42 protein-coding genes and 2 riboswitches are annotated in these 52,050 nt (G+C 73.4%); of the genes, 23 read left to right on the forward strand and 19 right to left on the reverse strand.

Annotated elements, in window-relative coordinates; genetic code table 11:
* Positions 1–153 precede the first annotated feature (153 nt).
* The 3 genes from ABT129_RS32730 (at position 154) to ABT129_RS32740 (ending at position 3,593) form a co-directional block, all read left to right on the forward strand.
* Positions 154–1,155, forward strand: a complete 1,002-nt coding sequence (locus tag ABT129_RS32730) for a carbohydrate ABC transporter permease (RefSeq protein ID WP_351908888.1) — start codon at positions 154–156, stop codon at positions 1,153–1,155.
* Between the two features lie 3 nt (positions 1,156–1,158).
* Positions 1,159–2,064 (forward strand): carbohydrate ABC transporter permease, encoded by a 906-nt coding sequence (locus ABT129_RS32735; RefSeq protein WP_351908890.1) that lies wholly within the window; start codon positions 1,159–1,161, stop codon positions 2,062–2,064.
* 86 nt (positions 2,065–2,150) lie between these two features.
* Positions 2,151–3,593 carry a GH1 family beta-glucosidase gene (locus ABT129_RS32740; protein ID WP_351908892.1) on the forward strand — a complete coding sequence of 481 codons (1,443 nt, stop codon included), beginning with the start codon at positions 2,151–2,153 and terminating at the stop codon, positions 3,591–3,593.
* Positions 3,594–3,659: 66 nt separating this feature from the next.
* Here ABT129_RS32740 and ABT129_RS32745 read toward each other — a convergent pair whose 3' ends face one another.
* The gene (locus tag ABT129_RS32745; RefSeq protein WP_351908894.1) at positions 3,660–4,130 is read right to left on the reverse strand and encodes a hypothetical protein; all 471 of its coding nucleotides are present in this window, start codon (positions 4,128–4,130) and stop codon (positions 3,660–3,662) included.
* Between the two features lie 163 nt (positions 4,131–4,293).
* Positions 4,294–5,016 carry an IclR family transcriptional regulator gene (locus tag ABT129_RS32750; RefSeq protein ID WP_351908896.1) on the reverse strand — a complete coding sequence of 241 codons (723 nt, stop codon included), beginning with the start codon at positions 5,014–5,016 and terminating at the stop codon, positions 4,294–4,296.
* Positions 5,017–5,237: 221 nt separating this feature from the next.
* On the opposite strand from ABT129_RS32750, the gene ABT129_RS32755 reads away from it, so the two are divergent.
* Positions 5,238–6,176 carry a glycerophosphodiester phosphodiesterase gene (locus ABT129_RS32755; protein ID WP_351908898.1) on the forward strand — a complete coding sequence of 313 codons (939 nt, stop codon included), beginning with the start codon at positions 5,238–5,240 and terminating at the stop codon, positions 6,174–6,176.
* A 103-nt stretch (positions 6,177–6,279) separates the two neighbouring features.
* On the opposite strand, the gene ABT129_RS32760 is transcribed toward ABT129_RS32755, so the two are convergent.
* Genes ABT129_RS32760 through ABT129_RS32770 form a run of 3 tightly spaced genes read right to left on the reverse strand, consistent with a single transcriptional unit; the run spans position 6,280 to position 8,533 of the window.
* The gene (locus ABT129_RS32760; RefSeq protein ID WP_351908900.1) at positions 6,280–7,341 is read right to left on the reverse strand and encodes a CU044_5270 family protein; all 1,062 of its coding nucleotides are present in this window, start codon (positions 7,339–7,341) and stop codon (positions 6,280–6,282) included.
* Positions 7,338–7,982: an RNA polymerase sigma factor gene (locus ABT129_RS32765; RefSeq protein WP_351908902.1), complete on the reverse strand. Its 645-nt coding sequence runs from the start codon at positions 7,980–7,982 to the stop codon at positions 7,338–7,340. The genes ABT129_RS32760 and ABT129_RS32765 overlap by 4 nt, the downstream gene beginning before the upstream one ends.
* A gap of 50 nt (positions 7,983–8,032) precedes the next feature.
* Positions 8,033–8,533: an HD domain-containing protein gene (locus ABT129_RS32770; RefSeq protein ID WP_351908904.1), complete on the reverse strand. Its 501-nt coding sequence runs from the start codon at positions 8,531–8,533 to the stop codon at positions 8,033–8,035.
* Between the two features lie 158 nt (positions 8,534–8,691).
* Between ABT129_RS32770 and ABT129_RS32775 the strand changes: the two genes are divergently transcribed.
* Positions 8,692–9,618 (forward strand): TIGR03564 family F420-dependent LLM class oxidoreductase, encoded by a 927-nt coding sequence (locus ABT129_RS32775; protein ID WP_351908906.1) that lies wholly within the window; start codon positions 8,692–8,694, stop codon positions 9,616–9,618.
* A 58-nt stretch (positions 9,619–9,676) separates the two neighbouring features.
* On the opposite strand, the gene ABT129_RS32780 is transcribed toward ABT129_RS32775, so the two are convergent.
* From ABT129_RS32780 to ABT129_RS32790, 3 genes are all read right to left on the reverse strand, one after another.
* Positions 9,677–11,953 carry an MMPL family transporter gene (locus ABT129_RS32780; protein WP_351908908.1) on the reverse strand — a complete coding sequence of 759 codons (2,277 nt, stop codon included), beginning with the start codon at positions 11,951–11,953 and terminating at the stop codon, positions 9,677–9,679.
* A 128-nt stretch (positions 11,954–12,081) separates the two neighbouring features.
* Entirely contained in the window at positions 12,082–12,786 is a 705-nt protein-coding gene (locus tag ABT129_RS32785; RefSeq protein ID WP_351908910.1) for a DUF2470 domain-containing protein, read from the reverse strand.
* A 120-nt stretch (positions 12,787–12,906) separates the two neighbouring features.
* Positions 12,907–13,182 (reverse strand): hypothetical protein, encoded by a 276-nt coding sequence (locus tag ABT129_RS32790; RefSeq protein ID WP_351908912.1) that lies wholly within the window; start codon positions 13,180–13,182, stop codon positions 12,907–12,909.
* Positions 13,183–13,316: 134 nt separating this feature from the next.
* Here ABT129_RS32790 and ABT129_RS32795 point away from each other — a divergent pair, with 134 nt between their 5' ends.
* Genes ABT129_RS32795 through meaB form a run of 3 tightly spaced genes read left to right on the forward strand, consistent with a single transcriptional unit; the run spans position 13,317 to position 18,282 of the window.
* Complete coding sequence (locus ABT129_RS32795) at positions 13,317–15,128, forward strand: methylmalonyl-CoA mutase family protein (RefSeq protein WP_351908914.1); 1,812 nt, start codon at positions 13,317–13,319, stop codon at positions 15,126–15,128.
* Positions 15,128–17,302, forward strand: a complete 2,175-nt coding sequence (gene scpA, locus ABT129_RS32800; protein WP_351908916.1) for a methylmalonyl-CoA mutase — start codon at positions 15,128–15,130, stop codon at positions 17,300–17,302. Before ABT129_RS32795 ends, scpA begins: the two co-directional genes overlap by 1 nt.
* Positions 17,299–18,282 (forward strand): methylmalonyl Co-A mutase-associated GTPase MeaB, encoded by a 984-nt coding sequence (meaB, locus tag ABT129_RS32805; RefSeq protein WP_351908918.1) that lies wholly within the window; start codon positions 17,299–17,301, stop codon positions 18,280–18,282. The genes scpA and meaB overlap by 4 nt, the downstream gene beginning before the upstream one ends.
* Before the next feature lie 151 nt (positions 18,283–18,433).
* Here meaB and ABT129_RS32810 read toward each other — a convergent pair whose 3' ends face one another.
* Complete coding sequence (locus ABT129_RS32810; protein WP_351908920.1) at positions 18,434–18,784, reverse strand: winged helix-turn-helix transcriptional regulator; 351 nt, start codon at positions 18,782–18,784, stop codon at positions 18,434–18,436.
* 61 nt (positions 18,785–18,845) lie between these two features.
* Between ABT129_RS32810 and ABT129_RS32815 the strand changes: the two genes are divergently transcribed.
* On the forward strand, positions 18,846–19,757 hold the full coding sequence (locus tag ABT129_RS32815; protein ID WP_351908922.1) for an NAD(P)-dependent oxidoreductase: 912 nt from the start codon (positions 18,846–18,848) through the stop codon (positions 19,755–19,757).
* A gap of 116 nt (positions 19,758–19,873) precedes the next feature.
* On the opposite strand, the gene ABT129_RS32820 is transcribed toward ABT129_RS32815, so the two are convergent.
* A complete protein-coding gene (locus tag ABT129_RS32820; protein WP_351908924.1) occupies positions 19,874–21,070 on the reverse strand; it encodes a nitric oxide synthase oxygenase in 1,197 nt (398 codons plus the stop codon).
* 128 nt (positions 21,071–21,198) lie between these two features.
* Positions 21,199–22,404, reverse strand: coding sequence for a helix-turn-helix domain-containing protein (locus tag ABT129_RS32825; protein ID WP_351908926.1), 1,206 nt, complete (start codon positions 22,402–22,404; stop codon positions 21,199–21,201).
* 217 nt (positions 22,405–22,621) lie between these two features.
* Between ABT129_RS32825 and ABT129_RS32830 the strand changes: the two genes are divergently transcribed.
* The gene (locus ABT129_RS32830) at positions 22,622–23,347 is read left to right on the forward strand and encodes a DUF4232 domain-containing protein (protein ID WP_351908928.1); all 726 of its coding nucleotides are present in this window, start codon (positions 22,622–22,624) and stop codon (positions 23,345–23,347) included.
* Positions 23,348–23,399: 52 nt separating this feature from the next.
* On the opposite strand, the gene ABT129_RS32835 is transcribed toward ABT129_RS32830, so the two are convergent.
* Complete coding sequence (locus ABT129_RS32835) at positions 23,400–24,197, reverse strand: VOC family protein (protein WP_351908930.1); 798 nt, start codon at positions 24,195–24,197, stop codon at positions 23,400–23,402.
* Positions 24,198–24,604: 407 nt separating this feature from the next.
* Between ABT129_RS32835 and ABT129_RS32840 the strand changes: the two genes are divergently transcribed.
* The 9 genes from ABT129_RS32840 (at position 24,605) to ABT129_RS32880 (ending at position 35,155) form a co-directional block, all read left to right on the forward strand.
* The gene (locus ABT129_RS32840) at positions 24,605–25,132 is read left to right on the forward strand and encodes a hypothetical protein (RefSeq protein ID WP_351908932.1); all 528 of its coding nucleotides are present in this window, start codon (positions 24,605–24,607) and stop codon (positions 25,130–25,132) included.
* A 415-nt stretch (positions 25,133–25,547) separates the two neighbouring features.
* Positions 25,548–27,689, forward strand: a complete 2,142-nt coding sequence (locus ABT129_RS32845; protein WP_351908934.1) for a hypothetical protein — start codon at positions 25,548–25,550, stop codon at positions 27,687–27,689.
* An 83-nt stretch (positions 27,690–27,772) separates the two neighbouring features.
* Positions 27,773–29,284 (forward strand): GT4 family glycosyltransferase PelF, encoded by a 1,512-nt coding sequence (gene pelF, locus ABT129_RS32850; RefSeq protein WP_351908936.1) that lies wholly within the window; start codon positions 27,773–27,775, stop codon positions 29,282–29,284.
* Positions 29,281–30,714 carry a hypothetical protein gene (locus ABT129_RS32855; protein ID WP_351908938.1) on the forward strand — a complete coding sequence of 478 codons (1,434 nt, stop codon included), beginning with the start codon at positions 29,281–29,283 and terminating at the stop codon, positions 30,712–30,714. Before pelF ends, ABT129_RS32855 begins: the two co-directional genes overlap by 4 nt.
* A gap of 149 nt (positions 30,715–30,863) precedes the next feature.
* Positions 30,864–31,865: a GDP-mannose 4,6-dehydratase gene (locus tag ABT129_RS32860; protein WP_351908940.1), complete on the forward strand. Its 1,002-nt coding sequence runs from the start codon at positions 30,864–30,866 to the stop codon at positions 31,863–31,865.
* A 31-nt stretch (positions 31,866–31,896) separates the two neighbouring features.
* On the forward strand, positions 31,897–32,610 hold the full coding sequence (locus ABT129_RS32865; RefSeq protein ID WP_351908942.1) for a nucleotidyltransferase family protein: 714 nt from the start codon (positions 31,897–31,899) through the stop codon (positions 32,608–32,610).
* Positions 32,611–32,616: 6 nt separating this feature from the next.
* Positions 32,617–33,543: an NAD-dependent epimerase/dehydratase family protein gene (locus ABT129_RS32870; protein WP_351908944.1), complete on the forward strand. Its 927-nt coding sequence runs from the start codon at positions 32,617–32,619 to the stop codon at positions 33,541–33,543.
* Positions 33,540–34,202 carry a spherulation-specific family 4 protein gene (locus ABT129_RS32875; RefSeq protein ID WP_351908946.1) on the forward strand — a complete coding sequence of 221 codons (663 nt, stop codon included), beginning with the start codon at positions 33,540–33,542 and terminating at the stop codon, positions 34,200–34,202. The genes ABT129_RS32870 and ABT129_RS32875 overlap by 4 nt, the downstream gene beginning before the upstream one ends.
* Positions 34,199–35,155: an endo alpha-1,4 polygalactosaminidase gene (locus ABT129_RS32880; protein ID WP_351908948.1), complete on the forward strand. Its 957-nt coding sequence runs from the start codon at positions 34,199–34,201 to the stop codon at positions 35,153–35,155. The genes ABT129_RS32875 and ABT129_RS32880 overlap by 4 nt, the downstream gene beginning before the upstream one ends.
* 1 nt (position 35,156) lies before the next feature.
* Here the strand turns inward: ABT129_RS32880 and ligA are convergent, their stop codons facing one another.
* The 7 genes from ligA to ABT129_RS32915 form a co-directional block, all read right to left on the reverse strand.
* A complete protein-coding gene (gene ligA / locus ABT129_RS32885) occupies positions 35,157–37,235 on the reverse strand; it encodes an NAD-dependent DNA ligase LigA (RefSeq protein WP_351908950.1) in 2,079 nt (692 codons plus the stop codon).
* A 90-nt stretch (positions 37,236–37,325) separates the two neighbouring features.
* Positions 37,326–38,135: an enoyl-CoA hydratase gene (locus tag ABT129_RS32890; RefSeq protein WP_351908952.1), complete on the reverse strand. Its 810-nt coding sequence runs from the start codon at positions 38,133–38,135 to the stop codon at positions 37,326–37,328.
* Positions 38,132–39,112 (reverse strand): 3-hydroxyisobutyrate dehydrogenase, encoded by a 981-nt coding sequence (gene mmsB / locus ABT129_RS32895; protein ID WP_351908954.1) that lies wholly within the window; start codon positions 39,110–39,112, stop codon positions 38,132–38,134. The genes ABT129_RS32890 and mmsB overlap by 4 nt, the downstream gene beginning before the upstream one ends.
* The gene (locus ABT129_RS32900; RefSeq protein WP_351908956.1) at positions 39,109–40,233 is read right to left on the reverse strand and encodes an enoyl-CoA hydratase/isomerase family protein; all 1,125 of its coding nucleotides are present in this window, start codon (positions 40,231–40,233) and stop codon (positions 39,109–39,111) included. The genes mmsB and ABT129_RS32900 overlap by 4 nt, the downstream gene beginning before the upstream one ends.
* Positions 40,230–41,390, reverse strand: coding sequence for an acyl-CoA dehydrogenase family protein (locus ABT129_RS32905; RefSeq protein ID WP_351908970.1), 1,161 nt, complete (start codon positions 41,388–41,390; stop codon positions 40,230–40,232). Before ABT129_RS32905 ends, ABT129_RS32900 begins: the two co-directional genes overlap by 4 nt.
* Entirely contained in the window at positions 41,387–42,886 is a 1,500-nt protein-coding gene (locus ABT129_RS32910) for a CoA-acylating methylmalonate-semialdehyde dehydrogenase (RefSeq protein WP_351908958.1), read from the reverse strand. The genes ABT129_RS32905 and ABT129_RS32910 overlap by 4 nt, the downstream gene beginning before the upstream one ends.
* A gap of 216 nt (positions 42,887–43,102) precedes the next feature.
* Positions 43,103–43,278, reverse strand: a riboswitch (cobalamin riboswitch).
* Between the two features lie 88 nt (positions 43,279–43,366).
* On the reverse strand, positions 43,367–44,773 hold the full coding sequence (locus tag ABT129_RS32915) for a short-chain fatty acyl-CoA regulator family protein (protein ID WP_351908960.1): 1,407 nt from the start codon (positions 44,771–44,773) through the stop codon (positions 43,367–43,369).
* Positions 44,774–45,171: 398 nt separating this feature from the next.
* On the opposite strand from ABT129_RS32915, the gene aceA reads away from it, so the two are divergent.
* The 4 genes from aceA to metE all read left to right on the forward strand — a co-directional run bounded on the left by aceA (position 45,172) and on the right by metE (position 51,941).
* The gene (gene aceA, locus ABT129_RS32920; protein WP_351908962.1) at positions 45,172–46,461 is read left to right on the forward strand and encodes an isocitrate lyase; all 1,290 of its coding nucleotides are present in this window, start codon (positions 45,172–45,174) and stop codon (positions 46,459–46,461) included.
* Between the two features lie 110 nt (positions 46,462–46,571).
* Positions 46,572–48,170 carry a malate synthase A gene (gene aceB / locus ABT129_RS32925; RefSeq protein WP_351908964.1) on the forward strand — a complete coding sequence of 533 codons (1,599 nt, stop codon included), beginning with the start codon at positions 46,572–46,574 and terminating at the stop codon, positions 48,168–48,170.
* On the forward strand, positions 48,167–49,105 hold the full coding sequence (locus ABT129_RS32930) for a 3-hydroxybutyryl-CoA dehydrogenase (protein WP_351908966.1): 939 nt from the start codon (positions 48,167–48,169) through the stop codon (positions 49,103–49,105). Before aceB ends, ABT129_RS32930 begins: the two co-directional genes overlap by 4 nt.
* Before the next feature lie 126 nt (positions 49,106–49,231).
* A riboswitch (cobalamin riboswitch) is annotated at positions 49,232–49,457 on the forward strand.
* A gap of 165 nt (positions 49,458–49,622) precedes the next feature.
* Positions 49,623–51,941: a 5-methyltetrahydropteroyltriglutamate--homocysteine S-methyltransferase gene (gene metE / locus ABT129_RS32935; RefSeq protein WP_351908968.1), complete on the forward strand. Its 2,319-nt coding sequence runs from the start codon at positions 49,623–49,625 to the stop codon at positions 51,939–51,941.
* Positions 51,942–52,050 lie beyond the last annotated feature (109 nt).

Raw genomic sequence — 52,050 nt, forward strand, 5'->3', positions numbered from 1 at the left:
GCCACCCACCGGCAACTGCCTTGGTCAAACTTAATCAGTTGGGACCACAAAACCCCCTCCCTGTCGGGGGGGGGGGGGGGGGGCCCCCCCCCGGGGGGGGGCGCCCCCCCACCGTCCGCACCACCGCACGCATCGACCCGGAAGGACGCCCCCGTGGCCACCCCCGTTCGGGCGAGGCCGGACGGCTCCCCGCCGCCCGCCGCACCGCCCTCCTCCCCCGGCCCGCGCGGCCACCGCTCCTCCCCCCGCTGGCGCAGCACGCTCTACCGCTGGGACCTCAGGGCGATCCCGTACGTCTTCGTCGCCCCGTTCTTCCTCACCTTCGCCGCCTTCGGCCTCTTCCCGCTGATCTACACCGGCTGGCTCTCGCTCCACCGGGTCGAGCTCGGCGGTGACCCGACGTGGAAGGGGCTGGAGAACTACACCGACCTCGCGACCAGCGAGTTCTTCTGGAACGCGCTCGTCAACACCTTCACCATCGGGGTCATCTCGACCGTTCCCCAGCTGCTCATGGCCCTGGGCCTGGCGCACCTGCTCAACTACCGGCTCCGCGGCCGGGGCTTCTTCCGGGTCGCGATCCTCGCGCCGTACGCCACCTCGATCGCGGCGGCCACCCTCGTCTTCGCCCAGCTGTTCAACACCGACTACGGGATGATCAACGGCGTCCTGGGCTGGTTCGGCTTCGACCCGGTGAACTGGGAGTCGTCCAGGTGGCCGGCGCAGATCGCGATCTCGACGATCGTCACCTGGCGCTGGACCGGCTACAACGCGCTGATCTACCTCGCCGCCATGCAGGCCGTTCCGCAGGACCTGTACGAGGCGGCCTCGCTCGACGGCGCCTCGCGCTGGCGCCAGTTCGTCAGCGTCACGATCCCGTCCATCCGGCCGACGATCCTCTTCACCATCATCGTCTCCACCATCGGAGCCACCCAGCTGTTCGGTGAGCCGATGCTCTTCGGCGGCAGCGTCGGCATCAGCGGCGGCAGCGGCAACCAGTTCCAGACGCTGAGCCTGCTGATGTACGAGAAGGGGTGGATCACCGGCGCGCTGGGCCAGGCCTCCGCGATCGCCTGGGTCATGCTGCTGCTCCTGCTGCTCGTCGGCGGCGTCCAGGCGCTCGTCTCCCGCCACCACCGCAAGAAGCTGGGGGGCTGACCCGTGACCCGCACACTCGACCCGACCGCGTCCCGAGCCCCGTCGGCGAACCGCCCGGGACGGCGCTTCCGGCAGACGGCCGGCCGCCAGCACCACGCAGGACCGCTCACCTACCTCCTGCTCGTCGGGGCCGCGTTCGTCTCCCTCTTCCCGCTGTACTGGAACGTGGTCGCCGCCTCGCACACCGGCGAACGGGTCGTGGAGGCCCCGGCGCCGCTGCTGCCCGGCAACCGCCTGCTGGACAACCTGAGCTTCGCCTGGAACCAGGTCGACATGGGCGAGGCGCTGATCAACACCACGATCGTGGCGAGCCTGGTGGCCCTGTCCACCGTGCTGTTCTCCACGCTCGCCGGTTTCGCCTTCGCCAAGCTGCCGTTCCGGGGCAGGGGCGTGCTGCTCTCGCTCGTGGTCGCCACCATGACCATCCCGCCGCAGCTCAGCGTCATCCCGCTCTACCAGATCATCACGGACCTCGGCTGGTTCGACCAGCTCCAGTCGGTCGTCCTGCCCTCGCTCGTCGCCGCCTTCGGCGTGTTCTTCATGCGCCAGTTCCTGGTGGAGGCGCTGCCGACGGAGCTGGTGGAGGCGGCCAGGATGGACGGCGCGCACAGCCTCCGGATCATCTGGCACGTGGTCTTCCCGGTGGCCAGACCCGCCATGGCCGTGCTCGGCATGCTCGTCTTCGTCCAGGCGTGGAACGACTTCTTCTGGCCGTTCATCGCCCTCACCCCGGACGGCAACCCCACCCTGCAGGTGGCGCTCGCCGGTCTCGGCGCGGGCAACCACAGCGTGGACCACGCCGTCGTGCTGACCGGCGCCCTCATCTCCACCGTGCCGCTGCTGCTCGTCTTCGCCTTCCTGGGCAAGCACATCGTGGGCGGCATCACGGCCGGCGCCGTCAAGAGCTGACGGTTCCCGCCGCCCGCACTCCGCCCCCCTTCCGTACCGCACGACCGAACGTACCGACCCCGTACCCGCGTTGGGAGCGCTCTCCTATGACCGCGTCCGAAACCCGGCCGCTCACCGCCATCCGCTCGTTCCCGCCCGGCTTCCTCTGGGGCGCGGCCACCGCCGCGTACCAGATCGAGGGAGCGGCGGCGGAGGACGGCCGTACCCTGTCCATCTGGGACACCTTCTCGCACACCCCCGGCAAGGTCTTCGAGGGCCACACCGGCGACGTGGCCGTGGACCACTACCACCGGTTCCGCGAGGACGTCGGCATCATGTCCGAACTCGGCCTGAACGCCTACCGGTTCTCCGTCTCCTGGTCCCGGGTGCAGCCCACCGGCCGCGGCCCGGCCGTCCAGAAGGGCCTGGACTTCTACCGGGCGCTCGTCGACGAGCTGCTCGCCGCCGGGATCGAGCCGGCCCTGACCCTCTACCACTGGGACCTGCCGCAGGAGTTGGAGGACGCGGGCGGCTGGCCGGAGCGGGCGACCGCCGAGCGGTTCGCCGAGTACGCGGGGATCGTCGCCGACGCCCTCGGCGACCGGGTGAACCGCTGGACCACGCTCAACGAGCCCTGGTGCAGCGCGTTCCTGGGGTACGGCTCCGGGGTGCACGCGCCGGGGCGTACGGACCCGGTGGCCTCCCTGCGCGCGGCCCACCACCTCAACCTCGGGCACGGGCTCGCGGTGCGGGCGCTGCGGTCGGCGCTGCCCTCGGACCGGCAGCTCTCGGTCTCCCTCAACCTGCACGAGATCCGGCCGCTGACCGGTTCGGCCGAGGACCGCGACGCGGCCCGCCGGATCGACGCCGTCGGCAACCGGATCTGGCTGGGTCCGATGCTGGAGGGCGCCTACCCCGAGGACCTGATCGCCGACACGGCGCAGCTGACGGACTGGTCCTTCGTGAGGGACGGCGACACGGCGACCGCGGGGCAGCCGCTGGACCTGCTCGCGATCAACTTCTACGCGCCGACGCTCGTCTCCCAGGTCCGGGAGGGGGCGGAGAAGCCGCAGGACGACGGTCACGGCAACAGCGACCACTCGCCGTGGCCGGGCGCGGACGCGGTCGCCTTCCACCGGGCGCCGGGCGAGCGGACGGCGATGGGCTGGCCGGTCGACGCGAGCGCCCTGTACGACCTGCTGACCCGGGTGTCGGAGGCGTACCCCCGGCTCCCGCTGGTCATCAGCGAGAACGGGGCGGCGTACGAGGACGTGGTGTCCCCGGACGGTTCGGTGCACGACCCGGAGCGCGCGGCGTACGTGCACGCGCATCTGGAGGCGGTGCACCGGGCGATCGAGGACGGGGTGGACGTCCGCGGCTACTTCCTCTGGTCGCTCCTGGACAACTTCGAGTGGGCCTACGGCTACGCGAAGCGGTTCGGCGCGGTCCGGGTGGACTACGACACCCTGGAGCGGACCCCGAAGTCCAGCGCCCGCTGGTACGCGCGGGTGGCGCGGTCGGGCGAGCTGCGCGCACCCGGAGGCGACTGATCCCCGCATCGGGAGGAGGGCCGCGCCGGTCGCACCGGCGCGGCCCTCCCCCGTGCGGTGAATGGATCAGATGTCGATCACGCGGTAGCCGATGACGTAGACGCCGCCGGAGCCCTCCACGGAGCGCCACTGGGTCTCGGCGCCGACCTCGCTGCCCGTGACGAGCGTGGCGCCGAGCTTGTCGTCGCCGCTGGTCGAGTCGTAGTCCCAGAGGGTCAGGGTGCGGGCCTGCTGCTTGCCCAGGATCAGGGCCGCGTTGCTGTTGCCGTCGGCCATGGAGCGGACGTAACCGGTGCCCATGGTCTGGTACTTGACGCCGTTTCCGGGCCAGACCTTGACGGCGTTGCCGTTGGCGTCGGTGATCTTGAGGTAGGCCTCGTCGTGGTCGCCCTCGCTGTTCTTCTGGCAGTGCAGCTCGACGAGTTCGATCCGCACGTAGTCGATCGGCTCGGCCTGCGCGGTGCCGGCGAAGGCGGCGACTCCGGCGAATCCGAGAAGGGCGGTCGCGGCCGTTCGGGCGATTCGGTTCCTGCGCATGTGGTCCCCCCACACATCGGGTCACTCGCGTGACAGTGGTTCCGGCCCGCCGGTGCCGGCGGGGCCGGTGTGCCGTTCCCCCGGCACGACACCCACTGTGCCCGTCCGCGCCGCCCGGTTCTACGCGCGTTCCGCTGGCCGGAACAGGGCCGCTCGCCCGGGCTCAGGGCACGAGCGCTCTCGACGGCACCGCCCTCCGGGGCCCGCCCCCGGCGAGCGCGCGGCCGATCGCGGCGCCCGCCTCGGCGACGGCCCGGGCGAGCGGATCGAGCGGGCGGCCCGCCGGAACCAGGCCGGCCAGTGCCGCGACCGTACGCCCGTCCGGGGTGCGAACCGGCAGCGAGGCACAGCACACCCCGGCCATGACGTCCTCCCGGTCGAGGACCGCACCGCCCCGGAGCGGCCCCCGCAGGGCCTTCCCGGCGGCGGTGTCGAGGCGGAACGCGATGCCGTCCCGTACCGGGAGGAGCGGTTCGATGTCCCCGGGGACCGAGCCGACCGTGATCGCCATGTCCTCGCGGAGCACGGTGAGGACCACGCTCGCGCCGGTGGCGGCCCGGAGCCGCTGGAGCGGCAGCCGGGCGGCGCGGCGCAGTCCGGGGTGCGGCTCCCAGGCCTGGCCGAGGCGGTACAGCTGGGGCCCGACCCGGTAGCGGTTGCCCTTGCGCTCGACGGCTCCGAGGGTGACCAGTTGGTCGAGCAGCCGGTGGACGCTGCCCTTGGGCACCCCGCAGACCAGCGCCAGTTCGGTCACACCCGCCTCGTCACCGCTGCGGCGCAGGGCGTCGAGCAGCGCGAACGCGCCTTCGAGCACCCCCCGCCCGCGCGTCGGCGCTCCGCCCCGCTCCGGACCGGTGACGGGGTCCCGGTCCCCACCGGGCCGCACGCGGCGGTCCGGTGCTTCGCCTTCCGGCCGGATCCCGTCTCCGCCCGGCGCACGTCTCTCTCCGGTCTCCATGAGTCCCCCCGACTCCGCACGCCCGGCCGTGGTCCCCCGATGGCTCGGCTCCGGGCACACCCCCACGATGCCGCAGTCCGGGCGATTCCGGCCAAGGGCTCGTGCCGCCCGTCGTGTCGCGGAGGGGGCGCCCCTTAGGGTGAGCCGACATGAGAGACGCTCACCCGCCCGCCGCCCGGTCCCGTCGGCGCGGAGTCGCCGGCCTGGTCGCCGTGGCCACCGTCGTGGCGGGGCTCGCGACCGCGTTCGTCGTCGCCGCCCCGCCCTCGCGGTCCGCGCCCCGCCCCGCCGCGGAGGTCGCGGCGGAGGCGAAGGCCGGTGCTCCGGCGAGCCCGTGGATGCGCCGCGCCGGGACGCCGCCGACCGTGATCGCCCACCGGGGCGCCTCCTCGGCGGCCCCCGAGAACACCCTGGTCTCCGACGAGGTGGCGCGGCGCGGCGGGGCGGTCTGGATCGAGAACGACGTCCAGCCCAGCAAGGACGGCGTGCCGTACATCCTCCACGACACGACCGTCGACCGGACGACCGACGGTACGGGCGCGGTCCGTTCCCTGACCGCGGCCCAGCTGGACGCGCTGGACGCCGGCTCCTGGTTCGCGCCCGCCTACACCGGCACCCGGGTGCCGACCCTCGCCGCCCAGCTGGCGGACCTCCGGGTGCGCGGCGGGAACCTGCTCCTGGAGATCAAGGGCCGGCACAGTCGCGCCGAGGTGGCCCGGATCGTCCGGGAGATCCGGAACGAGGGCATGACGGACCGGGTCTTCGTCCAGAGCTTCGACATCCCGTCGCTGCGGTACGCCCGCGAGCTGGCGCCCGAGCTGCCGCTGGGCCTGCTGCGGAGCGCCCTCGACGCCGACCCGGTGGCGCTCGCCGAGGAGCTGGACCTCGCCGCGTACAACGTCTCGGACGCGGCGCTCGCCACCCGGCCGGCGGTGGTCGGCGCCCTGCACGCGGCGGGCGTGGCGGTGAACGTCTGGACGGTGGACACCCCCGCCCGCTGGGCTGCGCTGGAGGCGCTCGGCGTCGACGGGATCATCACCAACCGCCCGACGGAACTGGGCGGCTGGTCGGCCGGCCGGACGCGCTAGACCACGTGCGGGGCCGCGCCGTGGGCCGCCTCCGGGGTCGGGGGCCGGTCCGCGTGGTGGGCCGCCCCCGGGGCGGCCCGGCGCGTGGCCCCGGCGCGTGGTGCTACGGCGTGGCCTTGATGTCGTCGACGAAGGCCCGGACCATGACGGCGTTGGTGGAGATGACGGTGCCGGGCTTGATGAGCCCGCCCTCGTGGTCGTCGCCCACCTGGACCGTGCGCTCCCCGAGGTACGTGTAGGTCTCGCGGTCGAAGATCCACTCGGTGCGCTGTCCACCGGTCTCGTCGAACCGCGCGACCGCGATTCCCTTGCGTCCGGCCGCGTCGGTGGCGCTGTCGACCAGGACGACGCCGGGGATCTTCGCGGCGGCCTTGTAGAGGGCGGCCGTCAGCTTCGGGGACGGCCAACTCCCGCCGAGGAGGTCGCCGATGGTGGTGAAGGCCTGCTGGTCCTTGGTACGGCCCTGCCCCTCGGTCTCCTTGTAGATCTTCCGCAGCAGCGCGTCGGGATCGGTGGGGAGGGCGGCGAGGTAGTCGAGGGTCGGCGCGCCGAGGTGCGGCTTCGGGGGGTTGCCCGTCTCGTCGGGGCCCGCCAGGGTGATGCCCTCGGGTTCGGTGGCGCCGGGCTCGATCAGCCAGCCTTCGCGGCCGTCGGGGGACATCCAGGTCTGCCGGGTGTGCAGGGGCACGCTGACGACGCTGGTCACGTCGCCCACGGTCCTGAGGTGGGTGCCGGCGGACCGCGACTCGATGTAGACGTACTGGCCGGCGCGGCTGTGCGGGGCGTCCGCCCCGGCGGCGGCGAGGGAGATCCGGTCGAGGAGCCGGGGCGCTCCCTTGGCGTCCACGGTGCCGAGCGAGGTGGTGAGGACGGGGCCGGTGGCGCGGTCGCCGGGGCCGGCGGCGCCGTCGGGGGTGAGGAGGAGGACGCCGACGGCGAGCGCGCCGGCGAGGACGGTCGCGGCCGGGAGGAGGATCGCCTTCCGCAGGAAGGGGTTGCGGGCGGGGCGGGCCGCGGCGGCGAGGCGGTCGTCGTGGATCTGGTTCATCAGGCGCTCCTTGTGGAACTGGTGGCGGCCCGGAGGAAGGTCGTGTTCCTCGATGGCCGGGAGGCCTCCGCTCTCCTGCCGGTTCGCCGTTCGGGGCTGGTTCGGGTCGGGGTTCATCGGATTCCTTCCTGCGCGGGCCGGACCGCGTTCACGCGATCACCTGTTGTCTGTCGGGGGCGGGGGGCGGGTTCCCGTTTTTCGCGGGCGAGTTCCTCCTCGGTTCCGATCCGGAGTTTGGCGCGGGCGCGGGAGAGCCGGGAGCGGACGGTGCCGACGGGGACCCCGAGGGCCTGGGCGACCTCGGTGTAGGCGAGGCCTTCCCAGAGGCAGAGCACGAGGACCTCGCGTTCGGTGCGGCGGAGCGTGCCGAGGGCGCGCAGGGTGGCCGCGATGCGGCGGCGGTCGTCGACGCGGCCGGCGACCTCGGAGGCGTGGTCGGGCACCGAGGCCTCGGACGGTCCCGCCGAGGCGTACGCGGCGGCGGCGGCCCGGTAACGGCGGTTGCCGCGGCAGTGGTTGCGTGCGACGTTGGTGGCGACGCCGAGGAGCCAGGGCCGGACGGATCCCCCTTCGGGGTCCACCTTGCCCCGGAGCCGCCAGGCCTCCAGGAAGGTCGCCGACATGACGTCCTCGGCGACCGACCAGTCACCGGTCAGCCGGAAGGCGTGGTTGTAGACGCTCCGGGCGTAGGAGTCGAAGAGTTCGGCGAAGGCCGAGGGGTCCCCGTCCCGGATGCGTGCGCGCAGGTCGATGTTCACGTCTCTCGTCTGTCCGGCCCCCGGTTCGGGTTCCCGTGACCCCGGTCACATCAGGGGGTGAGTTCGTCGAGGAGGTCGGGGTTGACGACGCGGAGGATCGTCGCGATGTCGGCGGGGTCGGCCGCCGCCCACAACACCCCGCGCGCCGCCCGGTACTTGGCGGCGAGCCGTTCGCGCTGCTCGGGCGGGAGCGCGGCGGACCGGTCCGCCCGGCTGTTGTGGGCGTTGTCGGCGATCTTCACGAGGGTGGCGTCGGGGTCCTCCGTGATGCGGCGGATCTTCTCCTCGTACGCCGTGCCGGGCCGGTTGGTGACGGCGTCGACGATGGCGACGACCCGGTCGGGGATCCCGGCGGCGCGGAGTCGCCCGGTCGTCCATTCGGTGTCCTCGACGATGTCGTGGAGCAGTCCGGCCATGGCCAGGTGCGGGCCGAGCGGCGCCAGGCCCGCGGCGACCGCGCGGACGTGTGCGACGTAGGGGACGCCGGTCTTGTCGGTCTGTCCGGCGTGCGCGCGGTCGGCGAGCGCGTCCACCTCGGCGAGAGTCTTCATCGCACCATCATCGCGGGGCGGGGCGACCGCCCCCGCGCCTCCCCCGGCCGGCCCCGCCCGCCGGGTCGCGCGGAGCGGCGGGCGGACCGGCGGGCGTGCAACACACTCTTCACACACCGGCGGGAATGGCGTTCCCGGACGGGCGGGTTGCCGGGTACATGACTCTCGGAGTAACGCTCGGTTCGACCGCCGTCCAGCGCACGATCGACAGCACGGTCCGGCTCGCGCGGGAGGCACGCGACGCCGGCCTGCACTCGGCGTGGTTCGGCCAGACCTTCGCGTACGACTCGCCGTCGCTGGCCGCGATCGTGGGGCGCGAGGTGCCGGGTCTCCAGGTGGGGACCTCCGCGATCCCGGTCTTCGGCCGCCATCCGCTGCTCGTCTCCAGCCAGGCGCAGACCGCGCAGGCGGCGACCGGTGGGCGCTATCACCTCGGGCTCGCGCTCGGCACCAGGCATCTGACGGAGACCGGCTTCGGCATCCCGTACGAGCGGCCCATCGGCCTGCTCAGGGAGTTCCTGACGGCCCTGCGGCCGCTGCTGGAGACGGGCAGCGCCGACTTCCACGGGGAGCTGCTCACCGCGACGACCCCGTACTCGGCGGCGGTGCCGGGCGCCGATCCGCCGGTTCCGGTCCTGGTCGCCGCCATGGGTCCGCAGGCCCTGCGTGTCAGCGGCGAACTGGCCGACGGCATCCTGCCCTTCCTGGCGGGGCCGCGTGCGCTCGCCGAGCACATCGTGCCGGCCGTGACCGCCGCCGCCACCGCGGCGGGCCGCCCGGCGCCCCGGATCGTGGCCCTCGTCCCCGGCGTGGTCACGGCCGACGCCGGGGCCGTACGGGAGAAGGCGCACGAGGCGCTCGCGCTGTACGAGCGCATTCCGTCGTACCGGCGCGCGATCGAGCTGTCCGGGGTCTCGCGGGCGGCCGAACTTGCCGTGATCGGCGACGAGGAGACCGTCGCCGCGGAGGTGCGGCGCTACCGCGAGGCGGGGGTGACGGAGGTGGTGTTCACCGCGACGGAGCTGGGTGGCGAGGACGACCGGCGCCGTACCTGGAAGCTGCTCGGCGAGTTGTCGCGCGGCTGAGCCCCGGCCCGGCCGGGGCCCGTCGTCGCCGCCGTCGCCGCCGTCGCGCGGCCGGGTCTCAGCTCTTCTTCGGCGCGGCCGGTTCCGGCTCGCTGTCCCCCTCGCCCTCGGTGTCCAGGTGCGGCAGGATCCGGTCCAGCCATCTCGGGGTCCACCAGGCGTGCTTGCCGAGGAGGGTCAGCACGGCGGGCACCAGGAGCAGGCGGACCACGGTGGCGTCGATGAGGACGCTGGCCGCGAGGCCGAGGCCGAGCATCTTGACGACGATGTTGTCCGAGACGATGAACGCGGCGAAGACACTGACCATGATCAGTGCGGCGCAGGTGATGACCCGGGCGGTGATCTCCAGGGCGTGGGCCACGCTGGCCTTGGAGTCCCCGGTGCGCAGCCAGGCCTCGCGGACGCGGGACAGCAGGAAGATCTCGTAGTCCATGCTCAGGCCGAAGACGATGGCGAACATCATCATCGGCACGTAGCTCTCGATGGGCACTTTGCCGGAGACTCCGAGCGCGGGCCCGCCCCAGCCCCACTGGAAGACGGCGACGACCACGCCGTACGAGGCGGCGATGGAGAGGACGTTGAGCACGGCGGCCTTCACCGCCACGAGCAGTCCCCGGAAGACGATGAGGATGACGAGGAAGGCGAGCGCCACGACCACGGCGATGATCAGGGGGAGCCGGCTGGAGACGATGTCGAGGAAGTCGACCTGGGCGGCCGTGGTGCCGGTGACGTAGGTCTGTGCCTCGGTGCCTGCCACCGCCTGCGGCAGCACGTCCTGGACGAGGTGGTCGGTGAGCTGGGTGGTCTTCTCGTCCTGGGGGGAGGCCACCGAGTAGGCGGTGCCGACCAGGATGTCCCCGTCGGAGGTGGTCTGGAGCGGGGTGATGGAGGCGGCGTCCGGGACTCCGGTGAGCGCCTGCTTGAGTTTGTCGGCGAGGTCCGCCCGGTCGGCGGCGGGCACGGCCGACTGGTCGACGACGAGGGTGAGCGGCCCGTTGGCGCCGGGCCCGAAGGCGGTGGAGATGAGGTCGTAGGCGCGCCGGTCCGTGAACGACTTGGGGTCGGCCCCGTCGCCGATGTGGCCGAGCTGGATGAAGAGCAGCGGGAAGGCCAGGACGAGCAGCACCAGGACTCCGCCGGTCAGGAACCACCATGGGCGCTTCTCCACGCGCTGCGCGTAGCGGTGCCAGGTGCCGTGCGCGGGCGCTCCGGGCTCGGCGTCGGTCTCCGCCACGGGCTTGCGGACGTGGTAGCGGTCGATGCGCTTCCCGACGAGCCCGAGCATGGCCGGGACGAGGGTGAGGGCGGCGAGGACGGCCGTGACGACCGTGAAGGCGGCCGCCAGGCCCAGTTTCCCGATGAAGCTGACGCCGGAGACCCACAGGCCCGAGAGGGCGATGATGACCGTGCAGCCGGAGACCAGGACGGCGCGGCCGCTGGTGGTGGTCGCGAGGCCGGCCGAGTCGGCGGGATCGTGCCCGTTCATGAGGTTCTGGCGGTGGCGGGTGATGAGGAACAGGGCGTAGTCGATGCCCACGCCGAGGCCGATCATGGTCGCCAGGGTGGGTGAGACCGTGCCGAAGGTGAAGGCGGCCGCCATCAGGCCGAGCAGCGCGAGGCCGCAGACGGCTCCCAGGAGGGCCGTGATCAGGGGCAGGACGGCGGCGATGACGCTGCCGAAGCCGATGAGGAGGACCACGATCGCGACGGCGAAGCCGATGGCCTCGCTGGTGCGGTCGTCGGCCTCCGGCCGGGCGAGTTCGCCGAGCGTGCCGCCGTACTCGACGGTGACGCCGGCGCCCCGGAGCGGCTGGACAGCGGCGTCGACGCCGGGCAGGTAGCCGGTGCCGAGGGTGGAGGGGGGCGCGCTGAAGCGGACGGTGATGTAGGCGGTCTTGCCGTCCGTGGACAGCGGGCCGGTGTTCGGGACCCCGGCCGGGGGCGCCGGCGGGGTGGTGCCCGGCGGCGGCAGCGGGTTCTGCGCGCCGAGGACGTCGGGCAGTTTCTCCAGGGCGGCGACGGTCGAGTTGACGGCGGACGCCTCGTCCGTGAGCGGCCCCGAGGGCCTGTTCAGGACGATCTGGGCGGCATAGCCGCCGGCGGCGGGATCGTGCGCCTGGAGGACGTCGAGGCCCTCCGTCGACTGCACGCCGGGGAGGTCGAAGTCGTCGGAGTACTCGCCCCCGACGGCCCTGTCGGTGATCTGCAGTCCCACCATCGCCGCCAGCCAGAGGGCGATGACGACGATGAAGTGACGGGCGCACCAGTGGCCGAGTCGGTACAGGGCGCCTTTGGGCGGTGCCGGCCGGCCAGTGGCCGGGCTTCCTGCGTTCATGGCGAGGCCGTGTCCGGTAGGGAAGTCCCCGAGCGGTCCCCCGCACCGACCGAGCGCGCGGGTCTACCCGTCCATTGTTGGCCCGCCGCGCCGCTCCGGCATCTCGGCCGGGGCGGGCGGGCGTTCGCTCAGGTCAGCAGCCGGTTGGGGTGGGAGGAGCGACGGGCGGCGGCGAGGAGGGCGTGGATCCGGGGAGCGGCCTGGTCGATGTCGGTGACGGGGGTGGGGAAGGGCAGCCGGACGTCCTGGTGGCCGGTGGGGTGTTCGAGGCGCAGGGTGATGCCGTACCGGTCGAGGGCGACGGGGAGGGCGCGGACCATGTCCCGTTCGGGGCGCGGGCGGACGAGGCGCAGCAGGAGGGGGACGAGCTCGCCGTGGCTGTCGACGAGGTGGGTGAGCATGGAGGCCTCGCAGGAGGCCATCGGGTCGATGTCGGTGGCGTGGAGCTCTTCGAGGGTGACGAAGCTGCGGCCCTCGGCGTCCTCCAGGAGGGCCTGGCCGAACTCCATGCAGATGCTCGTGGCCGACTCGGGTTCGTAGGGGGCGGCGAGGAGGCCCGTCAGGGTGACGCGGGCCCGCAGCCGGTCGCGCACGGGGGTGGGGGCGATGTCGGTGAACTCCAGGCGCACGGGGGTGCGTGCGGCGTGCCCGGCGTGGCTCTCCTCGGAGGGGTCGTGCAGGTGGATGTGTCCCATGGGCCCGGTCCCGTCGAGGAGGTGCACCTCCTGGTGGACTCCGTCGGAGACGACCGTCATCGAGTGGGCGGCGGCGAGGATCGATCGCACGCGCTCGGCGGGGGTGGGTCGTGTGACGCGGGTACTGAAGGGACGCATCCGAGTTCTCCCGGGACAGGTGACGGAGACACTGTTACTTAGGTAAGCCTAAGCTAACTTACGAACCCCGGGAGCCGGAAGGGGGGCGCCGGGAGAGGAGATGCCCCCGAACCGGGTGAATCAGGGCGTGTCGCCCGACCAGTCGAAGCGGAGCGCGTCGCCGGGGCGCGGGTCGTACAGCGAGCGCCCGTCGGCGCCGTACCGGCCCAGCTCCGTCTCCAGCGCGACTCCGGCCCCCAGCGCGTCCGGCGCCCGGTCGGTGACGTCGAGCAGCAGCCCGTCCAGCGGGCCGCCGACCAACTCGGCGTAGACACGCCCGGGCCGGGGGCCCGGACGGGGGTCGTCGTGGTCTTGGCCGTAGACCCGGCCTCTCAGCAGCTCCTCGTCCCTGTCCATGGGACCCAGCGTCCCAGCCGCCACTGACAACGCCCCGAACCGCGCCCACCACATCGAACGCCTCAGGTCGAAGAGAAGAAGGTCACAGTCGTACGCCCTCCTGCTCCTTTGTCGATCTCCCCTAGCATCCGAGCATGACGGTCCTGCCTGACGACGGGCTCTCCCTGGCGTCCGAATTTCCCGACGCGCCACACGAACAGTGGCAACACCTTGTGGCAGGTGTCCTGCGCAAGTCCGGCAAAGAGGTCTCCGGCGACGCCGCCGAGGACGCCCTCTCCACGCTCCTGGAGGACGGCCTCGACACCCGTCCGCTGTACACGGCACGCGACACCGCGCCCGACACCGGACTCCCCGGCTTCGCGCCCTTCGTGCGCGGCGGACGCGCCGAGGGCAACACCACCGGCGGCTGGGACGTACGCCAGCGACACCTCGCCGCCGACGGCGACGCGGTCCTCTCCGACCTGGAGAACGGCGTCACCTCCCTCTGGCTGGGTGTCGGGGGCGCCGGCATCCCGGTCTCCTCGCTCGACACGGTCCTCGACGGCGTCTACCTCGACCTGGCGCCGGTGGTCCTCGACGCGGGCGCCGAGACGGAAGCGGCCGCCGAGCGGCTCCTCCGGCTGTACGAGGAGCGGGGCGTCGCCGACGACGCGGCCCTCGGCAACCTCGGCGCCGACCCCCTGGGCCACGAGGCCCGCACCGGCCGCGCCGCCTACGACCTCGCCTCCGTCGCCGGACTCGCGCGCCGCTGCGCCGACCGGTACCCCGGCGTCCGCGCCCTGACCGTGGACGCCCTGCCGTACCACGGGGCCGGCGGCTCGGCAGCGCAGGAGCTGGGCTGCTCGCTCGCGACGGGCGTGGCCTATCTGCGCGGTCTGACCGAGGCCGGGCTGAGCGTCGCCGAGGCGTGCACGCAGCTGGAGTTCCGGTACGCGGCGACCGCCGACCAGTTCCTGACGATCGCCAAGCTCCGCGCGGCGCGCCGGCTCTGGGCCCGGGTGGCCGAGGCCTGCGGCGTCCCGGAGGCGGGCGCGCAGCGCCAGCACGCGGTGACCTCGCCGGTGATGATGACCCGCCGCGATCCGTGGGTGAACATGCTGCGCACCACGGTGGCGACGCTCGCCGCCGGAGTGGGCGGCGCCGACAGCGTCACGGTGCTGCCCTTCGACGAGGTGCTCGGCCTGCCCGACGCGTTCGCGCGCCGGATCGCCCGCAACACCTCCACCGTCCTCATCGAGGAGTCCCACCTCTCCCGGGTGATCGACCCGGCCGGCGGCTCCTGGTACGTGGAACGGCTCACCGACGAACTCGCCCACGCCGCCTGGGAGTACTTCCAGGGCATCGAGCGGGCGGGCGGCCAGCAGGCCGCGCTGCGGTCCGGGGCGATCGGCGAGCAGCTGGCCGCCACCTGGTCCGCGCGCAGCGCGAAGCTCGCCACCCGGCGCGAGCCGATCACCGGCGTCAGCGAGTTCCCGAACCTCGCCGAGAAGCCCGTCGACCGGGCCCCCGCGCCCGAACAGCCGACCGGCGGGCTCCCCCGGGTCCGGCGCGACGAGGCGTACGAGGCCCTCCGTGCCCGCTCCGACCGGCACCTGGCGGCGACCGGCGCCCGGCCCCGGGTCTACCTGGCCGCGCTCGGCCCGGCGGCCGCGCACTCGGCCCGGGTCACGTTCGCCGCGAACCTGTTCCAGGCGGGCGGCGTCGAGCCGGTCACCGACGGCACGTTCGAGGAGAGCGGCGCCCGCGAGGTCTGCCTCTGCTCCAGCGACGCGGTGTACGAGGAGCGGGCCGAGGCCGTCGCGGCCGAGCTGCGCGCGGCGGGCGCCGAGCACGTCCTCCTGGCCGGCCGCCCGGGGGCGTACCCCGGTGTCGACACGTACCTCTTCGCGGGCTGTGACGCCGTCGCCCTGCTCTCCACCGCCCTCGACCGCATGGGAGTGTCCTGATGTCCATCCCCGACTTCACCGGGATCGCGCTCGGGGCGCCCACCGCCGACGGCGGCCCCGAGGCGTGGCGGTCGGCCGTCAAGAAGGCCACCGGCGGCGACGACCTGCTCTGGGAGACCCCGGAGGGCATCGGCGTCAAGCCGCTGTACACCGGGCAGGACCTGGAGGGCCTGGACTTCCTGGACACCCGTCCGGGCATGGCCCCGTACCTGCGGGGCCCGTACCCGACGATGTACGTCAACCAGCCCTGGACGATCCGTCAGTACGCGGGCTTCTCCACGGCCGAGGAGTCGAACGCCTTCTACCGGCGCAACCTCGCCGCCGGCCAGAAGGGCCTGTCGGTCGCCTTCGACCTGCCGACCCACCGCGGCTACGACAGCGACCACCCGCGCGTCACCGGTGACGTCGGCATGGCCGGCGTCGCCATCGACTCCATCTACGACATGCGCCAGCTGTTCGACGGCATCCCGCTGGACCGGATGACGGTGTCGATGACGATGAACGGCGCCGTGCTGCCGGTCCTCGCGCTGTACATCGTGGCCGCCGAGGAGCAGGGCGTACCGCCCGAGAAGCTGGCCGGGACCATCCAGAACGACATCCTCAAGGAGTTCATGGTCCGCAACACGTACATCTATCCGCCGGGGCCCTCGATGCGGATCATCTCCGACATCTTCGCCTACACCTCGCAGCGGATGCCGCGCTACAACTCCATCTCCATCTCCGGCTACCACATCCAGGAGGCGGGTGCGACGGCCGACCTGGAGCTGGCGTACACGCTCGCCGACGGCGTGGAGTACATCCGGGCCGGGCGGGAGGCCGGGCTCGACGTGGACGCGTTCGCGCCGCGCCTGTCGTTCTTCTGGGCGATCGGCATGAACTTCTTCATGGAGATCGCGAAGCTGCGCGCCGCCCGGCTGCTCTGGGCGAAACTCGTGAAGCAGTTCGACCCGCAGAACGCCAAGTCCCTGTCGCTTCGCACCCATTCGCAGACCTCCGGCTGGTCGCTCACCGCGCAGGACGTCTTCAACAACGTCACGCGCACCTGCGTCGAGGCGATGGCCGCCACCCAGGGCCACACGCAGTCGCTGCACACCAACGCCCTCGACGAGGCCCTCGCCCTGCCGACGGACTTCTCCGCCCGCATCGCGCGCAACACCCAGCTCCTCATCCAGCAGGAGTCGGGCACCTGCCGGACCATCGACCCGTGGGGCGGCAGCGCGTACGTCGAGAAGCTCACCTACGACCTCGCGCGCCGCGCCTGGCAGCACATCCAGGAGGTCGAGCGGGCCGGCGGCATGGCCAAGGCCATCGACGCCGGCATCCCCAAGCTCCGGGTGGAGGAGGCCGCGGCCCGCACCCAGGCCCGGATCGACTCCGGACGGCAGCCCGTCATCGGCGTCAACAAGTACCGGGTGGCGACGGACGAGGAGATCGACGTCCTCAAGGTCGACAACTCCTCCGTGCGCGCCCAGCAGATCGCCAAGCTGAAGCGGCTGCGCGAGGAGCGCGACGAGCAGGCCTGCCAGGACGCGCTCGCCGCGCTCACCCGGGCGGCCGGCGGCGAGGGCAACCTCCTGGAGCTGGCCGTGAACGCGGCCCGCGCGATGGCGACCGTCGGCGAGATCTCCGACGCCCTGGAGAAGGTGTACGGACGGCACGCCGGCCAGATCCGTACGATCTCCGGTGTGTACCGCAACGAAGCAGGCGAGTCCCCCTCCGTGGAGCGCACCCGGGCCCTGGTGGACGCCTTCGGCGAGGCCGAGGGACGCCGCCCCCGCATCCTCGTCGCCAAGATGGGCCAGGACGGCCACGACCGCGGCCAGAAGGTCATCGCGACCGCCTTCGCCGACCTGGGCTTCGACGTCGACGTCGGCCCGCTGTTCCAGACCCCCGCCGAGGTGGCCCGCCAGGCCGTCGAGGCGGACGTGCACATCGTCGGGGTCTCGTCGCTGGCCGCGGGACACCTCACGCTCGTGCCGGCGCTGCGGGAGGAACTGGCGGCGGAGGGCCGCGAGGACATCATGATCGTGGTCGGCGGGGTGATCCCCCCGCAGGACGTGGCGACGCTCCTGGAGATGGGCGCGGCGGCCGTGTTCCCGCCGGGGACGGTGATCCCCGACGCGGCCCACGACCTGGTGACGCGTCTGTCGGCCGACCTCGGGCACGAGCGGTGATCGATCTCGACACGTACGTACGGGGCGTACGCGAGGGGAGGCGGGCGCTCGTCGCCCGCGCGATCACCCTCGTCGAGTCGACCCGTCCGCAGCACCGGGCACTCGCCCAGGAACTCCTGACGGAGCTCCTTCCGCACAGCGGGAACGCCGTGCGGATCGGGATCAGCGGAGTGCCCGGTGTCGGCAAGTCGACGTTCATCGACGCGTTCGGGACGATGCTGACGGGGCTCGGCCACCGGGTCGCGGTGCTCGCCGTCGACCCCTCGTCGAGCCGGACCGGCGGCTCCATCCTCGGCGACAAGACCCGGATGGAGCGCCTCGCCGTCGACCCGGCGGCCTTCGTCCGCCCCTCCCCCACGGCCGGGACGCTCGGCGGTGTCGCGAAGGCGACCCGCGAGTCGATCGTCGTGATGGAGGCCGCGGGGTACGACGTCGTCCTCGTCGAGACGGTGGGCGTCGGCCAGTCCGAGACCGCCGTCGCCAACATGGTCGACTCCTTCCTGCTGCTCACCCTGGCCCGCACCGGGGACCAGCTCCAGGGCATCAAGAAGGGGGTCCTGGAGCTCGCCGACGTCGTCGCCGTCAACAAGGCCGACGGCCCGCACGCGCACGACGCCCGCGCCGCCGCCCGCGAACTCGCGGGCGCCCTGCGGCTGATGCACGGCGCCGACTCCTTCTGGACGCCGCCGGTCCTCAGTTGCAGCGCCCGGGAGTCGGCCGGTCTCGACGAGGTCTGGGGGCGCCTCGAACAGCACCGCGCGCTGCTCGACTCCACCGGCCGTCTCACGGCCAAGCGCCACGACCAGCAGGTCGACTGGACCTGGACCATGGTCCGCGACGAACTCCTGCGCCGGCTCCACACGGACCCGGCCGTGCAGGAGCTCGCGCCCGCCCTGGAGAAGCGGGTCCGCGCCGGCGAGCTGACGGCGACCCTGGCCGCAGAACGCATCCTCGAAGCCTTCGGGGAGCCGCGCGGCTGACACGGCCGACCACCGCAAAGGGGGGGCCTCCTCACCGGGAGGCCCCCCTTTCGCGTACCTCCGGGTACCCACTTTTTTGTGCGTACTTGTCGGGGGCGCGGCCCGCGGGCGAAGCTGGGAGCAGCCCGGAGGAAGGGAGAACCCAAGGGCCTCAGACCGCGGCGGGCGCGGCCGCGATCCGGTCGATCCGACGGTACCCCCAGTCGGACAACGGGCCGAGTGCGGCGCAGAGTTCGAGCCCGAAGCCGGTCAGCGAGTAGACGGTCTTCGCGGGCAGGACGTCGTACACCTCCCGGTGCACGAGCCCGTCCTCCTCCATCTCGCGCAGGGCCTGGGTCAGCACCTTCTCGCTGATCTCGGCCAGCTTCCGGCGCAGTTCGCCGGGGCGGTGCGGGCCGGACTCCAGCAGCCACAGCAGGTGGGTCTTCCATTTGCCCTCGATGACCACGATCGCGGCGCTCACTCCGCACACGTTCGTGTCCTGGGCCCGGGCGCGTGACATCCGCGTCCTTCTCCTTCCTCCGGGAACTTCTCGACACCTCTTTCTACAAGGGAGTTCACCCATGTCTTCTTCCCCCTCCCCCGTGTCCGCCTCCTCCGGGCAGGACGCGGCCGTCACCGTCATCGGGCTCGGGCCGATGGGCCGGGCGCTCTCCGCCGCCTTCCTCGCGGCGGGCGTCCGTACGACCGTCTGGAACCGGACACCGGGCCGGGACGGCGAACTGGTCGCCGCCGGTGCCGTGTCGGCCGCGAGCGCCGAGGAGGCGGTCGCCGCGAGCCCGCTGACCGTGGTCTGCCTGGTCAACTACGACGCCACCGACTCCGTGCTGCGGCAGGAGGCCGTGACGCGGGCGCTCAAGGGACGGACCCTGGTCAACCTGAGCGCCGACACCCCCGAGCGGGCGAGGGACACCGGGCGCTGGGCCGACGAGCACGGCATCGGCTACCTGGACGGCGCGATCATGACCCCGACGCCGACGATCGGGAACCCCGAAGGGGTGTTCCTGTACAGCGGCCCCGAGGCGCTCCACGCCGAACACCGTCCGGTGCTCGACGCGTTGAACGGCACCCACACCCACCTCGGCGAGGAGATCTCCCGGGCCGCGGCCTTCGACATCGCGCTGCTCGACATCTTCTGGACGTCGATGGCGGGTTACGTGCACGCCCTGGCGGTGGCGCGCGCCGAGGGCATCTCGCCGACCGAGCTGGCCCCCTTCGCCCAGGGCATCGGCGCGATCCTGCCGCCGCTGTTCCAGGAGTGGGCCGAGGACGTGGAGCGCGGCGACTACTCCGGCGAGGGCAACCCGATCACTTCGGGGATCTCGACCATGGCGCACGTCGTGCACGCCTCCGAGGCCCATGGCATCGAGGCGAACGTGATGCGCTCCATCGAGGGGCTGGCCCGCCGGACGGCGGCCCTCGGCCACGGCACGGAGGGGTTCACCCGGGTCGTCGAGGTCCTGGGCCGCCGCTGACCGGTCGGCCGGGAGGGCACGCGCCGACTGCGGCCCGTGCACGGCGAACGGGCGGGGGACGGGCACGGCCGCACGGACGAGCGGGGACTCACCCACCGGGACTCACCCACGGGGGCTCACGTCCGGGCGAGGAAGGCCGGGCGGAGGGAGGGGTCGACCGGGTCGTAGTACCGGTGGAAGACCGGGGTGGCCCCGCCCGAGACCGGGGGGACGATCCAGCTCCAGTCGGCGGGCGTCTCCCTGCCGTGGCGGCTCTCCTGGGCGATGTGGCGGAGGAACCGCCGGGACTCGGTGTGGTGGTCGGCCATCGTCACCCCGGCCTCCTGGAAGGAGTGCAGCACCGCCACGTTGAGTTCGACGAGCGCGCGGTCCCGCCACAGCGTCCGCTCGGTCGACCGGTCGAGCCCGAGCCGGTCGGCCACCTCGGGGAGGAGGTCGTACCGCTCGGCGTCGGCGAGGTTGCGGGCGCCGATCTCGGTGCCCATGTACCAGCCGTTGAACGGCGCCGCCGGGTACCGTACGCCGCCGATCTCCAGCGTCATGTCGCTGATCGCCGGCACCGTGTACCAGCGCAGTCCCAGCTCCGCGAACCAGGCGTGGTCGGGATGGCTGAATTCCACCTCGCGGACGGCGTCGTCCGGCAGCTCGTACCACTCCGGCCGCGCGTCGGGGAACTCCCGCACCATCAGCGGCAGCACCTGGAAGGGGCCTCCGTCCCGCTTCCACCCCAGATCGCGGGCGCGGGCGGTCGGGGCCGCGCCACGCGGGTCCCCCTTCCAGCGCCCGTCGGGCTCCTGGTGTCCGGCGTAGCGCACCAGCTGGTCGTTGACGATCCGGGGCCCGGGGCGGCCCGGCCGGTCCGGGGCGAACACGGTGATCACCGGCCGGATCCTGCCGCCGTTGCCGGCGAGCCTCAGGTGCTCGAAGCACTCGGCGGCGATGGCGTCGGCGGACGACACGTGGCGCAGGTCGCGCACGACGAGACTGCGCCAGTAGAGCCTTCCGATGCAACGGGCCGAATTCCGCCACGCGACGCGGGCGCCGAAGGCGAGTTCGGCCGGGAAGTGCTCGTAGCCACCGGTGCGGTCGATCGCGTCGAGGACCTGGCGGACACGGCTCTCCACGTCCCCGGCGTCCGGGTGTTCGTGGTGGAACTGACGGATGAACCGTTCCGCCTGCCCCCGGTCCGCGAGGTGCGACCCCGGGACCCGGCTCTCGGGCGCGGGGGCGGCGTGGGCGAGGTCCCCGGACGTGTAGGGGCAGGTCCCCGTGGTGGGGGCGGACTTCCGGCGGCGGCTCAGGCTGAAGATCAAGGTGTTCCCTCCCGGCGTCCATGACTACCGTATGAACACATCCGGGCGCGGAGAGTATGTGAATCTCCGTCCGGGGCGGCGGCGCCGCTGGTACGGTGCCGCCCCCGGCCTCCCGCCGCCGACGGGCGTCAGGGGAACTGCCCCGCGCCGCCGTCCTCGAAGTCGGTCCATTCGGTGCCGCCCAGGGGGAAGGCGTAGGCGGGCCGGGTGAGGTTGCCGCTGGTGCGGAACGGCCTGCCGTCGTCGTCGATCCGGACCGTGCCGCGCCGTGTGCCGCTGCTCCAGACCAGTTCCAGGTACCAGCTGACGTCGTGCGCGCGGGCCCGCGCGGCCACGAAGAAGACCTCGGGGTCCGACTCGCTGACCGAGTACGGGAACGCGCGCTGGCCGGCCGCCGGGGCGGCGCCGGGCCGCGGGGCGTCGAGGTCGACGGCGAAGGACTTCGTCGACACCTGACCCCCGCAGCCGACGCCCATCACGTAGTCGTTCCAGGCCAGGGGCGCGCGCTTGGACACGAGGCGGACGTGCAGCGCCTCCAGCACGACCGTCCGCGCCCCGGTGCCCTGCACGGTCAGCCGCATCAACTGGTCCCCGCTCGGCACCGCGTCGAGGGCGGCGACCCACGCGGGCGCGTCCTGCTCCATGGGTGGCGGCGGAACCTGCTCGGGCTGACGGTCGACCAGGTAGTGCTGGCTGCAGGGGTTTTCCCAGGTGTGCGGCGCGGTGGCGACGGTCGGCGCGGCCGGCTTGTCGTCGGAGCCTCCTGGCCCGGCCGTCGCCGTCGTCCGCCCCGGGGCGTCACCGGCGCGCGCCCGGTCCCCGCCGGTGTCACCGCGCGTCAGGCCCACGACGAGCGCGACCGACGCGGCGGTCGCGGCGACGGCCGTACCGACGAGCACGGCGGTACGACGGAGCCGGCGGCGGGAGGGGGCCTGCGGGCCGGGCGGGGGCTGCGGTCCCGGCTCGTTCGCCTCCGCCGTCGTGGGGCCGGCGTTCGTGGGGCCGACGTCGGCGGAGTCGACGTCGGCGGAGTCGACGTCGTTGAGGCCGGAGTCGGTTGGGTCACCCGCCGGGCCCGCCGCCGGTCCCTTCCGGCCACGGGTCACGTCCGCCCGCACCCACAGCCGGTGCAGCTCGACGAGCTCCTCGGGGGTCGCACGGCACAGCCGCGCGAAGCGCTCCACGGGCGCGTACTCCACGGGTACGGCGTCCCCGTTCACGTAACGGTGCAGGGTGGAGGCGCTCAGGTGGAGGCGCTTGCCGAGGGTGCCGTAGCTCAGCCCCGACCGCTCCTTGAGCTGCCCCATCAGCGCCGCGAACGCGTCCCCCGCCACCGTTCCACCCTCTCCCCACGTTCCGAACCGGCATCCCAGGAAGGGACGTCAGCGCAGGTCAACGCCGTGAAATCGTTCCAGCATCCCGTACCGCCCGGCGGGAGCGGTACCTGGAACGGATCTTCGCACAAGCTGTGCTCGGAGCGGCACGGCCACGGCGGACACCCCGGGCCCCGACCGCCCGACCCATTCCGATCCACCCTTCGAAGGGACCCTCATGTCCGGACGCACCACCCGCACCCGTCTCCTCGCCGTCACGACGCTCGCGGTCGCCTCGCTCGCCCTCACCGCCTGCGGCGGCGGCACGAGCGTGGCGCAGGACGAGGGGCCGGCCACCACCTCCGGGGCGCCCGCCGCCTCCGCCACGCGGTCGGCCACCACGCCCCCTTCGGACGCGCCGCCCACCACGTCTCCCGTGACCGCGGCGCCCACGTCGGCCCCGGCGCCGAAGCCGACCGCCGGCCGGACCGGGGGCACCACGAAGCCGAAGCCGACCGGGACGGGCACGTCCACCGGCGCCGGAGGCACCGGTGGCAGCCGTCACCCGGCGTGCGGCGCCGGGAACACCCGGACCACCGCCACCCCGGTCTCCCGCCCGCTCAACCACCTGCTGCTCACCGTCACGAACAGCGGATCCGCCCTCTGCGACCTGGTCGGGTTCCCGATCGTCCGCTTCGGCGAGGCCCAGTCCGTACCGCCGGTCGACGAGTCGACCAAGCCGCAGGCGGTCGTCACCCTCGCCCCGGGCGAGTCCGGCTACGCGGGGGTCATGCTGGCGTCCGCCGACGGCAGCGGCGGCCACGGCTCCACGGCGACGAGCCTCACGGTCCTGTTCGGCGACGACACGGCCTCGAAGCCCCGGCTGCCCGCGAAGGGCGTGTACGTCGACAGCTCGCTGCGCGTGACGTACTGGCAGCACGGTCTGGACGACGCCCTCAACTGACCACCGGCCGCGCGGCGGCGGGGCGGGATCGGCGGCCGGTGACGGCGGCCGGTCAGCTCTGTTCGCCCGCGAGGACCACGAAGTCGGCGTTCGACGGGTCGAGGCAGACGGCGAGCCGTCCGACGCCCGGCACGTCGTCCGGCCCCATCTGGACGCTGCCGCCGTTCCCGACCACCTGGGCGACCGCCGCGTCGCAGTCGGTCACGGCGAAGACGGGGTGCCAGTACGGCCGCCCGCCGTTCAGGGCGAGGTCCTTCTCGTCCATCCCCATGACGCCGCCGTGCATGCGCTCCTCCGGCAGTCCGGCCGGGGTGACGACGCTGTACGGGCCCCCGCCTCCGGGCATCTCCATGTCGCCGTACCACCAGCCGAGGACGCCGCCGTAGAACTCCTTCGCGGCTGCCGCGTCCGTCGTGTACAGCTCGGTCCAGGAGAGCGAGCCGGGCTCGTCCACCAGGTCGACCCCCTTGTTCGTACCCGGCTGCCAGACGGCGAACTGGCCGCCCTGCGGGTCGGTGTACTGGGCCATCCGGCCCCACTCGTCGAGGTCCATGGGCGCGACGCGGACGGTGCCGCCCGCCTGCTCCACGGCCCGGGTCGTGGCGTCCGCGTCGGCGACGCTGTAGTAGATCATCCAGGCGGAACGGGCGCCCTCCTCGGTGAGCTTGCCGAGTCCTGCGACGGTCTTCCCGTCCTTCTTGAACATCCCGCCTTCCATGTCCTCGCTCTCCCCCATGGACTCGTACTCCCACCCGAGCACGGCGCCGTAGAACGCGGCGGCGGCGGGGACGTCGGGGGCGCCGAGGTCGAGCCAGCAGGGGGAGCCGGGTACGTAGTCGGTGGTGATCATGGCAGTGGCCTTTCGCAGATCAGGTACGCCTTCAGCCTTGCACCGGAGACCGCCCCTCGCGCGTCGGCCGCCCGGGCGGGCCGGTGGCCTGCGCCCGGCCCGGGCGTCGGATCTCGGCCCCGTGGCCGGGAGTCGGCGGCGCGGCGCCCCCGCGAGCGGTTCCCGGCGCGCGGAAAACTGATGCGTACGCGCCAATACCCCGTCCGCGCTCCAGGGGCGCACGGAGCGTCGGAGCCGGCGCCCGCGCACGCGCCGCACCCGCCGCAGCGTGCGCGGATGCGCACCCACAGCCACCACCACACTTTCGCCGCAGCGTCTTCACGTGACGCACACTTTCGGCCGTCGGCCGGTCCGGGGCGCCGCGCCGAGGCAGACGCCGGACGGGCCCGGTCCCTAGCCTCCCGGCCATGCGATCACAGCCCATGAGACGCCTGGGTCTCACCGCCGTCCTGGCCCTGCTCCTGACCCTCTTCGGTCTGGCCCCCGCCGCGAGCGCCGCCGAACCGGCCTCCGCCCAGCTGACGTTCACCACCGACGCCGCGACCACCACTCCCGGTGGCACCGTGAACCTGTCGATGACGCTCACGAACAACAAGACCTACGACGTCTGGTTCGTCTACCAGACCATCGACCCGACCTGGCTGACCACCCAGCGTCCGGACCTGAAGTACGCGTTCACCGGCTGTTCCCTCGCCGGCCCCAGCGGCAGCACCGCCTGCTCCGGTACCGGCCCGGCCAACCTCGGCGCCAACTACGGAGCCACCATTCCGCCCGGTCAGAGCCGCACCGTGACCCTGACGCTCCAGATCGCCCCGGACTCCGGCTGCAACGGCAACATCGGCTTCTACTCGTACTTCTACGCCGAGTTCAGCGACACCTCCAGCGTCACCGGCGGCCCGGTCTACACGCCGGAGACCCGCGTCCTCTGCGCCTGACCCACACAAGCCGGGCTCGGCGCGGCCGGAAACCGGCCCTCGCCTTTTCCGGACAACCGGTCTGAACCAATGACAGTTCCACAGCGCTCCACCGGCGGGCTCACGAGTCCGCCGGTGGAGTTCGTCCGCCTCCCACCTGCGCCTGAGCCGTGTGACGCGTGGGGCCGGACGGTGACAGGGAGGAACCGGGAAGGGCCGTCGGGCCGATCACCGCGCCGGGCTCGCCGCCCCGCGCGCCCGCGTTTTTCCGTCACCTTTCGCAGCAGGACCACAGAAGCTCCACAGATACCCCACCATTTGACGCGACGGATGCGTGGACGACCGGCCTTCGAGGGGGATGCCGGCGTCGCACGAGGGGGTGCGTCCGCTCCTAGGAGCTGCGCTCACCCCTGCTCCGGGAGGGACACATCACCGCATGAAGCGGATATTCGGCACCACCCTGCTGACCACGGGGCTCACCACGGGCGCGCTCGTCGCCGCCCTCGTCCTGCCGGGCACGGCGGCCCAAGCCGAGGACGCGGCTCCCCGCGTCGATCTGCGGGTGCTCGTCGTGACCGACGGCGGCCCCGCCACCGATGCCATCGCGGCCGAACTGGACGCCGCGGGAACGCCGTACACGAAGGTCGACCTGACCCGCGCGGACCGTCCGGTGATCAACGCCGGCTACCTCGCGGACACCGTGGACGGCCGGAACCGGGCCAAGTTCCAGGCGGTCGTCCTGCCGAACGACAACCCGTTCCCCGCCAACTCCCCGGAGATGACGGCACTCGCGAACTACGAGCGGACCTACGACATCCCGCAGGTCGACGCCTACACCTACGCCCGCCCCGAGGCCGGACTGCAGTACCCGGTCTACGGCGGCTACTCCGGGAGCGTCGACGGAGCCCAGGCCCAGGTGACCGCGGCCGGCCGGTCGGGGCCCTTCGGCTACCTCGAAGGCGCCGTTCCGTTCGAGGACAACTCACCTACGGTGGGCGAGAGTTACGCCTACCTCTCGACCCCCGTGGCGGGTGCGGACTTCACCCCGTACGTCGACGCCGCGATACCCGGGACGACCAAGCGCGGGTCCCTGGTGGGCGAGTACCGCCACGACGGACGACGCGAACTGGTCGTCACCTTCGTCTACAACCAGTACCAGCAGCAGTTCCGCCTCCTCGCCCGGGGCATCGTCGCCTGGATGACCGGCGGGGTGCACCTCGGTGCCTCCCGGAACTACTTCGCCGTCCACGTCGACGACGTGTTCGCGGCGGACGACCGGTGGAACTCCACGCTCAACTGCACGCCCGGCGACGTGGACTGCACCGATCCCAACGCCACGCCCGACCCCATCCGGATGACGGCGGCGGACGTGGACCACGCCGTCGCCTGGCAGGACACGCGCGGCTTCACCCTCGACCTCGCCTACAACGCCGCCGGCAGCGTCGACTTCCGCGAGGACAACAACGGAGCCGACCCGCTCGCGGACCGGTTCGTCGCCGCGCGCGACGAGTTCCGCTGGATCAACCACACCTACACGCACGCCTTCCTCGGCTGCGAACAGGACACCAGCGTCGTGCCCTGGCGCTGCGCCACCCTCCCGAACGGCTCCGTCAAGTGGGTCTCCCGGCAGGCCGTCTCCGACGAGATCGCCCTCAACCGCGTGTGGGGACAGACCGCGGGACTGCCCCTGGCCAACGACGAGTTGGTCACCGGTGAGCACTCCGGGCTGCGCGTCCTGCCCCAGCAGTCCGTCGACAACCCCAACCTGGGTCCGGCCCTCGCCGACAACGGCATCGCCTGGCTGGCCTCCGACAACTCCCGCGAGCCCGGTCAGCGGCAGGTCGGTCCGGCCACGACGGTCCCCCGCTACCCGATGAACGTCTTCTACAACGCGGGGCGGGCGGCCGAACAGGTCGACGAGTACAACTGGATCTACACCAGCCGCGCCCAGGGCGGCAGCGGGATCTGCGAGGACAACCCGGCCACCACCACGTGCCTGCCCGCCCCGCTCGACCCGGCCACCGGCTACGCGAACCACATCGTGCCCCTGGAGCGGCAGATCGCCCTCGGCCACGTCCTCGCCAACGACCCCAAGCCCCACTTCATCCACCAGTCCAACCTGGCCGAGGACCGGATCGCCTACCCGGTCCTGGACGGTGTGCTCGACGGCTACGACGCGCTGTTCGCCGCGAACACCCCCGTGGTCAACCTGCGGATGAAGGACATCGGGCAGGAGCTCCGGCAGCGGGCCGCGTGGCGCGCCGCCGTCCAGGGCGGTCTCATCACGGCGTACCGCGTCGGCGGCACCGTGACCATCGAGGGCCCGAGCGGCCTGGCGGTTCCCGCGACCGCGCCCGCGGGCACGCTCCGGGCCGGCTCCGCCTTCGGCGAGGCCTACGCGGGCAAGCGGTCCGGCTGGACGTCCCTCACGGGCGCCCCGCTGACCCTCACGCTGCCCGCCGCCACCGTCGCCCCCTCCCCGGCCACCGGGAGCGGCGGCCCCGTGTCGGCCCCGGCGCCGGCGGCCCGTGTGCCCGAGGGCGTGGCCGATCCGGTCCCGCCCGGTTCGGACGGCTGACCCCGTACCGGCAACGAGGTCCCGGCCGCCCAGCGGCGGCCGGGACCGGCACCACCCCCACCACGGCCGCGGAGCACACATCGATGCACGTTCACCACGGCGCGCGGCGCCACGGCGCCCCGCGCGTCACCCTCCTGACCGAAGGCACCTACCCACACAGCCACGGTGGCGTGAGCGTCTGGTGCGACCAGCTCGTCACCGGCATGCCGGACATCGACTTCGACATCGTCGCCGTCACCGGCACCGGCCGGGAGCCGCTCGCCTGGGACCTGCCCGCGCATGTCTCCAGCGTCCTCTCCGTACCCATGTGGGGTGCCGCGCCGCCCGGCCACCCGCCTCGCGGCAGATCCGCGCGGCGGCTCGCGGACGCCTACGAGAAGTTCCTCACGGCGCTGCTCGACCCGGCGGCCGAGGGAGGCTTCGCCCCCGCCCTGCACGTCCTCGCCCGCGCCGCGGGGGACGGTCTGCTGGGCCCGTTCCTGCGCGGCGACACGGCGATCGCGGTCCTCACCGCCGTCTGGCGGCGGCCGGGACTCGCCGTACGGGAGGCGCGGCCGACCCTGCACGACGCGCTCACCGCGACGGCGCTGCTCGAACACGCCCTGCGTCCGCTGTCGGCGCCGCCGCCCGAGGACGGGGTCGCGCACGCCGTGAGCGGCGGGGTGGCGGTCCTGCCCGGGCTCGCGGCCCTCGAACGGCACGGCGTACCGCTGCTGTTGACCGAGCACGGGGTGTACCTGCGGGAGCGCTACCTCGGCTACCGCACCGCGCCCTACCGCTGGCCGGTCAAGGCGGTGGTCCTGGGCTTCTTCCGGCTCCTCGCGGAGGAGAGCTACCGCCGCGCGGCGCTGATCACGCCGGGCAACCGCTACAACCGGCTGTGGGAGGAGCAGGGCGGCGCCGATCCGGAGTCGATCCGCACGGTCTACAACGGCGTCGACCCCGCCGCCTTCCCGCACGCCGGACCCGAGCCGACCACCCTCACCCTCAGCTGGGCCGGGCGGGTGGACCCGATCAAGGACCTGGAAACACTGATACGTTCGTTCGCCCTGGTCAGGGACCAACTGCCCGATGTACGACTCCGCCTCTTCGGCGGCACGCCACGAGGCGGCGAGGCCTACCGGGAGCGCTGCGAGGCCCTCGCGGCCGAGCTCGGGATGGCCGGCGCGGTGACCTTCGAGGGGCGCGTCGACGACATCAAGGACGCCTACGCGGCCGGCAACGTCGTGATGCTGTCCAGCATCAGCGAGGGCTTCCCGTTCACCCTCATCGAGGCGATGTCGTGCGGGCGGGCGACCGTCTCCACCGATGTCGGGGGCGTGCGGGAGGCCGTCGGCGAAGCCGGGCTCGTGGTGCCGCCGCGCGATCCCTCCGCGATGGCCGGGGCCGCGCTCGCGCTCCTCGGGGACGCCGAGCGGCGCCGGTCGATGGGTGAGGCGGCCCGGCTGCGGGTGATCGAGCAGTTCACCCTCAGACAGACCATCGACACCTTCCGCGCCATCTACCACGAACTCGCCACGGGGGTACGGGAGCCGTCCGTCCGGATCGTCCTGCCCGCTCCGGCGGTCAGCGGCACGGGGAGCCTCGCCGGATGAGCGGGCCCATGTCCCTCGAACCCGGTGGGACGGAACAGGACACACTGGCGATCCGGCTGTCGGCACCGCGCCCCCGGCGCCGGCACCACGACGACCCCACGCTCGCGATCCGGCTGTCCGGCGGGCTCTTCTCCGGGCGGCGCGGGCGCAAGGGACCCGACGAGGAGGCGGTCAGCGCGCTCGCGGCCGAGCTCGCCGAGGGTGTCGGCCCCGCCGTCCACCCCTACGAGGTGGCCGCGCTCCTGGAGGCGGACGGCCTGTCCGCCGCCCTCATCAAGGAGCGGTACGGACACCCCGACCTGTTCTCCCTCGCGGCGGCGCTGTACGAGCGGGTGCCCCGGGCGTTCCCCGAACCGGCCGCACCCGCCGACCCGTGGCGGCCCGACACCGTGCGCTGCCTGCTGCGGGGGCTGTTGTTCGCGCTGCCGGCCCTCGCCTATCTGCTCACCGGCCCGCTGTGGCGGATCGACCGGCACGCCCCCGTCCTGATCGTGGCGGGCGTCGTCTCCTGGGCGTGGGGGCAGGCGCTCGGGCACCGGGCGCACCTGCGGCTCGTGACCGGCCGCCGGGAGGCGACGCGCACGCTGCTCGCCGGCTCCGCGCTCGGGGCCGCCCTGGCGACGGGGCTCGCCGCGATCCCCGCCGGAGGCGGTCCGGTCACCGCGGTGGCGGCGGCCCAGTCGCTCTACCTCGGGGCGGCGGGTGTCCTGCTGGTGCTGGGCCGGGAGCGACTGCTGCTGGCCGCGCTCAGCCCGCTGATCGCCGGTGCGGCGGTGCTGCCCTGGTGGGAGCCGGGCACCCTGCTGCGGCTCGCCCTGCCGCTGCTCGCGCTCTTCGGCACGCTCGCCGCGGCGGCACGGGCGCTGGGGGCCGGTTTCGCCGTACCGGCCGCCGCCGAGGGTCCGCGACCGCTCCTGCGGCTGTCCGTGCCGTACGGCCTGTTCGGGCTGGCGGCGGCGGTGCTGGTGATGCTGGAGGGCCGGCAGGACCCGTACGCGGTCATCGCTCTGACGCTGAGCATGGGACCGGCCGAGTGGCTGCTCTACCGCTACCGGGGCTGGTCGGTGGCGGCGCTGCGGGCCAGCGCGACGCCCAGGGCGTTCCTGCTCCGGTCGTCCGGCGTCCTCGCGCTCTGCCTGTCCGGATACCTCCTGCTCCTGCTGCCCGCCGCGCTCCTCACCGACTCGGACGCGGCCGGGCTGCTGCTCCTGGCGGCGGTGCTGTGGACGGCCCTCCTCCTCCAGGCGTTCGGCGTGGCCTGGCCGCCCGCCGCGATCTGCCTCACCGCGGCCGTCGCCGCCGGCGTCGTCGCCCGGCTCGCGCCGCCACCGGGCCCCGCCCTGCTGCTGCCCGCGGTCTGCGGCGCGGCCGCCGTCTGCCTCGCGGCCTGCGCCGTCACCGTCCTGGGCCGGCCGTCCCCGCACGTCTGACGGACCCGCCCCACGGCCCGGAGCACGGCCGTTCGCCGGCCCACCGCCGTGCCACTCCCGCACCACCACCGCACGTGCCCCACCGCACGCGCCCCACCACCCGCACGTCACACCACCCGCACGTCCCACCGACGAAAGGACCCAGAGAGTTGTCCTCCGCACCGCTCGCCGCCGTCACCGGAGCCGAAGGCTTCATCGGCTCGCACCTCACCGAGGCGCTCGTCGCCTCCGGCCACCGGGTCAGGGCCATGGCCCAGTACAACTCGTTCTCCTCCTACGGCTGGCTGGAGACCCTCTCCCCCGACGTCCTCGACCACGTGGAGATCGTGCTCGGCGACGTCCGCGACCCCGGCTCCGTGCGCGGCCTGCTCGACGGCGCCGACTGCGCCTACCACCTCGCCGCGCTCATCGCGATCCCGTACTCCTACCAGGCGCCCCACAGTTACGTGGACACCAACGTCACCGGCACCCTCAACGTCCTCGAAGCGGTCCGCGCGCTGGGGACGCCCCGGCTCGTGCACACCTCGACCAGCGAGACGTACGGCACCGCCCAGACCGTGCCGATCACCGAGGACCACCCCATCAACACCCAGTCCCCGTACGCCGCTTCGAAGGCCGGCGGCGACCGGCTAGCCGACAGCTACCACGCCAGCTTCGGCACCCCCGTGGTGACCCTGCGGCCGTTCAACACCTTCGGCCCCCGGCAGTCCATGCGGGCCGTCATCCCCACCGTCATCGGCCAGGTGGCGGCCGGGGAGCGCACCCTCACCCTCGGCGACCTGCGCCCCACCCGGGACTTCACCTTCGTCGAGGACACCGCGCAGGCCTTCCTCGCGGTGGGCACGGCACCGGCCGAGCAGGTCGTCGGCCGCACCTTCAACGCGGGGACGGGCGGGGAGATCTCCGTCGGCGACCTGGTCGCGCTGATCGGGAAGGTCATGGACGCCCCGCTCGACGTCCGTGAGGACCCCGACCGGCTGCGGCCCGCCAACTCCGAGGTCATGCGGCTCGTCGCCGACGCCTCGCGGCTGACCGCCGCCACCGGCTGGCGCCCGGGCCACTCCCTGGAGGAGGGCCTCGCGCGGACCGCCGAGTGGTTCGTCGACCCCGCCCATCTGGCCCGCTACAAGACCGGCATCTACAACATCTGACCCACCCGGCACGACCCGCAGGAGGTATGCCATGCACGCTGTGATCCTGGCCGGTGGAAAGGGCGTCCGGCTCCGGCCGTACACCACCGCTCTGCCCAAGCCCCTCGTCCCCATCGGCGACGAACACGCCATCCTGGAGATCGTGCTGCGCCAGCTGGCCACCGCCGGCTTCACCAGCTGCACCCTCGCCATAGGCCACCTCGGCGAGATCATCCGCGCCTACGTCGGCGACGGCTCCCAATGGGGCATGTCCATCGACTACGCCACCGAGGAGAGCCCGCTCGGCACCATGGGCCCGCTGCTCAACCTCCGCGACCGGCTGCCGGAGCACTTCCTCGTCATGAACGGCGACGTGCTCACCGACCTCGACTACGCCGACGTGCTGCGCCGGCACGAGGCCTCGGCGGCTCCGCTGACCATCGCCACCTACGCGCGCAAGGTGCACATCGACTTCGGGGTGCTGACCACCGACGCCAGCCGGGTGGTCGCCTTCACCGAGAAGCCGAGCATCGACTACCGGGTCTCCATGGGGGTCTACGGAGTCTCGCGGGCCACGCTCGACGCCTACACGCCCGGCCTTCCGCTCGGCTTCGACGAGCTGGTCCTCGACCTGCTCGCCGCCGAGACGCCGCCGCACGCCTACGCGTTCGACGGCTACTGGCTGGACATCGGCCGTCCCGACGACTACGACCGGGCCAACGCGGAGTTCACCAGCCGCAAGTCCCTCCTCCTCAAGGGAGCCTGAGCACCGATGCGGATCCTCGTCCTCGGCGCCGGCGGATACCTGGGCGGCCACGTCACCGAGCGGCTGCGCGCGGTGCCGGGCGCCCGGGTGCTCGTCGGCGGCCGTTCCCCGGCCGCCGACGTCACCGTCGACCTCGCCTCCGACCGCCCGTACGGCCTGGCCGAGGCCCTGGCGAAGGCCGCGCCCGACGCCGTCGTCAACTGCGCGGGCGCGACCGGCGGCGACGCCGTCACCCTCGCGGAGGTGAACGCGCGCGGACCGGCCGTGCTGTGCGCGGCGCTCCGCGAGGCCGCTCCCGCGGCCCGCCTCGTCCATCTGGGGTCGGCCGCGGAGTACGGCCCCGGCACGCCCGGTCTGCGGGTGACGGAGACGGAGGCGTGCCTGCCGGCCGGGCCGTACGGCGCGACCAAGCTGGCGGGCACGGTGGCGGTGACCGCGTCGGGCCTGGACGCGGTCGTGCTGAGGGTGGGGAACCCGGTGGGCGCCGGGGCGCCGCCCACCGGCCTCCCCGGCCGGGTCGCCGCGCTGCTCGCCGAGGCCGAGGGCGAGGCCGGGGCCCCGGGCGCACCGGCCGCCGAGCTGCGGCTCGGCGACCTGTCCGCGTACCGCGATTTCGTGGACGTACGGGACCTGGCACGGGCGGTGGAACTGGCGGCCGTCACGCCGGGGCCGCTGCCGCCCGTGCTCAACGTGGGCGGCGGCGAGGCGCTCCCGGTGCGGGAGTTGGTGCGGGGCCTTGCCGACGTGGCCGGGTTCCGGGGCCGGATCGTCGAGGCGGACGGGGGAGGTTCGGCGCGGTCCGCGCAGGTGTCGTGGCAGTGCTCCGACATCACCGCCGCCGGTCTCGCGCTCGGCTGGCGGCCGGCCCACTCCCTCGGCGCCTCCCTGGAGGCGCTGTGGGCGGCGCACCCCGTGCGGGTGGCGGCGCCGTGAGTCTGCTGATCCCGCTGTACGTCCATCCGGCGGAGGATCCGGACGCGTGGCGCCGGCTGATCGCCGGTGCCGCGCACACGTACGCCGTCGTGATCAACCCGGCGAGCGGTCCGGGCGACGCACCGGATCCCGCGTTCGCCGCCGCCGCCCGTTCGCTCCGGGCGGCGGGAGCCCGGCTGCTCGGCTACGTGGACACGGACTACGGTATGCGCGACGCGGAGCAGATCATCGCCGAGGCCCTCCGGCACCGGGAGTGGTACGCGGTGGACGGCTGCTTCCTCGACCGGACGACGGCGGGGCGGGACGGACTGCCGGAGTGCCGACGGCTCGTGCGCGCGCTGCGCAGGGCGGGGGCCTCCACCGTGGTCCTCAACCCGGGGGTGCATCCCGCCCCCGGGTACGCCCGGCTCGCCGATGTGACGGTCACCTTCGAAGGCCACTGGTCGACGTACGTGTCGACGTTCAGCCGCCCGTCGTGGACGACGCGGCTGGCACCGGAACGGCTCTGCCATCTGGTGTACGGGGTGCCGGAACCGCTCGTCCCGCTCGCCGTGCGCACCGCGCGCGAGCGGGGCGCCGAGGTGTGCGGGCCGGTCACGGGGGAGCCGCCCAACCCCTGGTCCGGGCTGACCCCGGCCCTCGCGGAGGCGGAGCGGTGAGCCGGCGCCGCTGGTCGCCGCCGGTGACCGCGCTGCTCCTGCTCTCCGTCCTCGCCGGCTGCTCCGGCGGCTCCGGGGGCCGGGCCGACGGGGCGGCGGACGGTCCGACCGGGGCCACGGCCGCGCCCTCGGCCGCGCCGCCCTCCTCCGGCCCGTCCCCGGGCGGCTCGCCCGGCACCGGTGCGAGTACCCCGGCCCGCCCGTCCACCGGCCCCGGGCCGTCCGCCACCCGTCCCTCCGGTACCCCGGTCCGCGCGCGGTGGCGGCCGCGCCCCGGTCTGGCCTGGCAGTGGCAGCTCGACGGGAAGGTCGACCCGTCCGTCGACGTGCCGGTGTACGACATCGACGGCTTCGAGAACAGCGCCGCCGACGTGGCCCGGCTGCACCGGGACGGCCGCAAGGTGATCTGCTACATCAACGTCGGGGCGTGGGAGGACTACCGCCCGGACCGGGACGCCTTCCCCCGCTCCCTGCTTGGCGGCCCCAACGGCTGGCACGGCGAGCGCTGGCTGGACATCCGCCGTCTCGACCTCCTCCGGCCCCTGATGGAGCGCCGTTTCGACATGTGCCGTGACAAGGGCTTCGACGCGGTGGAGCCGGACCTGATGGAGGGCTACAACAGCGACACCGGTTTCCCGCTGACGGCGGACGACCAGCTCCGATACAACCGCATGATCGCGGAGATCGCGCACGAACGGGGTCTCGCCGTGGGCCTCAAGAACGACCTCGCCCAGATCCCCCGGCTGGTGAAGCACTTCGACTTCGCGGTCAACGAGGAGTGCGCGCAGTTCGAGGAGTGCGCGCTGCTGACCCCCTTCGTCGCCGCGGGCAAGGCGGTCTTCCACGTGGAGTACGCCGAGCCCAAGGCCGCTTACTGCCCGCAGGCCCGTGCCCTGCGGCTGTCGTCGATGCGGAAGAACCTGGAGCTGGACGTCTGGCGCAGCCCCTGCTGACTCAGCCCGAGGCCAGCTGGTCGGCGACCAGTTCGGCGAAGGCCTCCGGGGTGAGGACCTCGACGCCGAGTTCGGCGGCCTTGACCGCCTTCGAGCTCGGCCTGCCGTTCGCGGACGGCGCCGCGACGAGGATCGACGTCCTCGCGTTGACGCTGCTGCCCGCGCGCCCGCCGGCCTTCTCGATGAGCGCGTTCATCTCGGAACGGCCGAAGCCGTCCAGGGGACCGGCCATCTTCCCGGTGACCACGACCACCTTGCCCTCCAGCGGTCCCCCGCCCGGGCCCGCCGACGCGGGCTCGGGCTCGGTCATGTTGACGCCCGCCTCGATCAGCTTGTCGATGACGGGGGCCAGCGCGGCGACCTGCTCGACGACGACCGGCGCCTTCTCCGGCCCGATCCCCTCCACGTCCTGCATGCCGGCCGCGTCCGCCCCGCGGATCGCGTCCATCGTGCCGAAGTGCCGTGCGATGCGACGGGACATGCTGCGCCCGGTGCCGAGCACGCCGAGGGCGCAGAAGACCCGGTTGAGGGGGCGGGTCCTGGCGGCCTCGATCTGTTCGGCGAGCTTGACGGCCCGCTTGGAGCTGCCGGAGGCGGCGGTGAGCTGTTCGATCGTCAGGGTGAAGAGGTCGGCGATGTCACGGACGTCTCCGGACTCGACCAGGGCCGCCACGTACGTCCTGCCGAGCCCGTCGATGTCGAGCATCTCGCGCCCGGCGGCGTACTCGATGAGCGCCGGGAGCGCGCACGCGGTGCCCTGCGCGCACCGCCACCGCTCCTGGGTGGCGTTGATCTCGCCGCCGCACCGCGGGCAGGCCTCCGGGAGCGGCACCGGTGTCGCGCCGGCCGGGCGGAGTCGTACGACGGCCGCCTGGACGCGCGGGATGATGTCCCCCGCCTTGTACACCGTCACGGTGTCGCCGAGGTGGAGGTCCCGGCGGCGGATGTCGGCCGGGTTGTGCAGGGTGGCCCGGGTGACGGTGGACCCGTCGATCTCCACCGGGGCGAGGAGGGCGGTGGGGGCCAGGACCCCGGTGCGGCCGACCTCCCACACGACGTCCTGGAGCACCGTCTGCCGTTCGACGGCGGGCAGCTTCACCGCGATGGCCCAGTGCGGGAAGCGGGTGCCGAACCCGGCCGCCTCCTGCTCGGCGGTCTCGTTCAGCTTGATGACCACGCCGTCGATGCCGACCGGCAGGTCGGCGCGCATCGCGGCGATCGCGTCGACCCGCGTCTGCGCCTCGGCGAGGTCGGGGACGACGAGGAGCCCGGCAGCGGAGGAGGCCGTCGTCCACACCCCGGCGGTGGCCACCGCCGCCAGCGCCTCGGCGTGCGTCGCGCCGGCGGGCAGGAACGGCACGCCGTCCAGCTCGACCACTCCGTACGCCCAGAACGTCATGCGGAGCCGGTAGGGGCGGTCCTTCGCCCTCAGCGTTCCCGCGGTGCCGTTGCGCGGGTTGACGAAGACCTGCGCGCCGTGGGCGGTGCGGACCTCGTTCGCCGTCTCGAACTGCTCCTGGGTGAACGCGACCTCGCCGCGGACCTCGACGGTGACGGGCGCGGCGAGCCGCTCGGGCAGGCCGTCGATCTGGCCGACGACGTGGCTGACGTCCTCGCCGTGGCTGCCGTCGCCGCGGGTGATGACCTGCACCAGGCGGCCGTCGCGGTACCGGGCGGCCACGGCCGCGCCGTCGATCTTCGGCTCGACGGAGTAGCCGCCGGCCGGGGCGCGGCCGAGACGGCGCTGGACGGAGGCGCCCCAGGCCACCAGCCCCTCGGCGTCGAAGACGTTGTCCAGGCTCAGCAGCCGGGTGGTGTGCGCGACGTCGCCGGCCGGGGCGGCGCCGTCGGCGACCAGGCCGGTGGGCGAGTCTGCCGGGACCTCGTCGGGGTTCTCGGTCTCCCAGGCCAGGACGGCCAGTCTGAGCCGGTCGTACGTGGTGTCGTCCATGGCGCTGTCGCCGTCCGCGTAGTACGACCGCGAGGCCTCGCGCAGGCGTTGCGACGCGGCCTCGTACGCGGTGCGGTCGGAGAGGACGGGCAGGCTGGACAGCGCCTCAACGGCGGGAGAAGTCGTCATGGGGTGATCCTCTCGCGAGGGTCTGACAACGGCTGTCGGGCCCGGCGGCCGCACCCCCGTCGGCGACGGGGGTGCGGCCGCCGGCCGGGGTCAGCGGTGGGTGAAGACCGGCGGGCGCTTCTCGGTGAAGGCCGCCATGCCCTCCTTCTGGTCGGCGGTGGCGAAGACGGCGTGGAAGAGGCGGCGCTCGAACCGGACCCCTTCGGTGAGGGTGGTCTCGAAGGCCCGGCCGACGGCCTCCTTCGCCATCATCGCGACCGGGGCGGACATGGCGGCCACCGTGTCGGCCACCGCCGACGCCTCGGTGAGCAGCTCGGCCGCGGGGACGATCCTGGAGACGAGCCCGGCCCGTTCGGCCTCCTCGGCGCCCATGGTGCGGCCGGTGAGGCACAGGTCCATCGCCTTGGCCTTGCCGATGGCCCGGGTGAGCCGCTGGGAGCCGCCGATGCCCGGGATCACCCCGAGCCTGATCTCGGGCTGGCCGAAGACGGCGGTGTCGGCGGCGAGGAGGATGTCGCACATCATGGCCAGTTCGCAGCCGCCGCCCAGGGCGTGTCCGGCGACGGCGGCGACGGTGGGGGTGCGTACCTGCGCGAACCGGTCCCACGCGGAGAACCAGTCGCTCAGGTACATGTCCAGGTAACCCTGCGGCTGCATCTCCTTGATGTCGGCGCCGGCGGCGAAGGCCCGGTCGGAGCCGGTGAGGACGATGCAGCCGGTGTCCGGGTCGCGGTCGAGGGCCTCGGCGGCGGCCACGACCTCTTCCATGACCTTCAGGTTCAGGGCGTTGAGGGCCTTGGGGCGGTTGAGGGTGATGAGCGCGGTGCGGCCCTTGCGCTCGACCAGGATGGTCTCGTACGGCTCGGTGGCCGGGTCGTACGGGCGGTTCGGCTCGCTCATGCGGGGGTTCCGTTCGGGTCGGGGGTTCCACTCGCGTCGGGAGTTCCGCTCGCGGGGGGCGCCGTGTTCGCGGTCGTGGCTCCGTGGCCGGAGCGGTCCCTGATCGCCTCGACGATGCCGGAGAAGTCCTGGTGGGCTCCGGGACCTTCGGCGTACGCCTCGTACAGGGCGGCGGCGCCGAGGCCGAGGGTGGCGTCGACGCCGCCCGCGCGGATGGCGTTGGCCGCGAGGCCGAGGTCCTTGGCCATGAGCGGGGCGGCGAAGCCGGGCCGGTAGGCGCGGTTGGCGGGGCTGGCCGGGACGGGGCCGGGGACGGGGCAGTTGACGCTGAGCGCCCAGCACTGGCCGGAGGCCGTGGAGGCCACGTCGTAGAGGGCCTGGTGGGAGAGGCCCAGGCTCTCGGCGAGGACGAACGCCTCGCTGACGGCGATCATGGAGACGCCGAGGATCATGTTGTTGCAGATCTTGGCGGCCTGTCCGGCGCCCGCGCCGCCGCAGTGCACGGCCTTCCCGCCCATGGCGAGGAGGAGTGGTTCGGCCTCGGCGAACTCGGGGCCGCCGCCCCCGGCCATGAAGGTGAGCGTGGCCGCCTCGGCGCCCACCACGCCTCCGGAGACGGGGGCGTCGAGGGCGCGGTGGCCCGCCTCGACGGCGGCGGCGTGGGCGGCGCGGGCGTCCTCGACGTCGATGGTGGAGCAGTCGACGAAGAGGGTTCCGGGTCCGGCCGCCGCGAGCAGTCCCTGCTCCCGGTAGAGCGCGAGGACGTGACGGCCGGCGGGCAGCATGGTGATCACCGTGTCCGCCTCGGCGACGGCCTCGGCGGCGGAGGCGGCCCGTTCGACACCGGCCGCCTCGGCCGAGACCATGAGTTCGTCCAGCAGGTCGTACCCGACGACCCGGTGCCCGGCCCTGACCAGGTTGGCGGCCATGGGGCCGCCCATGTGGCCGAGACCGACGAAGGCGACGACGCGGCTCACCAGGGCACCTCCGTGGGAGATTCGGCGGGGGACGGGGAGGGGACGAGACGGAGTTCGCGCTCGCCGAGCGGTGCGAAGAACGCGGCCACGTCCTCGTCGGTGACGCCGGCCGGCGTGGTGGGCGCCCAGCGCGGGTTCCGGTCCTTGTCGACGACCTGGGCGCGGATGCCCTCCGCGAGGTCGGGGTGGCGGAGCGCCGCGCAGGAGACGCGGTACTCCTGCTCCAGGACCCTTTCGAGCGGGCCCAGGGCGCGGGCCCGTCGCAGGGAGGTCAGGGTCACCTTGAGCGCCGTCGGGGACTTGGTCAGCAGGGTGGCGGCCGCCTCCTCGGCCTCGGGGGCTCCGTGGGCGAGGAGGCGGTCGACGATCTCCTCGACGGTGTCGGCGGCGTAGCAGGGGTCGATCCAGGACCGGTGGCCGGCGAGTTCGCCGGGCGGCGCCGGCCGGACGTGGCGGGCTAGCACGTCGCGGACGGGTGCGGCGGCGAGTTCGGCCCGCAGGGCGGGGAGCGCCTCGGCGGGTACGAAGTGGTCCGCGAGGCCGCAGAGTTGGGCGTCGGCCGCGCCGACGGGCAGACCGGTGAGGGCCAGGTGGGTGCCGAGTTCCCCGGGGGCGAGGCCGAGGAGGTAGGTGCCGCCGACGTCCGGGACGAAGCCGATTCCGGTCTCGGGCATCGCGACGCGGGAACGCTCGGTGACGAGGCGGACCGTGCCGTGGGCCGAGACGCCGACGCCACCGCCCATGACGATGCCGTCCATCAGGGCGACGTACGGGGTGCGCAGGCGGGCGATGCGGGCGTTGAGCCGGTACTCGTCCCGCCAGAAGTCCTCCGTCGCGGTGCCGCCGGTGACGGCGTCCTGGTGGATGGCGCGGATGTCGCCGCCGGCGCACAGGCCCCGCTCCCCCGCGCCGGTGAGGACGACGGTCTCGATCCCCGGGTCGCTCTCCCACGCGTCGAGGGCGTCGGCGATCGTGCGGACCATGGCGTGGGTGAGGGCGTTGAGCGCCTTGGGGCGGTTGAGAGTGAGGTACGCGGCGCGGCCCTCGGTGCGCAGCAGGACGGGGTCGTCGGGCGAGGAAGGCGACGAGGACGAGGAGGACGAGGGCGAGGAGGTCGTCATCGGACGGCCTCCGTCAGTCCCCTGGCCACGATGACACGCATGATCTCGTTGGTTCCTTCCAGGATCTGGTGGACCCGCAGGTCGCGGACGATCTTCTCGATGCCGTACTCGCTCAGGTAGCCGTAGCCGCCGTGCAGTTGGAGCGCGCGGTCGGCGACGGAGTAGCCGGTGTCGGTGGCGAAGCGTTTGGCCATCGCGCAGAGCCGGGGCGCGGCCGGGTCCGCCCGGTCGAGCGCCTGGGCGGCCTGGCGGACCAGTGCGCGGGCGGCGGCGAGTTCGGTGGCCATGTCGGCGAGCCGGAACTGGAGGGCCTGGGCGTCCAGCAGCCGGGCGCCGAACGCCTCGCGGTCGGCGAGGTGGGCGATGCTGCGGTCGAGGGCGCTCTGCGCGCCGCCGAGGGAGCAGGCGGCGATGCCGAGCCGGCCGCCGTTGAGCCCGCTCATGGCGATGCGGAACCCGTCGCCCTCGGCGCCGAGCCTGCGCTCCGCGGGGACGCGCACGCCGTCGAGGACGACCTGGCGGGTGGGCTGCGCGTTCCACCCCATCTTCTGTTCGTTCGGGCCGAAGGAGAGCCCGGGGTCGTCCCGTTCGACGACGAAGGCCGAGATGCCGGCTGCTCCGTCGCCGCCCGTGCGCGCCATGACGATGTACACGCCGGCGGCGCCTGCGCCGGAGATGAACTGCTTGACGCCGGTGAGCAGGTAGGAGTCGCCGTCGCGTACGGCCCGGGTGCGCAGGGCGGCGGCGTCGGAGCCCGCTCCCGGTTCGGTCAGGCAGTAGCTGCCCAGGGTCTCGGCGGCGCAGAGGCCGGGCAGCCAGCGGGCGCGCTGGTCGTCGTCGCCGTACCGGTCGATCATCCAGGCGACCATGTTGTGGATGGAGAGGTAGCCGGCGATGGAGGGGCAGCCGGTGGCGAGCACCTCGAAGACCAGGGCGCCGTCGGTGCGGGTCAGGCCGGAGCCGCCGTGCTCCTCCCGTACGTAGACGCCGGCGAGGCCGAGACCGGCGGCGCGGCGCAGGACGTCGACGGGGAAGTGCTTGTCGCGGTCCCAGGCGACGGAGTGGGGGGCGAGGTGTTCCTGGGCGAAGTCGAGGGTGACCTCGGCGAGGGCCAGCTCGTCCTTGGTGAGGTGCGTGGTCGTGGTCACGGCGCTCAGCCCATCGTCGGCATGGTGAAGCTCGCGCCCTCCTTGACCCCGGAGGGCCAGCGGGAGGTCACGGTCTTCGTGCGGGTGTAGAAGCGGATGGCGTCGGGACCGTGCTGGTTGAGGTCGCCGAATCCGGAGCGCTTCCAGCCGCCGAAGGTGTGGTAGGCGACGGGGACCGGGATGGGGACGTTGACGCCGACCATGCCGGTGTTCACCCGGCGGGTGAAGTCGCGGGCGGTGTCGCCGTCGCGGGTGAAGATCGCGACTCCGTTGCCGTACGGGTGCTCGCTCGGCAGCCGCAGGGCCTCCTCGTAGTCGGCGGCGCGCACCACGCAGAGGACGGGGCCGAAGATCTCCTCCTGGTAGACGCGCATGGCGGGGGTGACGCGGTCGAAGAGGGTGGCTCCGGCGAAGAAGCCGTTCTCGTGGCCGGGAAGCGTGAAGTCCCGCCCGTCGACGACGAGTTCGGCGCCCTCCTCGACGCCGGTGTCCACGTACCCGCGGACGCGGTCGAGGGCGTCGCGGCTGACCAGGGGGCCGAAGTCGGCGGCGGGGTCGTCGGAGCGGCCGATGCGGAGGGTGGCGATGCGGGCCTCGAGAGCGGCGACGAGCGCGTCGGCGGTCTCCTCCCCCACGGGCACGGCCACGGAGATCGCCATGCAGCGTTCGCCGGCGGAGCCGTATCCGGCGCCGATGAGGGCGTCGACGGCCTGGTCGAGGTCGGCGTCCGGCATGACGATCATGTGGTTCTTCGCGCCGCCGAAGCACTGGGCGCGCTTGCCGTGGGCGGCGGCGGTGGAGTAGACGTGCGCGGCGATCGGGGTGGATCCGACGAAGCCGAGGGCCTGGACGCGGGGGTCTTCGAGGAGGACGTCGACGGCTTCCCTGTCTCCGTTGACGACGTTGAGGACGCCGGGCGGCAGTCCGGCCTCCAGGAAGAGTTCGGCGAGCCTGAGCGGGACGGAGGGGTCGCGCTCGGAGGGCTTGAGGATGAAGGAGTTTCCACAGGCCAGGGCGGGTGCGGCCTTCCACAGCGGGATCATCGCGGGGAAGTTGAACGGGGTGATGCCGGCGACCACGCCGAGCGGGGCGCGCAGCGAGTGGACGTCGATGCCGGTGCCGGCGCTGTCGGTGAACTCGCCCTTGAGGAGGTGCGGGATCCCGGCGGCGAACTCGACCACCTCCAGGCCGCGTTGGAGGTCACCGTGGGCGTCGGAGACGGTCTTGCCGTGCTCGGCCGAGAGCAGGCGGGCGAGTTCCTCGCGCTCGCCCTCGACCAACTGGAGGAAACGCAGCAGGACTCGGGCGCGCCGCTGCGGGTTCCAGGCGGCCCACTCCAGCTGCGCGGTGGCGGCGTCGGCGATCGCGGCCCGTACCTCCTCGCGGTCGGCGAGGGGCACGCGCGCCTGGACGGCGCCGGTGTTCGGGTCGTACACGTCGGCGAAGTTCCCGGAGGTGCCGGGGGTGCGCTTGCCGCCGATGAAGTGGGTGAGTTCACGGACCATGGAAGCCTGCTCTCGTCAGGTGAGATCCGGGGATGGCACGGCGGAGCCGCGCGACGGCACCGGTCGGGTGCGGGCGCGGGGGACCGTCGTGGGACGCGTCAGCGGAGGGATCGCCGAAGGCCGGGGACGCCGCTGGGGGCGTCCGTGCTTCGCGCGTGATCACCTGGGTCGCGGGTACGGACCGGTGCCATGCGTGTCTGCTCCATCCTCGTGGACAACACGGAACAACCCGCGGCCGGTATCCTGACTCCCGGATCCCCGCACGCGCCTCGGCCTTCCCGGCGAATCCCTTCGCCCGTGGCCTGTCGTGAAAGCGCGCACTCCCCGGTCACAGTGGCGGGACCGTGCCGGATTCACACCGGCTTCCCTGCACCGCGGACCTTGTGGCAGGACGATATAGTTGGACGTCCTAGTAAGTCCACCCCCCACCCCGCGTCGGCCCCCTGGAACCGGGGCACTTGCGGGGGCGCTCCGCCGGGGTCAGCGCTGCGGGTCGTCGACGGGATAGGGCACGAACGTGCTGGTGTTCTGGTCGATCCTCAGCGGACGCCCGAGGGGCGGGGCCGCGCGCTGGGGGCAGTCGAGCCGTTCGCAGACGCGGCAGCCCATCCCGATCGGGGTGGCGGCGGCGACGCTGTCCAGGTCGAGGCCCTGGGAGTACACGAGCCGGTGGGCGTGCCGGATCTCGCAGCCGAGGCCGATGGCGAAGGTCTTGCCGGGCCTGCCCCAGCCGCCGCGGTGCCGGGTGACCGCGCGAGCCGTCCACAGGTAGCGCTGTCCGTCGGGCATCCGCACGACCTGGACGTGGATGCGTCCGGGCGCGGCGAACGACTCGTAGACGTTCCAGAGCGGGCAGGTGCCGCCGCCGCGCGAGAAGTGGAATCCGGTGGCGGACTGGCGCTTGGACATGTTGCCGGCGCGGTCGACGCGGACGAAGGAGAAGGGCACGCCGCGCAGGCGGGGCCGCTGCAGCGTGCTGAGCCGGTGGCAGACCGTCTCGTGGCCGAGTCCGAACCGGTCGGTCAGCCGCTCGATGTCGTACCGGACCTCCTCGGCCGCCGCGTGGAACGCGGTGTACGGCAGGATCAGGGCGGCGGCGAAGTAGTTGGCGATGCCGATGCGGGTCAGCCGGTGCGCGGGGCCGCCGGGCGGGAAGTCCTCGGCCGCCTGCCGGTCGAGGCCGTCCCCGTACTCCAGGAGGGCGAGCTGGGTGGCCATCCGGAAGGCCCGCTGGCCGGGGCGCAGGAGCGCCGACAGGTGGAGCGTGCGGGTGGACGCGTCGTAGTGGTGGAGGCGTTCGTCGCCCTCGGCCGACAGACGGACGCCGTGACGGTCGGCGAGCCGGGCCGTCAGGGTCCTGACGACGTCACCGGGCCGGATGCCGATCTCCGTCGCGAGGGCCTCGGCGGCGCGGTCGGTCTCGTCGAGGTAGTTCTGCCGGCGGTAGAAGAAGTCGCGGATCTCCTCGTGCGGGGAGCGCGGCAGCTCGGGGTCGGCGCCCCGGGGGTCCGCCGCGTCGGCGAGCCGTTCGGAGAGCTGGTGGTTGCGCCGGCCGAGCCCGACCAGGACCTGGGCGACGTCGGGCATCCGGGAGGCGAGGTCGGCCAGGTCGGAGGCGGAGACGCGGGCGGCGGCGAGCTCCCCGGCGAGCGCCTCCCGCAGGTCGGCGATGAGGCGGCTGGTGTCGCGCTCGGAGAAGAAGCCGGGGTCGACGCCGAAGGTCTCGGTCAGCCGGAGCAGCACGGGCACGGTGAGCGGTCGGGCGTCGTGCTCCATCTGGTTGAGGTAGCTCGGGGAGATCGCCAGGGAGCGGGCCAGTTCGGCCTGGCTCATCCGGCGCTCCTCGCGCAGCCGCCGCAGCCGCGCTCCCGCGTAGGTCTTGCTCACCCGCGTCCTCCCGCTCTCCCGGCGCCCGGGCCCTCGGTCCCGCGCCAGGTCAGCGTACGCGGGAAAGGCCCCTCCCCTCCCTTAACAAACTTGGCAAAAGAGAGCCGGAAGATTGGCGAAAGTTGGCAGACGTCCACGATTGATGACACCCAGTGCCAGTGCCAGAGTCTGAGTGCGGCCCGCCGGATCCGGTAGGTCCAGGCCGGACCCGGGGACCGATTCACGCCCTGATCTCGGCAACCCCGGCATGACGCGACCTGCAGCGGCGAGATTGCTCACCTCCGCTTGGTCCGGACACCGGCGGTCCGCACCCCCTATCGAGACACGCAGTGCCACACCCGCACGAGGAACCGTGCGGGCTTGGCAGACGCGGCAGATCCAAGGAGACGGTGACGGTCATGGCAGACGCGAGGACGCAGGCGGCCGAGGAGCTGGCACGGCGCTGGGCCACCGACCCGCGCTGGAAGGGCATCGAGCGCACCTACGGCGCCGAGGACGTGGTGCGTCTCTCGGGCAGCGTCCGTGAGGAGCACACCCTCGCCCGGCGCGGCGCCGAGCGGCTGTGGCGGCAGCTGCACGAGCGGGACTACATCCACGCCCTCGGCGCGCTGACCGGCGGCCAGGCCGTGCAGCAGGTCCGGGCCGGCCTCCAGGCCATCTACCTGTCGGGCTGGCAGGTCGCCGCCGACGCCAACCAGGCCGGGCACACGTACCCCGACCAGAGCCTCTACCCGGTCAACTCCGTTCCGCAGGTGGTCCGCCGGATCAACAACGCCCTGCTGCGCGCCGACCAGATCGCCACCGCCGAGGGCACCCCGGCTGACGAGGGCATCGACTGGCTGGCCCCGATCGTCGCCGACGCCGAGGCGGGGTTCGGCGGCCCGCTGAACGCCTTCGAGCTCACCAAGGCCATGATCGCGGCCGGTGCGGCCGGCATCCACTACGAGGACCAGCTCGCCTCGGAGAAGAAGTGCGGCCACCTCGGCGGCAAGGTCCTCGTGCCGACCGCCCAGCACATCCGCACCCTCAACGCGGCCCGGCTCGCCGCCGACATCGCCGACACCCCGACCCTGATCATCGCCCGTACGGACGCCCTCGCCGCGAACCTCATCACCAGCGACGTGGACGAGCGCGACGCGCGGTTCGTCACCGGCGAGCGCACCGCCGAGGGCTTCTACCGGGTGGAGAACGGGATGGCGCCGGTCATCGCCCGCGGCCTCGCCTACGCCCCGTACGCCGACCTCATCTGGGTGGAGACCGGCACCCCGGACCTGGCCCAGGCCCGCGAGTTCGCCGAGGCCATCCACGCCGAGCACCCGGACCAGATGCTGGCGTACAACTGCTCGCCGTCCTTCAACTGGAAGGCGGCCCTGGACGACGACCAGATCGCCAAGTTCCAGCGCGAGCTGGGCGCCATGGGCTACCGCTTCCAGTTCATCACCCTGGCCGGCTTCCACTCCCTCAACCACGGCATGTTCGACCTGGCCCGCGGCTACGCCGAGCACGGCATGACGGCGTACGTCGACCTCCAGGAGCGCGAGTTCGCCGCGCAGGCGCAGGGCTTCACCGCCGTCAGGCACCAGCGCGAGGTCGGCACCGGCTACTTCGACCTGGTCTCCACCGCCGTCAACCCGGCCTCCTCCACCACCGCCCTCGCCGGCTCCACGGAGGAGGAGCAGTTCCACTAGGCGACCCCTCCGGCGTCCGACCGGCGCCCGACCGGCTCGCGTCCCGGCCGAACGGGGGCGGGCGACCCGTCCCCGCCCGCCCCCGTTCCCCCAGCTCAGGAGGAGTACCGATGACCACCACCGCACTCACCCACGGCGTCCACGTCCTCGCGGCCCCCGGGGACCGCCACGACGAGATCCTCACGCCCGAAGCCCTGGACTTCGTGGCACGGCTGGCCGTCGCCTTCGGCGAGCGGCGGCAGTGGCTCCTGAAGGAGCGCCGCCGCCAGGCCATCCGCCTCGCCACCGGTTCGCCGCTCGACTTCCGGCTCACCACCTCGGCCGTGCGCGCCGACCCGTCCTGGCGGGTCGCCCCTCCCGCGCCCGGCCTGACCGACCGCCGGGTCGAGATCACCGGCCCGCCGGACCGCCGGATGGCCGTGAACGCCCTCAACTCCGGGGCCCGGGTCTGGATGGCGGACTTCGAGGACGCCACCGCGCCCACCTGGGACAACGTGATCGGCGGCCAGCTCACCCTGCTGGACGCCGTCGAACGGCGCATCGACTTCACGACCGCCGACGGCAAGGAGTACCGGCTCGCCGACCGCGACCGGCTCGCCACGATCGTCGTCCGGCCGCGCGGCTGGCACCTCGACGAGGAGCACCTGGAGGTCGACGGCCGCCCCGTGCCGGCCTCGCTCGTCGACTTCGGCCTGTACTTCTTCCACTGCGCCCGGCGGCAGATCGACGCCGGACACGGCCCGTACTTCTACCTCCCCAAGCTGGAGGGCCGGGACGAGGCGCGGCTCTGGAACGACGTCTTCCTCCTCGCCCAGGAACTCCTCGGCATCCCCCGGGGCACCGTCCGCGCCACCGTCCTGATCGAGACCATCACCGCCGCGTTCGAGATGGAGGAGATCCTCTACGAGCTCCGCGAGCACAGCTCCGGGCTCAACGCGGGCCGCTGGGACTACCTGTTCAGCCTGATCAAGACCTTCGGCCACCGGACCGACTTCCTGCTGCCCGACCGGGCGAAGGTGACGATGACCGCGCCGTTCCTGCGGGCGTACACCGAGCTCCTGGTGCGGACCTGCCACCGGCGCGGCGCCCACGCCATCGGCGGCATGGCCGCCCAGGTCCCGGGCCGGGACCCCGCCGCCCACGAGGCGGCCCTCGCCAAGGTCCGCCTGGACAAGGAACGGGAGGCCGAGGACGGCTTCGACGGTTCCTGGGTGGCCCACCCCGGACTCGTCCCGGTCTGCCGGAAGGTCTTCGACGGTGTGCTCGGCGACCGTCCCGACCAGATCCACCGGACCCGGGACGACGTGGAGGTCACGGCGGCGGACCTGCTGTCCGTGCGCCGGATCGGCGGGCCCCCGACCGAGGAGGGGGTGCGCACGAACATCGCGGTGGCCCTGCGCTACTTCGCCGCGTGGATGGGCGGCCAGGGCGCGGTCGCCCTCGACGGCCTCATGGAGGACGCGGCCACCGCCGAGATCGCCCGCGTCCAGGTCTGGCAGTGGCTGCGGCACCGCGTGATCCAGCGCGAGGACGTCCTGCGGACCCTGGACGACGAACTGGCCGCCCTGGGCGCCGCGTACCCGTGGGCGCCGCTCGACGAGGTGCGGGAGCTGTTCGAGCGGACCGCTCTCTCCGCCGAACTGCCGCTGTTCTTCACCCCCGAGGCGTACTCCCGCCACCTCGTGCGGACGACGGAGCCCCGGGCGTGAGCGGGGAGACCGGGCACGCGGGCGGCCCGCCCGAGGCCCGCCGGCCCGTCGGCATCCGGCGCGTCGGCGTCGTCGGCGGCGGCCAGATGGGCGCGGGCATCGCCGAGGTGTGCGCACGGGCCGGACTCGACACCCTGCTCTGCGAGGCCACCCGGCCGGCGGCCGCGGCGGCGCGCGACCGGATCGCCGACTCCCTCGAACGGGCCGTGCGACGGGGGAAGCTCGACCGGGTCGCGGGCGAGGGCGCGCTCGACCGGATCACGGTCACCGCCGACCTCGACGACCTGGCCGATCGGCAGTTGGTCGTCGAGGCGGTCACCGAGGACCCCGCCGTGAAGACGGAGGTGTTCACCGCGCTCGACAAGATCGTCACCGATCCGGCGGCGATCCTGGCCACCAACACCTCCTCCCTCCCCGTGATGCGCCTCGGCATGGCCACCGGCCGCGCCGACCGGGTCGTCGGAGTGCACTTCTTCAACCCGGTCCCGGTGCTGCCGCTCGTGGAGGTGGTCACGACCCTCCACACGGCGCCCGACGTGGAGCGCGACGTGACGGAGTTCGCCACCGCCGTCCTGGGCAAGACGGTCATCCGCTCCCGCGACCGGGCCGGCTTCGTCGTCAACGCCCTCCTGGTCCCCTACCTGCTGTCGGCGATCCGGATGACGGAGTCGGGCTTCGCCTCCGCCTCGGACGTCGACCACGGCATGGAACTCGGCTGCGCCCACCCGATGGGGCCGCTGAAGCTCGCGGACCTGATCGGACTCGACACGGTCGCGTCGATCGCCGAGTCGCTCTACGACGAGTTCAAGGAACCGCTGTACGCCCCGCCCCCGCTGCTCCTGCGGATGGTGGAGGCGGGACTCCTCGGCCGCAAGACGGGCCGCGGGTTCCACGGGTACGACCGGGTGAGAGGACCCGGACGGCAGCCGGTCTGAGGGGGCCGGCGGCGGCTGAGGGGCCGGGGACGGGTGGTGCCGTCCCCGGCCCACCGTCATGCCCGCGTGTCTCATGTCACCGTCCGAATGGTGGAATCACCGTGCTCGCGCGCGCGGCCGACGCCGTAGGGTGGCCGTGCAGCTGGTTCGCCCCGTCCGCCAGGCGGGAGGCGTCGTAAGAGGGAACCCGGTGGGAATCCGGGACTGCCCCGCAGCGGTGAGTGGGAACGACCGCCGTCATACGCACTGGGCCCGGGAAGGGTCTGGGAAGCGACGGCCAGTAGGAGCCCTCCGGTCACCTCCGGAGGACGTGCCCGCGAGTCCGAAGACCTGCCCGTTGCCCGCACGCGGACGATTCCGCGCGCGGACATTCCGGTGACCTCGAGGGCGGGTCGGCGCACATACCTGTCGGGCGAGCGCGCCGTTCCACGCGCACGCGCACCGACCGGTCGTCGCCCCTTCGCGCTCTCGTCCCGTCCCCGGGATCTCAGGGATTCATCTCGCGAAGGAGATCTCCGTGACCACGAAGTCCGCAGCCGCGGCAGCACGGGCCACTGTGTACGGCTACCCCCGCCAGGGGCAGGGCCGGGAACTCAAGAAGGCGATCGAGGGGTACTGGAAGGGCCGCGTCGACGCCGAGGCCCTCCGGGCCGCCGCCGCCGCACTGCGCGCCGAGAACTGGCGGCAGCTCGCCGACGCGGGCGTCCACGAGGTGCCCACCGGCGACTTCTCCCTCTACGACCACGTCCTCGACACCACCGTCATGGTCGGCGCGATCCCCGCCCGCCACCGGGAGGCCGTCGCGGCCGACGCGCTCGACGGCTACTTCGCGATGGCGCGCGGCACCCAGGACGTGGCGCCCCTGGAGATGACGAAGTGGTTCGACACCAACTACCACTACCTGGTCCCCGAGTTGGGGCCGGACACCGTGTTCACCGCCGACTCCGCCCAGCAGGTCGCCGGGCTGCGCGAAGCCCTCACCCTCGGCCTGACGGCCCGACCCGTCCTGCTGGGGCCCGTCACCTATCTGCTGCTCGCCAAGCCGGCCCCCGGCGTGGCCGCCGACTTCGATCCGCTGACCCTGCTCGACCGACTGCTGCCGGTGTACGCGGAGGTCCTCGCCGACCTGCGCGCGGCGGGCGCGGAGTGGGCTCAGCTGGACGAGCCGGCCCTGGTGCAGGACCGGACCCCGGCCGAACTGAACGCGGCCGAGCGGGCCTACCGCGACCTCGGCGCGCTCACCGACCGGCCCAAGCTGCTCGTCGCCTCCTACTTCGACCGGCTCGGCGACGCCCTCCCCGTACTCGCCAAGGCACCGGTCGAGGGGCTCGCCCTCGACTTCACCGGCCCCGCCGCCGGCCAGGTCGACGCGCTCGCCGCCGTCGGCGGCCTGCCGGGCAAGCGCCTGGTCGCCGGGGTGGTGGACGGCCGCAACATCTGGGTCAACGACCTGGAGAAGTCGCTCTCCACCCTCGGCACCCTCCTCGGGCTCGCCGACCGGGTGGACGTCGCCGCCTCCTGCTCCCTCCTCCACGTGCCGCTCGACGCGACCGCCGAGAAGGACGTCGACCCCCGGATCCTGCGCTGGCTGTCCTTCGCCCGGCAGAAGACCGCGGAGCTGGTGACCCTGGCCGAGGGGCTCTCCGGCGGCACCGAGGTCATCGCCGACGAGCTGTCGGCGAACCGCGCGGCCCTCGCCTCCCGGGCCGGCTCCCCGATCACCCGCGACCCCGCCGTACGCGCCCGCGCCGCCGCCGTCACCGACGCGGACGGACGCCGTTCGCAGCCGTACGCCGAGCGCGCGGCCGCCCAACGCGCCCATCTGAGGCTTCCGTTGCTGCCGACCACCACGATCGGCTCCTTCCCGCAGACCGCCGACCTGCGCGCGGCCCGGGCCGACCTGCGGGCCGGGCGGATCGACGCCGCCGGGTACGAGGAGCGCATCAGGTCCGAGATCCAGGAGGTGATCGGCTACCAGGAGAAGACGGGGATCGACGTCCTGGTGCACGGCGAGCCCGAACGCAACGACATGGTGCAGTACTTCGCCGAGCAGCTCACCGGCTACCTCGCCACCGAGCACGGCTGGGTCCAGTCCTACGGCACCCGCTACGTCCGGCCCCCGATCCTGGCCGGGGACATCTCCCGCCCCGAACCGATGACCGTCCGGTGGACGACGTACGCCCAGTCGCTGACCGGGAAGCCCGTCAAGGGCATGCTCACCGGGCCCGTCACCATGCTCGCCTGGTCCTTCGTCCGCGACGACCAGCCGCTCGGCGACACCGCGCGGCAGGTCGCGCTGGCCCTGCGGGACGAGGTGAACGACCTGGAGGCGGCGGGTACTTCGATCATCCAGGTCGATGAACCGGCGCTCCGGGAGACCCTGCCGCTGCGGGCCGCGGACCACCCGGAGTACCTGGCCTGGGCGACCGAGGCCTTCCGCCTCACCACCGGCGGGGTGCGGCCGGACACCCAGATCCACACCCACATGTGCTACGCCGAGTTCGGCGACATCGTCCAGGCCATCGACGACCTCGACGCCGACGTCATCAGCCTGGAGGCGGCCCGCTCCCACATGCAGGTCGCCCACGAGCTCGCCGCCCACGGCTACCCGCGCGAGGCCGGCCCCGGCGTCTGGGACATCCACTCCCCGCGCGTCCCGAGCACCGAGGAAGCCGCCTCGCTGCTGCGCACCGGACTGCGCGCGATCCCGGCCGAGCGGCTGTGGGTCAACCCCGACTGCGGTCTGAAGACCCGCGGCTGGACGGAGACCCGCGCCTCCCTGGAGAGCCTGGTCGCCGCCGCCCGCACGGTCCGCGCGGAGCTGCCCGCCTCCTGACGCGCCGGTGACCGGGCCGGTCGCGTGGCGAGCAGCCGGCTCCTCTTCTACAACGAGGAGCTGTTCGACAAGTCCGGGGCGGAACCGCCGAAGACCTGGACCGAGCTGG

The sequence above is a fragment of the Streptomyces sp. NPDC002057 genome, assembly GCF_040296665.1.
Lineage (GTDB): Bacteria > Actinomycetota > Actinomycetes > Streptomycetales > Streptomycetaceae > Streptomyces.

Excerpts from the sequence above, each read along its gene's own strand:
- ABT129_RS32740 (WP_351908892.1), top strand. The coding sequence starts at position 2,151 with ATGACCGCGTCCGAAACCCGGCCGCTCACCGCCATCCGCTCGTTCCCG.
- ABT129_RS32745 (WP_351908894.1), bottom strand. The coding sequence starts at position 4,130 with ATGCGCAGGAACCGAATCGCCCGAACGGCCGCGACCGCCCTTCTCGGA.
- ABT129_RS32755 (WP_351908898.1), top strand. The coding sequence starts at position 5,238 with ATGAGAGACGCTCACCCGCCCGCCGCCCGGTCCCGTCGGCGCGGAGTC.
- ABT129_RS32760 (WP_351908900.1), bottom strand. The coding sequence starts at position 7,341 with ATGAACCCCGACCCGAACCAGCCCCGAACGGCGAACCGGCAGGAGAGC.
- ABT129_RS32770 (WP_351908904.1), bottom strand. The coding sequence starts at position 8,533 with ATGAAGACTCTCGCCGAGGTGGACGCGCTCGCCGACCGCGCGCACGCC.
- ABT129_RS32775 (WP_351908906.1), top strand. The coding sequence starts at position 8,692 with ATGACTCTCGGAGTAACGCTCGGTTCGACCGCCGTCCAGCGCACGATC.
- ABT129_RS32780 (WP_351908908.1), bottom strand. The coding sequence starts at position 11,953 with ATGAACGCAGGAAGCCCGGCCACTGGCCGGCCGGCACCGCCCAAAGGC.
- ABT129_RS32785 (WP_351908910.1), bottom strand. The coding sequence starts at position 12,786 with ATGCGTCCCTTCAGTACCCGCGTCACACGACCCACCCCCGCCGAGCGC.
- ABT129_RS32790 (WP_351908912.1), bottom strand. The coding sequence starts at position 13,182 with ATGGACAGGGACGAGGAGCTGCTGAGAGGCCGGGTCTACGGCCAAGAC.
- ABT129_RS32795 (WP_351908914.1), top strand. The coding sequence starts at position 13,317 with ATGACGGTCCTGCCTGACGACGGGCTCTCCCTGGCGTCCGAATTTCCC.
- scpA (WP_351908916.1), top strand. The coding sequence starts at position 15,128 with ATGTCCATCCCCGACTTCACCGGGATCGCGCTCGGGGCGCCCACCGCC.
- ABT129_RS32810 (WP_351908920.1), bottom strand. The coding sequence starts at position 18,784 with ATGTCACGCGCCCGGGCCCAGGACACGAACGTGTGCGGAGTGAGCGCC.
- ABT129_RS32815 (WP_351908922.1), top strand. The coding sequence starts at position 18,846 with ATGTCTTCTTCCCCCTCCCCCGTGTCCGCCTCCTCCGGGCAGGACGCG.
- ABT129_RS32830 (WP_351908928.1), top strand. The coding sequence starts at position 22,622 with ATGTCCGGACGCACCACCCGCACCCGTCTCCTCGCCGTCACGACGCTC.
- ABT129_RS32835 (WP_351908930.1), bottom strand. The coding sequence starts at position 24,197 with ATGATCACCACCGACTACGTACCCGGCTCCCCCTGCTGGCTCGACCTC.
- ABT129_RS32840 (WP_351908932.1), top strand. The coding sequence starts at position 24,605 with ATGCGATCACAGCCCATGAGACGCCTGGGTCTCACCGCCGTCCTGGCC.
- ABT129_RS32845 (WP_351908934.1), top strand. The coding sequence starts at position 25,548 with ATGAAGCGGATATTCGGCACCACCCTGCTGACCACGGGGCTCACCACG.
- pelF (WP_351908936.1), top strand. The coding sequence starts at position 27,773 with ATGCACGTTCACCACGGCGCGCGGCGCCACGGCGCCCCGCGCGTCACC.
- ABT129_RS32855 (WP_351908938.1), top strand. The coding sequence starts at position 29,281 with ATGAGCGGGCCCATGTCCCTCGAACCCGGTGGGACGGAACAGGACACA.
- ABT129_RS32865 (WP_351908942.1), top strand. The coding sequence starts at position 31,897 with ATGCACGCTGTGATCCTGGCCGGTGGAAAGGGCGTCCGGCTCCGGCCG.
- ABT129_RS32870 (WP_351908944.1), top strand. The coding sequence starts at position 32,617 with ATGCGGATCCTCGTCCTCGGCGCCGGCGGATACCTGGGCGGCCACGTC.
- ligA (WP_351908950.1), bottom strand. The coding sequence starts at position 37,235 with ATGACGACTTCTCCCGCCGTTGAGGCGCTGTCCAGCCTGCCCGTCCTC.
- ABT129_RS32890 (WP_351908952.1), bottom strand. The coding sequence starts at position 38,135 with ATGAGCGAGCCGAACCGCCCGTACGACCCGGCCACCGAGCCGTACGAG.
- ABT129_RS32900 (WP_351908956.1), bottom strand. The coding sequence starts at position 40,233 with ATGACGACCTCCTCGCCCTCGTCCTCCTCGTCCTCGTCGCCTTCCTCG.
- ABT129_RS32910 (WP_351908958.1), bottom strand. The coding sequence starts at position 42,886 with ATGGTCCGTGAACTCACCCACTTCATCGGCGGCAAGCGCACCCCCGGC.
- aceA (WP_351908962.1), top strand. The coding sequence starts at position 45,172 with ATGGCAGACGCGAGGACGCAGGCGGCCGAGGAGCTGGCACGGCGCTGG.
- aceB (WP_351908964.1), top strand. The coding sequence starts at position 46,572 with ATGACCACCACCGCACTCACCCACGGCGTCCACGTCCTCGCGGCCCCC.